General features: G+C 43.8%; 52 protein-coding genes. 23 read left to right on the top strand and 29 right to left on the bottom strand.

Annotated elements, in window-relative coordinates; all coding sequences use genetic code 11:
* Nucleotides 1-84 precede the first annotated feature (84 nt).
* From F957_RS19925 to pncA, 3 genes are all read right to left on the bottom strand, one after another.
* On the bottom strand, nucleotides 85-723 hold the full coding sequence (locus F957_RS19925; protein ID WP_016542239.1) for a YitT family protein: 639 nt from the start codon (nucleotides 721-723) through the stop codon (nucleotides 85-87).
* Between the two features lie 219 nt (nucleotides 724-942).
* Nucleotides 943-1,407, bottom strand: coding sequence for an Lrp/AsnC family transcriptional regulator (locus F957_RS19930; RefSeq protein WP_004656983.1), 465 nt, complete (start codon nucleotides 1,405-1,407; stop codon nucleotides 943-945).
* Nucleotides 1,408-1,498: 91 nt separating this feature from the next.
* Nucleotides 1,499-2,131: a bifunctional nicotinamidase/pyrazinamidase gene (gene pncA, locus F957_RS19935; protein WP_016542238.1), complete on the bottom strand. Its 633-nt coding sequence runs from the start codon at nucleotides 2,129-2,131 to the stop codon at nucleotides 1,499-1,501.
* A 290-nt stretch (nucleotides 2,132-2,421) separates the two neighbouring features.
* Between pncA and dapA the strand changes: the two genes are divergently transcribed.
* From dapA to F957_RS19955, 4 genes are all read left to right on the top strand, one after another.
* A complete protein-coding gene (dapA, locus tag F957_RS19940; RefSeq protein ID WP_004656980.1) occupies nucleotides 2,422-3,315 on the top strand; it encodes a 4-hydroxy-tetrahydrodipicolinate synthase in 894 nt (297 codons plus the stop codon).
* Nucleotides 3,316-3,330: 15 nt separating this feature from the next.
* On the top strand, nucleotides 3,331-3,933 hold the full coding sequence (locus F957_RS19945; protein WP_016542237.1) for a hypothetical protein: 603 nt from the start codon (nucleotides 3,331-3,333) through the stop codon (nucleotides 3,931-3,933).
* A gap of 35 nt (nucleotides 3,934-3,968) precedes the next feature.
* Complete coding sequence (gene purC, locus F957_RS19950) at nucleotides 3,969-4,688, top strand: phosphoribosylaminoimidazolesuccinocarboxamide synthase (RefSeq protein ID WP_004656976.1); 720 nt, start codon at nucleotides 3,969-3,971, stop codon at nucleotides 4,686-4,688.
* A gap of 242 nt (nucleotides 4,689-4,930) precedes the next feature.
* Entirely contained in the window at nucleotides 4,931-7,339 is a 2,409-nt protein-coding gene (locus F957_RS19955) for a TonB-dependent receptor plug domain-containing protein (protein WP_016542236.1), read from the top strand.
* 649 nt (nucleotides 7,340-7,988) lie between these two features.
* Here F957_RS19955 and F957_RS19965 read toward each other — a convergent pair.
* The 7 genes from F957_RS19965 to F957_RS19995 all read right to left on the bottom strand — a co-directional run bounded on the left by F957_RS19965 (nucleotide 7,989) and on the right by F957_RS19995 (nucleotide 16,402).
* Nucleotides 7,989-9,728: an amidohydrolase gene (locus F957_RS19965; RefSeq protein ID WP_016542235.1), complete on the bottom strand. Its 1,740-nt coding sequence runs from the start codon at nucleotides 9,726-9,728 to the stop codon at nucleotides 7,989-7,991.
* Between the two features lie 145 nt (nucleotides 9,729-9,873).
* Entirely contained in the window at nucleotides 9,874-10,992 is a 1,119-nt protein-coding gene (locus F957_RS19970; RefSeq protein WP_016542233.1) for an acyltransferase family protein, read from the bottom strand.
* A 127-nt stretch (nucleotides 10,993-11,119) separates the two neighbouring features.
* Nucleotides 11,120-12,004, bottom strand: a complete 885-nt coding sequence (gene yddG / locus F957_RS19975; RefSeq protein ID WP_016542232.1) for an aromatic amino acid DMT transporter YddG — start codon at nucleotides 12,002-12,004, stop codon at nucleotides 11,120-11,122.
* Between the two features lie 105 nt (nucleotides 12,005-12,109).
* Nucleotides 12,110-13,384 carry a replication-associated recombination protein A gene (locus F957_RS19980; RefSeq protein WP_032860999.1) on the bottom strand — a complete coding sequence of 425 codons (1,275 nt, stop codon included), beginning with the start codon at nucleotides 13,382-13,384 and terminating at the stop codon, nucleotides 12,110-12,112.
* Between the two features lie 82 nt (nucleotides 13,385-13,466).
* Entirely contained in the window at nucleotides 13,467-14,654 is a 1,188-nt protein-coding gene (ampC, locus tag F957_RS19985; RefSeq protein ID WP_016542230.1) for a class C beta-lactamase, read from the bottom strand.
* Nucleotides 14,655-14,679: 25 nt separating this feature from the next.
* Nucleotides 14,680-15,843 (bottom strand): PQQ-dependent sugar dehydrogenase, encoded by a 1,164-nt coding sequence (locus tag F957_RS19990; RefSeq protein ID WP_016542229.1) that lies wholly within the window; start codon nucleotides 15,841-15,843, stop codon nucleotides 14,680-14,682.
* 106 nt (nucleotides 15,844-15,949) lie between these two features.
* Nucleotides 15,950-16,402 (bottom strand): YcgN family cysteine cluster protein, encoded by a 453-nt coding sequence (locus F957_RS19995; protein WP_016542228.1) that lies wholly within the window; start codon nucleotides 16,400-16,402, stop codon nucleotides 15,950-15,952.
* Between the two features lie 188 nt (nucleotides 16,403-16,590).
* On the opposite strand from F957_RS19995, the gene F957_RS21015 reads away from it, so the two are divergent.
* The 7 genes from F957_RS21015 (at nucleotide 16,591) to ahr (ending at nucleotide 21,466) form a co-directional block, all read left to right on the top strand.
* On the top strand, nucleotides 16,591-16,749 hold the full coding sequence (locus tag F957_RS21015; protein ID WP_004656956.1) for a DUF1328 domain-containing protein: 159 nt from the start codon (nucleotides 16,591-16,593) through the stop codon (nucleotides 16,747-16,749).
* 167 nt (nucleotides 16,750-16,916) lie between these two features.
* Nucleotides 16,917-17,654: a dienelactone hydrolase family protein gene (locus F957_RS20005; RefSeq protein ID WP_016542227.1), complete on the top strand. Its 738-nt coding sequence runs from the start codon at nucleotides 16,917-16,919 to the stop codon at nucleotides 17,652-17,654.
* 292 nt (nucleotides 17,655-17,946) lie between these two features.
* Nucleotides 17,947-18,984, top strand: coding sequence for an A/G-specific adenine glycosylase (gene mutY / locus F957_RS20010; RefSeq protein ID WP_016542225.1), 1,038 nt, complete (start codon nucleotides 17,947-17,949; stop codon nucleotides 18,982-18,984).
* A gap of 76 nt (nucleotides 18,985-19,060) precedes the next feature.
* On the top strand, nucleotides 19,061-19,558 hold the full coding sequence (locus tag F957_RS20015; protein ID WP_279324151.1) for a M23 family metallopeptidase: 498 nt from the start codon (nucleotides 19,061-19,063) through the stop codon (nucleotides 19,556-19,558).
* A gap of 9 nt (nucleotides 19,559-19,567) precedes the next feature.
* Nucleotides 19,568-19,813, top strand: coding sequence for a hypothetical protein (locus F957_RS20020; RefSeq protein ID WP_016542223.1), 246 nt, complete (start codon nucleotides 19,568-19,570; stop codon nucleotides 19,811-19,813).
* A 36-nt stretch (nucleotides 19,814-19,849) separates the two neighbouring features.
* Entirely contained in the window at nucleotides 19,850-20,404 is a 555-nt protein-coding gene (locus tag F957_RS20025; protein ID WP_016542222.1) for a DNA-3-methyladenine glycosylase I, read from the top strand.
* A 36-nt stretch (nucleotides 20,405-20,440) separates the two neighbouring features.
* Nucleotides 20,441-21,466: an NADPH-dependent aldehyde reductase Ahr gene (ahr, locus tag F957_RS20030; RefSeq protein WP_016542221.1), complete on the top strand. Its 1,026-nt coding sequence runs from the start codon at nucleotides 20,441-20,443 to the stop codon at nucleotides 21,464-21,466.
* Between the two features lie 51 nt (nucleotides 21,467-21,517).
* Here ahr and F957_RS20035 read toward each other — a convergent pair whose 3' ends face one another.
* A complete protein-coding gene (locus F957_RS20035; protein ID WP_016542220.1) occupies nucleotides 21,518-22,336 on the bottom strand; it encodes an isocitrate lyase/PEP mutase family protein in 819 nt (272 codons plus the stop codon).
* A 41-nt stretch (nucleotides 22,337-22,377) separates the two neighbouring features.
* Nucleotides 22,378-23,805, bottom strand: coding sequence for an aminotransferase-like domain-containing protein (locus tag F957_RS20040; RefSeq protein ID WP_016542219.1), 1,428 nt, complete (start codon nucleotides 23,803-23,805; stop codon nucleotides 22,378-22,380).
* A 90-nt stretch (nucleotides 23,806-23,895) separates the two neighbouring features.
* Here F957_RS20040 and F957_RS20045 point away from each other — a divergent pair, with 90 nt between their 5' ends.
* Nucleotides 23,896-24,306: a hypothetical protein gene (locus F957_RS20045; protein WP_016660074.1), complete on the top strand. Its 411-nt coding sequence runs from the start codon at nucleotides 23,896-23,898 to the stop codon at nucleotides 24,304-24,306.
* Here F957_RS20045 and F957_RS20050 read toward each other — a convergent pair.
* Nucleotides 24,254-25,156, bottom strand: coding sequence for a LysR family transcriptional regulator (locus tag F957_RS20050; protein ID WP_016542218.1), 903 nt, complete (start codon nucleotides 25,154-25,156; stop codon nucleotides 24,254-24,256). The two genes, F957_RS20045 and F957_RS20050, sit on opposite strands and share 53 nt — an antisense overlap.
* Nucleotides 25,157-25,294: 138 nt before the next feature.
* Between F957_RS20050 and dkgB the strand changes: the two genes are divergently transcribed.
* Together dkgB and F957_RS20060 are read left to right on the top strand one after the other, a co-directional pair.
* Nucleotides 25,295-26,101 (top strand): 2,5-didehydrogluconate reductase DkgB, encoded by an 807-nt coding sequence (gene dkgB, locus F957_RS20055; protein WP_016542217.1) that lies wholly within the window; start codon nucleotides 25,295-25,297, stop codon nucleotides 26,099-26,101.
* Nucleotide 26,102: 1 nt separating this feature from the next.
* Nucleotides 26,103-27,290 (top strand): MFS transporter, encoded by a 1,188-nt coding sequence (locus tag F957_RS20060; protein WP_016542216.1) that lies wholly within the window; start codon nucleotides 26,103-26,105, stop codon nucleotides 27,288-27,290.
* A 38-nt stretch (nucleotides 27,291-27,328) separates the two neighbouring features.
* Here F957_RS20060 and F957_RS20065 read toward each other — a convergent pair whose 3' ends face one another.
* The gene (locus F957_RS20065; RefSeq protein ID WP_016542215.1) at nucleotides 27,329-27,979 is read right to left on the bottom strand and encodes an START domain-containing protein; all 651 of its coding nucleotides are present in this window, start codon (nucleotides 27,977-27,979) and stop codon (nucleotides 27,329-27,331) included.
* A 96-nt stretch (nucleotides 27,980-28,075) separates the two neighbouring features.
* Nucleotides 28,076-28,897, bottom strand: coding sequence for a 4-hydroxy-tetrahydrodipicolinate reductase (gene dapB / locus F957_RS20070; protein ID WP_016542214.1), 822 nt, complete (start codon nucleotides 28,895-28,897; stop codon nucleotides 28,076-28,078).
* Between the two features lie 108 nt (nucleotides 28,898-29,005).
* Here dapB and F957_RS20075 point away from each other — a divergent pair, with 108 nt between their 5' ends.
* The gene (locus F957_RS20075) at nucleotides 29,006-29,434 is read left to right on the top strand and encodes a hypothetical protein (RefSeq protein ID WP_016542213.1); all 429 of its coding nucleotides are present in this window, start codon (nucleotides 29,006-29,008) and stop codon (nucleotides 29,432-29,434) included.
* Nucleotides 29,435-29,492: 58 nt separating this feature from the next.
* Here the strand turns inward: F957_RS20075 and dnaJ are convergent, their stop codons facing one another.
* The 4 genes from dnaJ to F957_RS20095 form a co-directional block, all read right to left on the bottom strand.
* On the bottom strand, nucleotides 29,493-30,608 hold the full coding sequence (gene dnaJ, locus F957_RS20080) for a molecular chaperone DnaJ (protein WP_004656932.1): 1,116 nt from the start codon (nucleotides 30,606-30,608) through the stop codon (nucleotides 29,493-29,495).
* A 144-nt stretch (nucleotides 30,609-30,752) separates the two neighbouring features.
* A complete protein-coding gene (locus F957_RS20085; RefSeq protein ID WP_004656931.1) occupies nucleotides 30,753-31,130 on the bottom strand; it encodes a hypothetical protein in 378 nt (125 codons plus the stop codon).
* A gap of 133 nt (nucleotides 31,131-31,263) precedes the next feature.
* Complete coding sequence (locus F957_RS20090) at nucleotides 31,264-34,392, bottom strand: efflux RND transporter permease subunit (protein WP_016542212.1); 3,129 nt, start codon at nucleotides 34,390-34,392, stop codon at nucleotides 31,264-31,266.
* Between the two features lie 2 nt (nucleotides 34,393-34,394).
* A complete protein-coding gene (locus F957_RS20095) occupies nucleotides 34,395-35,495 on the bottom strand; it encodes an efflux RND transporter periplasmic adaptor subunit (RefSeq protein WP_016542211.1) in 1,101 nt (366 codons plus the stop codon).
* A 151-nt stretch (nucleotides 35,496-35,646) separates the two neighbouring features.
* On the opposite strand from F957_RS20095, the gene F957_RS20100 reads away from it, so the two are divergent.
* From F957_RS20100 to F957_RS20110, 3 genes are all read left to right on the top strand, one after another.
* On the top strand, nucleotides 35,647-36,270 hold the full coding sequence (locus tag F957_RS20100; protein ID WP_016542210.1) for a TetR/AcrR family transcriptional regulator: 624 nt from the start codon (nucleotides 35,647-35,649) through the stop codon (nucleotides 36,268-36,270).
* Between the two features lie 84 nt (nucleotides 36,271-36,354).
* Entirely contained in the window at nucleotides 36,355-39,036 is a 2,682-nt protein-coding gene (ppc, locus tag F957_RS20105; protein WP_016542209.1) for a phosphoenolpyruvate carboxylase, read from the top strand.
* Between the two features lie 310 nt (nucleotides 39,037-39,346).
* Nucleotides 39,347-40,642: a solute carrier family 23 protein gene (locus tag F957_RS20110; protein WP_004656921.1), complete on the top strand. Its 1,296-nt coding sequence runs from the start codon at nucleotides 39,347-39,349 to the stop codon at nucleotides 40,640-40,642.
* Between the two features lie 54 nt (nucleotides 40,643-40,696).
* Here the strand turns inward: F957_RS20110 and F957_RS20115 are convergent, their stop codons facing one another.
* On the bottom strand, nucleotides 40,697-41,452 hold the full coding sequence (locus F957_RS20115) for an SDR family oxidoreductase (RefSeq protein ID WP_016542208.1): 756 nt from the start codon (nucleotides 41,450-41,452) through the stop codon (nucleotides 40,697-40,699).
* A 123-nt stretch (nucleotides 41,453-41,575) separates the two neighbouring features.
* On the opposite strand from F957_RS20115, the gene F957_RS20120 reads away from it, so the two are divergent.
* Nucleotides 41,576-42,481 (top strand): LysR family transcriptional regulator, encoded by a 906-nt coding sequence (locus F957_RS20120; protein ID WP_016542207.1) that lies wholly within the window; start codon nucleotides 41,576-41,578, stop codon nucleotides 42,479-42,481.
* A gap of 99 nt (nucleotides 42,482-42,580) precedes the next feature.
* Nucleotides 42,581-43,471, top strand: a complete 891-nt coding sequence (locus F957_RS20125) for a LysR family transcriptional regulator (RefSeq protein ID WP_016542206.1) — start codon at nucleotides 42,581-42,583, stop codon at nucleotides 43,469-43,471.
* A 12-nt stretch (nucleotides 43,472-43,483) separates the two neighbouring features.
* Here F957_RS20125 and F957_RS20130 read toward each other — a convergent pair whose 3' ends face one another.
* From F957_RS20130 to ilvD, 3 genes are all read right to left on the bottom strand, one after another.
* Complete coding sequence (locus tag F957_RS20130; protein WP_016542205.1) at nucleotides 43,484-44,215, bottom strand: sulfite exporter TauE/SafE family protein; 732 nt, start codon at nucleotides 44,213-44,215, stop codon at nucleotides 43,484-43,486.
* Between the two features lie 81 nt (nucleotides 44,216-44,296).
* Nucleotides 44,297-45,586: a hypothetical protein gene (locus F957_RS20135; protein ID WP_016542204.1), complete on the bottom strand. Its 1,290-nt coding sequence runs from the start codon at nucleotides 45,584-45,586 to the stop codon at nucleotides 44,297-44,299.
* 142 nt (nucleotides 45,587-45,728) lie between these two features.
* Nucleotides 45,729-47,558 carry a dihydroxy-acid dehydratase gene (gene ilvD, locus F957_RS20140; protein ID WP_032860994.1) on the bottom strand — a complete coding sequence of 610 codons (1,830 nt, stop codon included), beginning with the start codon at nucleotides 47,556-47,558 and terminating at the stop codon, nucleotides 45,729-45,731.
* Nucleotides 47,559-47,768: 210 nt separating this feature from the next.
* On the opposite strand from ilvD, the gene fmt reads away from it, so the two are divergent.
* Both fmt and rsmB read left to right on the top strand, forming a co-directional pair.
* On the top strand, nucleotides 47,769-48,731 hold the full coding sequence (fmt, locus tag F957_RS20145; protein ID WP_016542202.1) for a methionyl-tRNA formyltransferase: 963 nt from the start codon (nucleotides 47,769-47,771) through the stop codon (nucleotides 48,729-48,731).
* Nucleotides 48,728-50,035, top strand: coding sequence for a 16S rRNA (cytosine(967)-C(5))-methyltransferase RsmB (gene rsmB / locus F957_RS20150; protein WP_016542201.1), 1,308 nt, complete (start codon nucleotides 48,728-48,730; stop codon nucleotides 50,033-50,035). Before fmt ends, rsmB begins: the two co-directional genes overlap by 4 nt.
* Before the next feature lie 48 nt (nucleotides 50,036-50,083).
* Here rsmB and F957_RS21010 read toward each other — a convergent pair whose 3' ends face one another.
* The 3 genes from F957_RS21010 to F957_RS20160 all read right to left on the bottom strand — a co-directional run bounded on the left by F957_RS21010 (nucleotide 50,084) and on the right by F957_RS20160 (nucleotide 53,537).
* A complete protein-coding gene (locus F957_RS21010) occupies nucleotides 50,084-50,227 on the bottom strand; it encodes a methionine/alanine import family NSS transporter small subunit (RefSeq protein ID WP_016542200.1) in 144 nt (47 codons plus the stop codon).
* A 10-nt stretch (nucleotides 50,228-50,237) separates the two neighbouring features.
* Nucleotides 50,238-51,716 (bottom strand): sodium-dependent transporter, encoded by a 1,479-nt coding sequence (locus tag F957_RS20155; protein WP_016542199.1) that lies wholly within the window; start codon nucleotides 51,714-51,716, stop codon nucleotides 50,238-50,240.
* A 378-nt stretch (nucleotides 51,717-52,094) separates the two neighbouring features.
* Nucleotides 52,095-53,537 carry an aldehyde dehydrogenase family protein gene (locus F957_RS20160; protein WP_016542198.1) on the bottom strand — a complete coding sequence of 481 codons (1,443 nt, stop codon included), beginning with the start codon at nucleotides 53,535-53,537 and terminating at the stop codon, nucleotides 52,095-52,097.
* 132 nt (nucleotides 53,538-53,669) lie between these two features.
* Between F957_RS20160 and F957_RS20165 the strand changes: the two genes are divergently transcribed.
* Nucleotides 53,670-54,422, top strand: a complete 753-nt coding sequence (locus F957_RS20165) for a TIGR04219 family outer membrane beta-barrel protein (protein WP_016542197.1) — start codon at nucleotides 53,670-53,672, stop codon at nucleotides 54,420-54,422.
* A gap of 51 nt (nucleotides 54,423-54,473) precedes the next feature.
* Here the strand turns inward: F957_RS20165 and F957_RS20170 are convergent, their stop codons facing one another.
* From F957_RS20170 to F957_RS20180, 3 genes are all read right to left on the bottom strand, one after another.
* Complete coding sequence (locus F957_RS20170) at nucleotides 54,474-56,249, bottom strand: SLC13 family permease (protein ID WP_016542196.1); 1,776 nt, start codon at nucleotides 56,247-56,249, stop codon at nucleotides 54,474-54,476.
* A 361-nt stretch (nucleotides 56,250-56,610) separates the two neighbouring features.
* Complete coding sequence (locus F957_RS20175; RefSeq protein ID WP_016542194.1) at nucleotides 56,611-56,919, bottom strand: ankyrin repeat domain-containing protein; 309 nt, start codon at nucleotides 56,917-56,919, stop codon at nucleotides 56,611-56,613.
* An 18-nt stretch (nucleotides 56,920-56,937) separates the two neighbouring features.
* Complete coding sequence (locus F957_RS20180) at nucleotides 56,938-57,630, bottom strand: tetratricopeptide repeat protein (protein ID WP_016660073.1); 693 nt, start codon at nucleotides 57,628-57,630, stop codon at nucleotides 56,938-56,940.
* Nucleotides 57,631-57,671: the final 41 nt, after the last annotated feature.

Raw genomic sequence — 57,671 nt, 5'->3', positions numbered from 1 at the left:
ATTTAATGGATTAGATCACATCTAGCGTCTCATGATCGATTGTGTTCTACGACAGTCAAACCCATCTCAGAGCGTACACTTGCATTAAGCCACATAACGCGTGCTTTTATGATTCAATAACACAATCGAATTAAGAATAATCACGCCCAAAATTGAAATCAGAATTAACTTCCAATCGACAAAGAACAATGATGCTAACAAGATTGCGAGATCAATACCTAACTGTACTTTGCCTGCAGGGATCTGAAAGCGCTCCTGCAAATACAACGCCAGTAGATTGATGCCACCTAAGCTCGAACGATGTCTAAACAGGATCAAAAAGCTCACCCCCATCAATACATTAGCAAAAACTGTAGCGTAAATAGGATTCACATCGGAGAGATGAAAAAATTGTGGAATGATTTCAGTAAATCCGGCCAACAATGCAACAGCGATAAAGGTTTTCACCACCAGCGCAATACCCATCTTTTTATAGGCAAAATAGTAGAACGGGATATTGATCAGGAAAAATAATACGCCGAACTTCAGATCAGTAATGTAATGAATCAGCAAAGATAAGCCTGCTGTCCCTCCGGTCATAATGCCTGCCTGCTGCAATAAAGTCATTGCGAAAGACAGGATGAATGTTCCGATCAACATCGCTAATGCATCTTCAATTTTAGAGTGCTGCTCAATCACAGGCATGACTGGACTTACCAGAGATACATTTTGCTCGGTATTCATAACGGTACAACTCAAATAGGAGAACAGCTAAAGGGAGAGAGATCTTTCAAAGAAAGACATGGCATATTTGATCATTTTTATTAGAATTTCGCAATTTATTCTTATATTTTTACCATAAATGCAATTTATATTCAAAATAATCCATTTCGAATAGTCTACGCACTTCGATCAGCTTTACTTTGGCTTTGCCTTAGATGATGTGACAACGAATTCCTTTTTTTATTTAATCGCAATCCCGTTTTCTTTTAATTTTTCCAACACAATTGAAGTATTGAGATTACTGACACCAAAGTTCTTAGAGGACAAAATTCCAATCAGTTTGACCATCTCATCGAGATTTTTAACTGCTACTTTAAGGGCAAAATCATAACTGCCCGTTAATTTATGAATATCTTTCACAGCAGGTTCGTGCATCAAGAATTCAACAAAACGATCATGGGTTGCATCACTATAGTTTTGCAATTTCACTTCAATAATGCCCATGATCGGCGCAGGATCAGCACTCAATGCGATTTGGGCATAATAACCCGTGATAATTTTCTTCTGTTCAAGCTGAACCCGACGACGTGAACATTGCGAGGTCGATAAACCAACCAATTCAGCCAATTCCTGATTGGCCAAGCGTCCATTCATTTGTAAATGATGGATAATTTTTTGATCAAAATCATCAAGTTCAATGGTCATAAAACGCTCAGCTTAGGTTTAAGGCATAATTTAACTGATGCTGTTGCATCAGCTTGAGAAGTTTAACGCCTTTAGATCAATCAGCTCAAGCTTATGCCAAAATTGCCGCAGACTGAATCCGCTGAACCCCCTGTTCTAACATACTTTGCCATGCGCTGTGCAATGAACCATTCAAATCAATCGCTTTGCACGCATCTTCAATCACAAAGGTTTTAAAACCCATCTGCGCGGCATCCAAGGCTGTCCATGCCACACAAAAATCAGTGGCAATCCCCACAATATAAACCGTATCAATTTGATGCTCTTGAAGATAGCCCTTTAACCCAGTCGGTGTTTTACGGTCCGCCTCCATAAAAGCAGAATAACTATCAATATTAACGTGAAAGCCTTTGCGGATAATCAATTGTGCCGTTGGAATATCTAAATCAGGGTGAAATTCGGCATCCTGCGTCCCCTGTACACAATGCTTTGGCCACAATACCTGCGTGCCATAAGGTAACTCAATGGTTTCAAAAGGCGCTTTATGTGCATGATTATCAGCGAAAGAAATATGTTGATCAGGATGCCAGTCTTGGGTCAGCACCACCGTTTCAAACTGATGTGCCAATTGATTAATCACTGGGATAATCTGATCGGCATCCGTGACTGCCAAGTTTCCACCTGGGGTAAAGCCATTTTGTACATCGACGACAATTAATGCGCTATGTTTCGAATCTATCTGCATCTCAATATTCAATCTAGATCGCTTCTTGCTACACCATACGCTGCCGATCGTCGTCTGACTAGCCATCGCCCAACTTTTCATAAGATGAAAATCATTCAGGACAAAGATGAATGAAAGTTTTCAGCTGTTTGACTAAAGCATATTGTTCTTATGCCGCCGATCAGTCATAATTTGCATAATTGTCATTCAATCGAATTCATTATTGAACGACGAATCAAAATACTGCAACCATCCAACATTTCGTTTCAACTAATTCAATCTCGGATGGGAAAATAGGATAGTTTTTTAAAATGACTCAGCTAGCACAGAATATTCAAGGCTCAATTGTCGCACTCGTCACCCCTATGTTTGAAGATGGTCGCGTAGATTGGAAGAGCCTTGAGAAGCTCGTTGAGTGGCACATCCAACAAGGTACACATAGTATTGTTGCTGTTGGCACAACGGGCGAAGCGTCTACATTAAGCATGGAAGAGCACACACAGGTCATCAAAGAAGTGATTCGTGTAGCCAATAAACGCATTCCGATTATTGCGGGTACAGGTGCAAATTCGACTCACGAAGCAATTGAACTGACCAAAGCAGCCAAAGAACTCGGTGCAGATGCTGCATTGCTCGTTACGCCATATTATAATAAACCCACACAAGAAGGCTTATATCAACACTATAAAGCAATTGCTGAAGCCGTTGATATTCCACAAATTCTTTATAATGTCCCAGGTCGCACTGGCGTTGACATGCAAAATGAAACCGTGATTCGTCTTGCTGATGTTAAAAACATTGTTGGGATTAAAGATGCAACAGGCGATGTACCTCGTGGTCAAGCCCTCATCGAAGGTTTAAAAGGTAAAATTGCAGTTTATTCAGGTGATGATGAAACCGCTTGGGAACTGATTTTACTTGGCGCGAAAGGTAATATTTCGGTTACCGCCAATGTTGCACCAAAACAAATGAGCGAAGTTTGTGAAGCAGCCTTAGCTGGCGATCAAGCCAAAGCACAAAGTTTGAATCAACAAATTGCAAATCTACACAATATTTTGTTTTGCGAATCAAACCCAATTCCTGTGAAATGGGCATTGCATGAGATGGGATACATTAGTACAGGTCTACGCCTGCCTTTAACCGCTCTCGCAGAACAATATCGTGAACCGCTCCGCACAGATTTAAAAACTGCGGGCATTATTTAATACGAGCAATTTATGATGCAATTACGTCTTGGTGTTGTCCTTGTCATTTCAGCTTTAAGTTTGGCTGGTTGTGGTCGTTTTGCCCTCAATAATCATTCTTTAGATTATAAAAAAGCGCAAGCGCTTGAACCACTCAAATTCCCTGAGAATGCAACGGTAAGACCATTCACGCCATTGTATCCAGCACCAACGGTTGATCCGCTTGCGATTCAACATGCGCCAACATTTGAAAACAAAACTGGCAACCGTTATGCATTACCTCGTCCAGAGTCAATGCAAACTGCAAGCACTACCACTGAAGCGACAGCAACCAGCTTGGGTCGTCCACAATTGGTGATGGATGGGAATAAAAACCCATTACTGAAAGTGGAAGGTCCAACAGCCACTGCTTGGCAATATGCCTTTGCAACTGTGAGCAGCCTCAACTACAAAGTCATCTCTCAAGCAGATCATGGCTATGAAGCAACAATTAAGGTCGGTGAGCAAAACTACCTGTTGAAGCTTTCTGCGGTTGGCTCAAGCAATACTATTGCCCTCTTCAAACTCGACACGACTTTTGCAGAACCAGCGGTTGCAACTGAAGTGTTAGCCCAGATTTACCAAAATTGGCCAGCCTAGTCGTTTACTAGGCATTTTTTTCAAAAGGTTCCCCCATGTTAAAACAAACCTTGCTCTATACTGGTAAAGCTAAATCTGTATACGAGACAGATAACGCTGATCACCTGATTTTAGTCTTTCGTGATGATGCTTCGGCATTCAATGGCGAAAAAATCGAGCAACTCGATCGTAAGGGCAAGGTCAACAACCGTTTTAACGCCTTCATCATGGACAAATTAGCTGCTGCGGGTATCGAAACGCATTTTGAAAAATTGCTTTCTCCAACTGAAGTGCTGGTTAAAAAACTTCAGATGATTCCAGTTGAATGCGTGATTCGTAACTATGCAGCGGGTTCATTATGCCGTCGTTTAGGTGTTGAAGAAGGTAAGGAATTAACTCCGCCAACATTTGAATTGTTCTTCAAAGATGATGCGCTTGGCGATCCTATGGTGAACGAATCTCAAGCAATTGCTTTAGGTTGGGCGACTGCTGAACAACTTGAAAAAATGAAAGAACTCACTTACCAAGTGAATGATGTGCTCAAAGCATTATTCGATGCAGGTAATATGATTCTGGTTGATTTCAAACTTGAATTCGGTGTGTTCCATGACCGTATCGTATTGGGTGATGAATTCTCTCCAGACGGTTGCCGTTTATGGGATAAAGACACCAAGAAAAAACTAGATAAAGACCGTTTCCGCCAAGGTTTAGGTGGTGTGGTTGAAGCATATGAAGAAGTGGCTGCACGTTTAGGCATTAACTTAGACGATATCTAAGCCTAGCTAAGCTGTTAGTTCTAAACAAAAAACCAGTCCAATCGGGCTGGTTTTTTATTCTTTATTCAAAAATAATTAGCTTCGCTTTAAATATCAATATCATATAAATCATTTACTTAAAAAGCATTCCATCAGCTTTGCAACTTTAATTCTAACCTTATGTTTTTATATTGTTTTTGAAAATATTTTGATGCTCCTACCATGTTCACAAATGTTTACAAAACTTGAGTTAGAAGATCAAAATGAATGCTCCCCTTGTAAAAACTTTCCCTTTAAGTCTGAGTAGTAGTCTGATTTTGCTTGCCCTGTATAGCAATGTACATGCCGCTGAGAACACGCCCATAGAGCCCGAACAAGTCAAAACGCTCGCGACCATTGTGGTCACAGGAACGCGGACCAACAATCGTTCACAAACAGAGTCCTTACAGCCAATTGATGTGATTAGTGCCAAAGAACTGACTGAACGCACGGGCTCCAATGAACTCGGGACAGCGCTGTCTCGAATTATTCCTTCAATTAACTTTCCACGCCCAACGGTGGTGGATGGAACCGAGCTGGTCCGTCCTGCCCAATTAAAAGGCCTTGCACCAGATCAGGTGCTGGTTTTAGTCAATGGCAAACGTCGTCACACAGGGGCTTTTATTAATCTCGGCGGTACCATTGGTCGTGGTTCTGCACCGACTGATTTAAATGCGATTCCCATCTCTGCCATTAGTCGTGTCGAAGTACTCCGCGAAGGTGCATCGGCTCGCTATGGCTCTGATGCGATTGCAGGTGTGATTAATATTATTTTGAAATCCAATCCAAAACATGGCGAAGCTGGGATTAAATACGGGATTTATAACAAAGGAGATGGTGAACAAAAACAATCCTTTGTTTCAGGTGGAACCCAACTGAATCATTATGGCTATGCGATTTTTTCAGGGGAATGGCAGGATAGCCAAGCTACCAATCGCGCAGGTGCTGACCTGCGTGATCCAAAATCAACCACCTATGGACAGCGTACATTCCGTTTTGGAGATCCAGACTCAGACGAAGTTAAAGCAGCAGTGAATCTGGGTTATGACCTCAGTGATCATGCCGAGCTGTATTCTTTTGCGACCTATAGCCATCGTAATGCCGAGACTGCTGGATTCTATCGTTTAAGTAATGCATCAAATAATATTCCTGCCCTCTATCCAAATGGCTACCTACCCATCATACAAGGACAACTGGATGATTTTGGCGCAGTGGCAGGGATTAAAGGCGATTGGTCAGCATGGCATTATGATGCATCCGTCAATTATGGTTTGAATCGTTATGATGTCGATACCAAAACGATTAATGTCGATCTTTATAAAGATACCGCCATGACACCATTCGGCTTCCAAAATGGCACACTGAAAAATGCTCAAACGGTGGTGAATTTTGATGTTTCTCGAGCGTTTAATCTCGCAGCACTCGCTAGCCCATTGAATGTTGCCTTTGGTACACAGTATTTGAATCAAAAATATCAAATCCAAGCAGGTGATCCAGCGTCCTATTATAAAAGTGGCTCTTCAGGGCTTGCAGGTTTTCGATCGGCCGATGCAGGTGAATGGTCAAGAGACAGTTATGCCGCCTATCTTGATTTAGAAGCCAATTTAACTGAAAAATTGTCTGCATCTACAGCCTATCGCCATGAATATTATAATGATTTTGGTCACACCGATAATGCTTCATTGTCTTTGCGTTATGCCGTCCATCCGGTGCTTGCGCTACGTGGCAGTGCCTCTACAGGTTTCCGTGCACCGAGCTTAGCGCAACAATATTTTGCTCAAACCTCATCACAACTGGTCAATGGTCAATTGGTTGAGGCTGGCACCTTTCCAACTAGCTCACAAGTGGCTCAATTACTTGGTGCTGAACAGCTAAAACCAGAAAAATCAAAAAACTATAGCGTGGGTATAGTACTGACACCTACAGACCAGTTGTATGTGACCTTGGATGCCTATCAAATCGACATTGATAATCGAATTAGTCTGTCTTCCAATATCAATGCGAGCAGTACTGCCGTTCGTCAATATCTAAATTCAAAAGGAATCACCGACACCAACTTCAGCACCATTCGTTATTTCAACAATGCCAGCGATACCCGCACACGCGGTGTTGACTTAGTGGCAACCTATAAATGGAATGCTTTGCCTTATGGCGAACTGAATACCTCACTGGCCTATAACTACAATAAAAATAAAGTGACGCATGTGGATGGAAATCCCGCCATCTTAGATGCATTGGGAATCAACCTGACCCGCCTAGACCGTCGAGAACAATACGGTTTATTGGCTGGCAGTACCCCTGAACATAAATTCAGTTTAGCGAATGACTATAAGCTTGGAAATTTCAGTGTGAATACCAATCTCACCCGCTATGGCAGTTTTAAAACCTTTAGTAATTCAGGCGAAGCCAAAGACCAAAAATTCTCAGCCAAATGGTTATTGGATTTAGCCCTGTCTTACCAATATCAAAACTGGAACTTTACTGTTGGTGGCGACAATATTACCGATGTTTATCCTGATAAAGATGTCTATGACATCAACCAACCGACAGGGGGCAGCTTACCCTATAGCCAGTTCTCACCTTTCGGCTTTAATGGCGCGTTTTATTACGGCAAAATCAATTATCGTTGGTAATAATCAAAAACCGAGCCAGATGGCTCGGTTTTTTTAAGTTATGATATTGGCACAATCAGCTCTAAAACCCATAAATAGGTATTCCAATATTAATGAAGCCGCTAAGCCAATCCTGAATATTTTGTAGAAGCATGGGAATTCGATCTATCTTTAGGCTTAAGTTTATAAAATGATGATGAGATATCTTTCAATTTTGTTCTTCTTGATGTCAGGCATAGCTGGATATACCATCGATAAACTTGGACAGGATCTTTGCCTGTCTGACTATATCGCGGTTGGTACGATCACCTACTTTAAAGAGCTACAGGGTGTTTCTGCAAATGATCCGTCCATGCTCAGCATCTGTGGAATATTCTCTATCATCTTTTCAGTCATTCTCATTTTAATAAAAAACAAATATTTATATTTAACAGTAATCTTTATCTTATTCATCCTAGAATTTATATTCATGAATATGATGGAAACAGCCTCCTATACAGAAATCATCTACGACTCAATTACGAAATGTTCAAATCTTTCTGTACTTGGGTGGGTGGCCGGCCAACTAATCGGTTTAATCGGAAGTATTTGCTATATCTTTAAAAACAACGAATAAGCTTTATTCGCTTTACAGAAAAAGAAAAACGAGCCATCGGGCTCGTTTTGCTTTTTAGTCACTTGCATTCTGATAAATCAGTTTGCCCTCTTTGTAAGTTGCCAACACTTTAATGTTTTTAATCTCACGACTGGGGACAGTCAACGGGTTCTGATTCAGAATGACCAAGTCAGCCAATTTACCTTGGCTCAAAGTGCCCTTGGTCTGGTCCTCAAAATACTGATACGCTGCCCAGTCCGTCATCGACTTTAATGCCAGATAAGGGCTTACTCGCTCTTCTGCCCCTAACACATAATTGCTCCGCGTTACTCGGTTCACGGTCGCATCCAGCATCATCATACTGCTCGGGGGTACCACAGGTGCATCATGATGCTCGGTAAAGATCAGATGCTTTTTCAAAGCCGTTGCGGTTGGTGAAATATGGGCAGCTCGGATTTCGCCTAGCGTTTGTTGACGATGCCAATCGCCCCAATAAAAGGTATGCAACGAGAAGAAGGAAGGAATAATATCTAAGGCTTTGAGCTGATCTAGCTGATCGTCACGGATGGTTTGCGAATGGATCAATACGCTGCGACGGTCGCCTTTACCTTGCTTCGCAGTCGCATCTTTTACCGCCCCAATAAATTGATCAATGGCGGCATCACCATTGGCATGTGCAAGTACCTGCCAACCTTGCTTAAATGCTAAGTTAATATAGTCCTTGACCTGTTGATCGTTACTCATCGCAGGATAGCCCTTGTAGGTCTTATCTTTACCTTCAGGTGGGATTAAATATGGTTGAGTCAGCCAAGCAGTTTTCCCTTGAGGTGAACCATCTAAGCTGATTTTGACCCCACCAATCCGAAAATGCTGATCATACTGATGGCTGCTACCTTGCTTGAGCATATAGTCTTGACTGGTGGTGATATCAGGGTAAGACACCACATCAATCGGCAGACGATTCTGCTGAGCCAAAGCATGCCACATTTCAGTGGTGCCCTGATCAGCCCGTCCTTCCTGAACCGTAGTGAAACCATTCTTCACATAGGCAGCAATGCCTTTTTCTGCAATCTGAAACATCACCGCAGGGGGAACATCTTTAAAAATTGAGCCAATCGCGCTAAATAAAGCGGATTCTTCCAACACACCATTTGGGATATTTGAATTGGTTTCACGGCGAATCACCCCACCCGCTGGATTCGGAGTATGTTGATTGATCTTCAGCAATTCCAGTGCTTTATGATTGACCGAGGCTAAATGCCCCGATTGATGCAAAATCATCACCGGTTGGTCTAGAGATACCCGATCTAAATCGGTTGCCGTCGGATGACGCTGCTCATTCAATTGCGCATCATCATAGCCATTACCCAAAATCCAGCCGCCCATGGTTTTAATTACAGCTGGATTCTGAGCTTTCCATTGGTTCAATACATTTACCAACGAGTTGATATCTGAGACCTGACCATCAGGCATGGGGTAGAGATTAGCCACCATTTGATGAAAACCAACCATATTCACATGACTATGCGCATCAATAAAGCTGGGCAATAAGGTTTTATTGTTTAGATCAATCGACTGAACTTTTTTATCCGCCAAGCGTTCAGCCTGCTGTTTTGAGCCCACAAAACGAATTTTTCCATCCTTCACCAATAGAGCTTCTGCATATTCAGGACTATTGCCCGACATGGTTAGAATCGGGCCACCATAAAACAGTTGTTCTGTTGCAGTAACAGGCACAGCCATCGTTGTACAACCCGCAATAGTCAATGAAATAGAAGTGAATAAGGTACAGTGTTTGAGATAAGTACGGTTCATGCATTAAAACCCATATTTTTATTATGTCTTTTTTGATTAAAACTGATTCTGCCTGCAATAGAAAGCATTCACTGATTATTTTTGTAATGTTTGATCAATTTTTTATAGTGCAGCAGCATTACCGAGATGCTGCACCACTCAGTGGTTAAAACATTTTTGCCAATTTATTCGAGATCTTAATCGCGGCATCATCGACATAACGGCTATAGGGTTGTGCCAAAATAATGCTCAGCAACACGATCAGTAAACTTGCTACTAATCCCGCATTGAGATAGGAAAAACCGCCTTGTACATGTAAAAGATTAAACAATGGAATGCCCAAAGCGTACAACACTGCCAAGTGGATCAGATAAATTGAAAATGAGATTTTGCCTAAAAACACGAACACACGTTGGTCAAACAACTGTGCCAGCCACCTGCTCTTGAGCACCGCATAAACAATGCAAAAACCACCGACAAAGTTGAGGTAGTCGTAAGTTTGTTCACCTAAAAACTGGGTAAACAACTGATAGCTGGCACTACTGTTGTGTGCACCACACAAATATAAGCCCAATATAAACAGCACAACCGAAACGACAGTACTCAGCTCTACAGCATACAGAAACAGTCCCATGCCCAAAATAAAACTGAGTAGGCCCAACAATACGGTTTGCGAGATCATATAAGCGGTCACAATGCTGATGATAAGAAATAGACCACATAGAATTGGCAGCTTGCCATAAAGATAGCAAGCCAGATAAATCACCAGTGACCCAAGCAACTCAATTTGCATGGTCCACAGTACCCAGTTATAACTGGAATCGCCGAATAAGAATGCACCCATACTGCCTTCATACAAAGCGGTACGCAGTTGCGGATGTGGATTGGCAAGCGCTGCTCCCCACTCGGAAACATGCGAGACGTCCACAGGCACAAAACACACCAGATAAGCGATAATACAAGAGACAAAGGCAGGAATAGCCAAGCGCGGGTAACGTTTAATCAAGGAATTTTTCAATTGTGTTGCGGTATTGTGCTTTTTAAAACTGGATAATGTCAGTACAAAGCCACTTAAAACAAAGAATACAAAAACTGCACCTGTACCTGAATAAAAAAAGGCCAACGGTGAGTGATGTAACTGCGCAAAAAAATCATATTGCGGTACCGCACTGATATCAAAATTATGCAGCTGCGGGAAAAAAGTCAGTGAGATATGTGACAACACAACGGCGAGACAAGCCAAGCCTCGGATACTTTCCGCAGCATTAATTTTGTTTGTGGTCATGGTGGAGCTTGATCATCCTTGATAAGCGGGATGATGCGACCTTTTATCTAGAGTGTCTAGAGGTCACTTACAAAAATACAGTGACTGTCCAGCGCATCAGCAAGACCAAACAAAACCAGACAATGTTTTAGTGTTTTTTCTGCGTTGCTACCCAGCATAGAATTGAACCTAAACACACCATAAATGCACCATACCAAAAAGAAAGGCCTAATGGCGTACTGAGGAGAATTGCCGAAAAAAAGGCAGATAGAACTGGAATAAAATAGGATGCACCGGCCAATAGTGTCACATTGCCATGCAAAATTCCTACATTCCAAGCGGCATAACCAAAGCCCATTGCTGCTGCCGCAAAAAACAATGAAATTGAAGAAGACCAATCAAAATCAAATGTACCACCGCCCATCAATGCATATTTAATCCAAAGCACCACCGAGACCAGAATAAAGAATAGGGTGATGCCATTGGTTCCCTGCGCAATTCTCGCTGTGAGCGTACAGTAGGCAGCCCAGAGTAATGTTCCAATAAAGGCAAGCCCATAACTGAATGGATTGTGCTGTATGTTTTGCAGCATACCAGCCAAATCAAAACCCTGCTCGCCACCGAGCACCCAACAGATCCCCAATATTGAAAGGATAAAGCCAGGAATAATCAAGAAATTGGCTTTTTGCTGATTAAAAACAATGGCAGCCACCATGGTAAAGGTCGGCCATAAATAATTGACCATTCCCACTTCAATCGCTTGTCGATTATTACTGCTATAGCCAATCGAAAGCGATAAACAAATTTCATAGGCAACAAATAGAATACTGCCCCAGATCAAATAGGTTTTAGGAAAGCTTTTTAGACTGGTCCAACCGACCGAGAAAAACAGAAAAATTGAGGCCAGTGTATAAATCAGTGCTGCACCACCCACTGCGCCAAAATGACTACTGACATCCTTAATCAAGGCAACGATCAAACTCCACAGTAAGATCGCAACCAATCCAATCAATGTTGCTTGTTTTGCGTTCATTTTTATACAAATAGAATATTGAGGCCAAAGCAGAATCTATCGATGCGATTCGGGTTCTTGCTTTGGACAATTTTAAAATGATCGGTGAATCAACCGAATTTTTGATTACTGCTGCTGTTGTTCCTGTTGCCAACGACGCTGCTGCAAGCGTTCGCCTTCGACTTCACGTTTATTTAAGGCTCGCTCGTACAGCTTGGTACCACGCAACTCGGGTGGCAAATAGTCCTGTAACACAAAATGTTCTGGATAGTTGTGCGGATACAGATAATCCACCCCATAACCTTGCTGCTTCATCAACTTGGTTGGCGCATTGCGTAAGTGCAAAGGTACTGGCAGGTTTGCGGTTTTTTCTGCCAACTCCAAGGCTTTGTTAATCGCGAGATAGGTGCTATTACTTTTCGGGCTAGTAGCCAAATACACGGCACATTGTCCTAGAATAATGCGCGCTTCAGGCATCCCCACGGCTTGGACTGAACGGAAACACTCTCCCGCCAGCAACAAGGCATTTGGATTGGAATTGCCAATATCTTCCGATGCAGCAATCAGCATACGGCGCGCAATAAAGACTGGATCTTCGCCACCTTTCAGCATGCGTGCCATCCAGTACAGGGTTGCATCTGGATCACTGCCGCGAATCGATTTAATAAAAGCCGAAACCAAATCATAATGCTGCTCACCTGATTTGTCATAGCGTGCAATATTTTGCTGTGCGACTTTAACGACGATGGCATTAGTTACGATATTTTCAACATCAGGTTCAAAAGTACTGGCAATCAGATCAATCAGATTAAGCGCCTTGCGTGCATCACCTGCCGCAAATTGAATCAGCGCATCATATTCTTCAATCTGGATAAAACGTTCTTTTAAGAACTTATCCGTTTGAATGGCTTTATTCAATAGGGTTTGAATCGCCTCAGCACTCAGGTTATTCAGGGTATACACCTGACAACGCGATAACAAGGCACTATTCACTTCAAAAGAAGGATTCTCTGTAGTTGCCCCAATCAAGGTGATTTTGCCTTTCTCAACCGCATTGAGTAAGGCATCTTGCTGCGATTTATTGAAACGATGAATCTCGTCAATAAATACCACAGGGGTCAACAAGTCCCCGCTTTCCGCAATCACCTCACGCAGTTCTTTCACGCCTGTATTGAGTGCAGACAGACTGATAAAAGGACGATCTACCGCCTGAGCCAATAACAATGCAATCGTGGTTTTCCCTACCCCAGGAGGCCCCCAAAAGATGATCGAAGGCAGGTGTCCTTGATCAATCATCTGACGTAAAGGGGCATTGTCACCCAGCAAATGATCTTGTCCGATAATTTCGGACAAGTCACGAGGACGTAAACGTTCAGGTAAAGGAATATGTGTATCTGACATCATCACTGGCTTTATGATCTTTTACCCTAGTCTATTGTGTCTGGCTCAAATCTACAATTTGAATCTGCACTCACGCGACATTCTATTGCGCGCTGTTGTTCTGAACCAACTGTTGCATCACCCGATAGCTGGCTTTGATCCGCTCTTCATTGGGGAAATTGGTATTGGCCAACATCACAATTCCAATTTTTTGCTGCGGAATAAAGGCCACATAGGCACCAAAACCATTGGTCGCTCCTGTTTTATTAAAGAAGGTCTCAGGTGGCGCAAGCTTCGGTTGTTTAATAGGTGTGATTGCATGACTCTCTAAAGCCATTTTGCTGGAGTTACCCTGTAACAGTGTCTCGAGCGATACGGGATAGGCATACTGCTCCCAACCCAAACCTTGGGTCATTGACCCCACTTTAAAATAACCCACATGGGTATTTTCAATCGCTTTGCGAAGCGGTTGTTTGAACTGCTGAGGATTGATTTGTGCATCGAGGAATTTCAACATATCCGCACTGCTACTTTTCAGCCCATACGCTTCTGCATCAAACATACCTGGTGAAACACGCATGGCTTGATCGGCTTTGTATCCCCATGCATATTGCGACATGTGCTGCTCAGGTACTCGAATAAAACTTTGTGTCATTCCCAATTGCGGCAGCAAAGTTTTTTCAATCAGTTCGCTATACGGTTTTTTCATCGCTAAGGCGGTGACATAGCCCATCAAACCAATACTCGGGTTGGAATATTGACGCGCAGCACCAACTTTGGTTTTTGCTTGCCAAGTCTGAAAATACTTGATCATATCCTGCTGCTGAACCACTTCATCGGGGAACTGCAACGGAAAACCGCCTGCGTTATAGGCCCCCAGATTCAATATCGTGGCACGATTGACCGCAGTATGTTTCAGTTCCGGAAAATATTTTGCAGGATGATCCGACAAAGACAGTTGTCCTTGTGCCTGTGCATAGCCCGTTAAAGTCGCATTAAAAGTCTTACTCACCGAACCAAGTTCAAACAAAGTATTGTTGCTGACCGCTTGTTGATTTTGCTTAGAAGCCAATCCATAATTCACGAAATAATGTTGACCATTCAGGGTCACAGCAACGGCCATACCAGGGATTTTATATTGTGCTAATAAAGGTTTAAATTGTTGATCAACAATGCTTTTAACCTGTTGCTCGGTCAAATTTCCAGCCCAAAGCGCTGAACTGCAGGACAACAGTCCTGCCAGTAAAGATAGTTTTTTTAAAGTCATAGAAAAGGCTTTCGGCTGATTCATTGTGTATATCACTTGGAGTTAGAATTTAATTGGCATGCAGTTTAAGTAGCTTGGCTTTCGGTCCATCTTCGATCACCCAGATTGAACCATCTTCCGCTTGGTGTAGCCCACGAATTCGTTGTTTCATCTCAAGTCGTTGAACTTCTTGCACAGGTCGAGATTGAATGTCCACCACCACAATGGCTTTAGAGGATAAACCACCAATCAAAGCCTTGTGTTGCCATAAAGGAAACTGCTGAGCGGAATAAATGATCATGCTAGACGGTGAGATCACAGGGGTCCAATCGATTTCAGGAGCTTTAAATTCTGGACGGGTATCATGATCAGGAATCGGCAACCCTGAATAATGGTCGCCATTCGAAACCGTTGGATAGCCATAGTTTTCCCCTTTCACAATACGGTTTAATTCATCACCACCTTTAGGGCCCATTTCAACCACCCACAATTGCCCTTGCTGGTCGAAAACCATGCCCAATGGATTACGATGACCCAGTGACCAAATTTCAGCCGTTACACCGCCTTTTTGGTGAAACGGATTGTCTTCCGCAGCAGTTCCATCTGCATTTAAACGCAAAACCTTGCCTAAATTACTGTTTAAATCTTGGGCAGGATCAAACTTTTGGCGTTCACCCGAACTGACCCAAAGTTTGCCATCGGGACCAAACTGCAGACGATGACCATAATGGCCTTGCCCTGACACTTTCGGCACTTGTTGCCAGATGGTTTTTAAATCCGTGAGCTTGGGTTGCTTGGGATCAGATAAATCCAGTGTTGCATGTGCAATCTCGGCACCATAACCACCCTGACCTTTGCTGGCATAACTTAAATATAATGCATGATTTTGCTGAAAATCAGGATGCAAAATGACATCACCTAAGCCTCCTTGCCCACCATAACTGACGGTTGGAACGCCACTCACATTGATACTGGATTTGGTTTGGGGATCAAATAATTTTAATTGCCCTTTACGCTCAGTAATCAGCAAACGCTGATCGGGCAAACTCGCAATCGCCCATGGCTCATCAAATTCAGCGACGCTCTCAATCTGATACTTTTGTGCAATGCGCTGGCTTGACGCCTGTTGTGCTGTATTCTGTTCTGGCGTTTTAGAATTGCTGTTATTGGCACCGCAAGCCAGTAAAAATAAAAAGCTACTACACAATACAGGCGTCATTAACCGTTTATTCATTGTATTTCTCCCTCTCTTATTCTCATCTTAGGGAACATCGCCAATAAAAATACTGCAAAAGTGTTGTTTTTATGATCATCATGTCTTATTGATTTGCTAGACGCAATTAACGTATCCAACGCACAACATAATCTTCAATCTGTTCTTCATTGATCTCACTTTCAGAGATACAACGTCCTGCAGCCGACTTTTTTGCCTTGATCACACTTTGCCGTGAACCTGTATTCAGGTAATGCCATGAGGGTAAATTTTTACCTTCATTCAAACGACGGTAGGCGCAACTCGGTGGCAACCACGAAATGGTGCTGAGTCGTTCAGGCGTCAGTTGGATACAATCAGGCACTTGCTGCTGACGGTTGGGATAATCTGAACAACGCGCGGTTTTACAGTCCAGTAATTTGCATGCCACTTTGGTATACGCAACCTCTGCTGTTTCCTCATCTTCCAACTTGATCAAACAACATAAACCACAGCCGTCACACAATGCCTCCCACTCCGCATTGCTGAGCTGATCAAGCGGATAGTGTTTCCAAAAGTTGGGGCGCAGTTCGACGGACATACAGAGCTTTCAATATTTAAAAATGAGCGTCCTATTATAGCATTCATCTTTGCTTTGCTGACTTCAATCTCTTTTAATTGGTTTAACACTTCTTTAAGTATTAAACATTTAAACCACATAAACACCACATTTTGTGCAAAAAACACACGTTATAGTGGATACATAACGAAAAATTAGGAGGACACGACATGTTCCGTTGGGCCATTATTTTTGCAGTCATCGCACTCATTGCCAGTTTATTAGGTTTTGGTGGCGTAGCAGGTTTATCCAAAGATTTCGCGGTCATCTTATTGGTTGTTGCCGTCATCTTAGCAATCGTCGGCTTCTTATCCAGAGGCAAAGTCTAGTTATTTCGACCTACGCAAAAAATAAAAAAAGAAGAATCTTAGTATTCTTCTTTTTTTATTTTGATCATCACTAAAACAAGCGTATTTATTATGTTTTTACGATGCCATCCATTTTCCTTTTTATGTTTTAATCAATGCATTCTAAAAATACAGATCAGGATTAAACCATGAGCTTCCCGATTAACACCCGTGAAATTGAATATACCGCGCCAGATGGTCAACGTTTAATTGGTTATTTCGCTGCACCTGCAATTGATATGCCTGTTGCTGGGGTGATTGTTGCACCTGAGTGGTGGGGCCGTAATGAATATACAGAACAACGCGCGCGCGAGTTGGCAGCGCATGGTTTTGCTGCGCTCGCGATTGATATGTATGGCGATAAAAAAGTGACCACAGCCGTGCCTCAAGCATCGGAATGGATGAACCAAACCTTTGAACAGCCAGATACCATTGTTGAGCGTGCCCAAGCGGGTCTCGCAACGTTAGCGGCTCAGTCAGAAGTGAATGCCGACAAGCTGGCAGCGATTGGTTTTTGTTATGGTGGCAAAGTGGTGCTAGATTTGGCTCGTGCTGGCGCAAATATCGAAGCAGTTGCTACGTTCCATGCTGTATTGAGTCCGAAAGCTCCTGCTGAGAAAGGCAAAGTTAAAGCCGAGATTTTGGTCCTGCATGGTGAACTGGACAGCATGGTGACCTTGGACAATGTGGCCAGCTTCCGTCAAGAAATGCATGATGCTGCTGTGGATCATGAGGTGATTATTTTTGAAGATGCCAAGCATGGTTTTAGTAATCCGCTCGCAGATGAGCGCGCTAAGGCCAACAATGTTGACTTAGGCTATAACGCCGAAGCAGAACGTCAAAGTCTTGACGCGATGTATGAGCTGTTAGATAAACATTTAAAGTGATTTGAAAAGCGATCTCTAAACACCCAATCCATATGGAATTGAGAGAAGATCTCGGTTGTTTAAATCCCAGATGATTGCTACACGTGCAAGGCGACATGGATGTCGCCTGTTTGGCTGCCTTGCTCTGCTTTCAATTGGGCAGTGCAAACTTAACGGAGTCTTGCCAAGTTCTCATCGAATTTCCCACTATGTCTTTGACGACCTACATCTCGTTGATGTTCCAATAGAATTTTAACGCCTAAAAAAACCTATTTCCGCTATACTATGCCTCTGCTTTTTACTGTTCTGATTCATGTCTGATTTCTCATTTTCTGATGCACTACTTACATGGTTCGACCAACACGGTCGTCACGACCTGCCATGGCAAGTGGCCGATGATCCCTACAAAGTTTGGGTTTCAGAAATCATGCTGCAACAGACGCAAGTCAAAACCGTACTGCAATATTTTGATCGTTTTATTGAACGTTTTCCAACGGTCGAAACATTAGGTCGAGCCAGTTGGGAAGATGTCGCACCTTATTGGGCAGGACTCGGCTATTACGCCCGCGCACGCAACCTGCATAAAGCGGCAGCTATCGTTAGCCAACAAGGAAAATTTCCTGAAACACTCGAACAATGGATTGACCTACCAGGCATTGGCCGCTCCACCGCAGGTGCGCTCATGTCCCTTGGCTTACGTCAGTACGGTGTGATTATGGATGGCAACGTGAAACGAGTATTGGCTCGTTTTCTTGCGATTGAAGATGACCTATCCAAGCCCCAACATGAACGAGCACTCTGGCAAATTGCTGAAAATCTTTGTCCAGCAGAGCGCAATCATGATTACACCCAAGCAATTATGGACTTGGGCGCAACCGTGTGTACCCCAAAAAAACCACTGTGTTTATACTGCCCGATGCAGCAACACTGCCAAGCCTATCAACAAGGCATGGAACAGGAACTTCCTTTCAAAAAAGCCAAAAAACCTGTTCCCGTCAGAACGGCAGATGTCCTGCTGATTCAGTCAGGTGATGAATGGCTATGGCAGCAACGTGAAGCACATGGCCTTTGGGGTGGACTGTATTGCCTACCCATTATTGAGCATGCAACCGAATTACAACAGATTGAGCAGCACTTTAAACTACAAGCTCAAGTATCATCTTTGCAGATTAGCCATAGCTTTACTCACTTTACTTGGTTGCTACATGAACAGCTGTTCCACGTGGAACACGATCAAAAAGAACAACTCAGTATCGAATTAAATGGCATATGGCTCAGTCCAGAAACCGCGATTGCCAAAGGCATTCCAACAGCCATGAAAAAATTGATCACAGCAAAACAAAAGGCCTAATGCTCGAAATGTTGTAGATCAAACGCAAGGAGTTTGTGTGCGTCATTCGATTTCCTATACGGTTCTAGGTGTGTTGATGATTTTATTATCAGCCTGTGCCACCACCCCAAAGAAACCTACCCCCTTACCCAATGCTCAGGTGAATAAGCTCAAGAGCATGCGTTTAGACAGCCGCCTTCCTGTTCCGGTCAAAGGGGTGAGTCGCAATCAATTACGGGATACTTGGGGCGCGGCACGAAGTCAGGGCCGTAGCCATGAGGGAATCGATATCATGGCAGAGCGTGGTACGAAAGTGTATAGTGCGACTGAAGGCTTAGTTGCTGATTTACGTAATAATAATTTAGGTGGCAAGGTGGTCTGGATCATGGGTCCAGCTGGCACTTGGCACTATTATGCGCATCTGGATGGACATAAACGCGGTCTCAATGTTGGCGACTATGTCCGTAAAGGTGATCTGATCGGTTATGTGGGCAATACGGGTAATGCCCGCTATACCGCTCCGCATTTACACTACGGCATTTATTTAAATGGCAAAGGGCGTGGTGCAGTCAACCCATACCCATATTTACGTTAGGAACACACAATGTCAGAAGCATTGATTGAACGTCTGGTTGAATTTGCAGAGTCTGGAAATCAGCAAAAAATCATCCTGAATGGCACCAGCTATCAGGGTTGGATCATGGAAATTACTGAAGAAGCCTTGCTGATCAGTACCGGTTTTGCCGATAAATCAGGTAAAGACTTTTGGCTTAAATTTGCTGATTTAACCGATGCAGAATTGTATTATTGGGATACTCGCCCAAATGAATGGGTGATATTCAAACTTTAATTCATTCTGTTCTAATAACAACAAGGAGCATCAAATATGACAATTCAACGCTGTGGCTGGTGCTCCGATGATCCGCTCTATATGGCTTACCATGATCAAGAATGGGGCAAGCCACAACACGATGAAACTCACCTATTTGAAATGCTCTGTCTGGAAGGACAGCAAGCAGGTTTATCATGGATCACGGTGCTGAAAAAGCGTGAGCATTATCGCTCACATTTCTTTCAGCATTCCATCGCAGACGTCGCAGCACTCACCGATGATCAACTCGAACTCAAACTCAGTGATGCAGGTTTAATCCGCCATATTGGTAAGCTCAAAGCCATCCGCGACAATGCCATTGCTTGGCTCAAACTCAAAGATGAAGTCGAAGATGTCCCTGCTTGGCTGTGGAATTTCGTCGACCATCAAACCGAAAATAATGATGTCGTGAATTACCGCGAAGCACCTGCACAAACTGAGCTGAGCCAAAAACTATCCAAAACCTTAAAAAAGCGTGGCTTTAAATTTGTGGGCCCAACCACCTGCTATGCTTTTATGCAGGCGGTGGGTATGGTCAATGACCATGAAAATGATTGCCAATTTAAATAACCAATCATCATCGATTTTCCTTGAATGGGAGTTCCAATGAGCAATAATCAAATTCGCGCTTATGCTGCAATGCAAGCAGGTGAGCAAGTGGTGCCTTACCAATTTGATGCGGGAGACTTAAAAGCTCATCAAGTTGAAGTTAAGGTTGAATATTGTGGTCTGTGCCACTCCGATCTTTCCGTCATCAATAATGAATGGCAATCGTCAGTTTATCCTGCAGTGGCTGGGCATGAGATCATTGGTACCATCATTGCACTGGGATCAGAAGCCAAAGGCCTCAAAGTCGGTCAACGCGTTGGCATTGGCTGGACTGCGGAAACCTGCCAAGCCTGTGATCCCTGTATTGGCGGCAATCAAGTCTTATGTACAGGTGAAAGAAGCGCCACCATCATCGGACATGCCGGTGGCTTTGCTGATAAAGTTCGTGCTGGTTGGCAATGGGTCATTCCCCTTCCAGACGATTTAGATCCCGAAAGTGCTGGCCCACTGCTGTGTGGTGGCATTACGGTCTTTGATCCTTTACTCAAACATAAAATTCAAGCGACCCATCATGTCGGCGTGATCGGTATTGGTGGTCTCGGTCATATTGCGATTAAATTGCTGAAAGCATGGGGCTGTGAAATTACCGCTTTCAGCTCGAACCCAGATAAAACCGAAGAACTCAAGGCCATGGGCGCTGATCATGTGGTCAATAGCCGAGATGCCCAAGCCATCAAGGCGCAACGTGGCAAGTTTGATTTATTACTCAGCACCGTCAATGTGACCTTGAACTGGCAAGCCTATCTGAATACCCTTGCACCACAAGGTCGTCTACATTTCCTTGGCGTGACTTTAGAACCGATCCCTGTCTCTGTCGGTGCAATCATGGGAGGTGCCAAATCTGTCACTTCTTCACCTACGGGTTCACCTCTGGCACTGCGTCAGCTTTTACAATTCGCTGCACGTAAAAACATTGCACCACAGATTGAGCTATTTCCAATGTCACAGCTGAATGAGGCGATTGAACGACTGCATTCAGGCCAAGCACGTTATCGCATCGTACTCAAAGCCGATTTCGATTAATTTAGGCCTTTGCACACCTCATCCGCCAACGGTTGAATCGCTTGGCGGATCTCATCGTAATCTTTTATTCAACTCCGCCCCAGAGAGATTCTCTGCAAAACAATGAAAACGGCCTGTTTCTGCAATCGAGCTGGCCGCTTGAATAAAACCGTTCCATGCCGTCCGTGCCAAAGCACTTCCAACACTGATTCGTCGAACACCTAAAGATGCCAGCGCTGGCACACTCAGTTCACTGTCCCAAGCGATCAGCACATTCACAGGTTTGGGTGCCACTGCTTGAACCACTGCAACAATCTGATCTGATGTTTTGATACCAGGCGCATAAAGACAATCAGCACCCGCAGCAGAATAGGCTTTCAGTCGAGTTATGGTATCCTCTAAATCTGGAACACCAATAAAGAAGTTTTCAGCACGTCCGATCAACATCACGTCTTCGCCACTTTCATCAATTGCTTTACGTGCCGCAGCGATCCTCATAGCAGCCTCTTTAATCTCTCGTAATGGCTTGTCCGCATTTCCAGTAGAATCTTCTATGGATATCCCTGCAACCCCTGTTGCAATCGCCATGGTTACGCTTTCAAACACGCCCTCAATGGTCTCTGCAAAACCACTTTCTAAATCGGCATTCACAGGGAGATCGGTTGATTGAACCATAGCTCGAAGATGCGCGAGTACCTCTGCACGTGACAACTGCCCATCTGTCTTGCCGCAAGACCATGCATAACCAGCACTAGTTGTTGCCAAAGCTTGATAACCAAGTTGTTGCAACATTTTGGCACTACCAGCATCCCACGGATTGGGCAACACAAAACAGCCTGCCTGATGCAGATCACGAAATATTTTTCTTTTTTCAGCAATCGTAGGTTGCATTTTTTCTCCCCTCTTTTTTAATTCTGATTGTCGATCAGTGCTTAACACTCTGATGAGCCCATACTAACCCGCGTCCACTGCGCCAATTGCTGAATCGCTTGGCGGATTTCTGCTGTTAACGCATGACCTGCATTTAATCGGATAAAATGTTGATAACGGCGATCTTCACCAAACACTTCACCAGGCACAATGTTGATCCCCTGCGCTTGCGCCAAATAATAGAGTTCCAAACCTGTGATACTGTCGGGAAGTTGCATCCATAAGGCATACCCTCCCTGAGATTGGCTCAGTGCAATCGGAATACCGTGGAAGCACTCTAAAATATACGCTCGATACTGCTCCACTTGCTGCATCAACTTGGGTCTGAGTCGATCTAAATGCTCCCGATAACCACGGCTATAAATAAAGTCTGCTAAACCCAACTGTAACGGCGTATTCACTCCCACGTTATTGGCCAACAACTGCGGACGTAAATGTTGTAATTGCCGCCCTAAACAAAACCATCCCACTCGATAAGCAGTGGATAATGATTTAGAAACCGAACCACACCAGATCACATAACCTTCCTGATCCCAATAACGAATTGGCAAAGGGCGTTCTTTTTGGAAACTGCATTCACCATAAATATCATCTTCCAAAATAAAGCATTGATATTTTTGTGCCAGTTGAGCAATCTGCTGTTTCTGTTCATTGCTCAGACAATAACCCAAAGGATTTTGAAAATTAGCAGTGAGTAAACACAGTTTGGCACTGCCCTGTTGCATGAAAAACTCTAAACGTTCCAGATCAACACCACGATGATCGGCAGGAATTTCGATAATATTACGCTTCAGGCTCGCCAGCATTTGCAACTGACCATTAAAGGTCGGGGTTGGGATCAAAATACTATCGCCTTCTTGGCTGATCTGTTGAATCAACAGAGATAAAGCAGGCATACAGCCATTACTAATAAAAATATCCTCAGTCGCAACATAGATGCCATCTTCACGCCAATGGTCTGACAACGCTTGGCGCAAATGCTGATGACCCTGCTTATTACAATATAAAAAATCTTCGGGCTGACAATGCTTGAGCGCGCGTTGTAGAGAGCGACGCAGCCCATCCACAGGAATCAAATGGGGTGACAATTGAATCGCCCCCAATGGCGTTAAATGATGTTGAATTGAGGCGGTCTGAATCTGGTTTTGCAGATCTAAATTTGAAACTTGCCTCGCCTTAGATTCAAAATGGGGACTGTCAGGTACAGCACTTTGATATTGTCTTGAATTGACAAAATAGCCCGATTTGGCTTTTACATAAATCAACCCTTTGGCTTCCAGTAGCTCGTAACACTGTTGCGCTGTACTCAGGCTGATACTTTGCTGGCGTGCAAATTCCCTTAAAGAACTTAACTTCTGTTGTGGCTGTAACTCATGCTGGTAGATTTTATGCGCCAGCTGTTCTGCTAAACGTTGATATTGGAAGCTCATCTCTGTACTGCTTTTTTATAAATTTCTGTATCTGTATTGGTTTATACAACACCGTTAAGCTATAAAAATCAACAGCCAAAGGATAAGACCATGAAAAATAATATCTTATTTATATTAAGCGTCATTTTATTGACAGGCTGCGATCTGACTGACCAAGCCACCTATCAGCAACAACAAGTGTGCAAATCACTCTCACAGGGCTATCTACAAATTCAAAACCAGCCGACCTATGAGTTATGGAAAATGGAAAAAAGTGAAGCCCCCGAGCAGACCCGCATCATCAAAATGACCTATAAGAAACCCAATGAAAATGGTTTGATACTCTCAAGCAACTTTCTGCCAACAGTCGAACTTGAATGCAAGCTACAGCAGCAACATATTGTGGTGTCTGTGATACAGAAAACAGGCCCATCAATTCCAGTGCTGAATGTACAGCTTCAAAATGAAGCTATAGGCAAACCGAGAAGCCCTGACTTAGTTGCTCAGTCAAAAACTCAATAAATAAACGGACCCGTTTCGGCAAGTGCTCTTGTTGATAATAAACAGCATGGATGCTTTGATAAGAATGTTCGATTTGATCTTCAAACAGCGCCTCAAGACGCCCTTCTCGAATGTCCTGCCAGATTTCAAATTCAGACAGTCGAGCAATCCCCTGCCCACGTAAACAGAGCTGTCGCACGGTTTCACCACTTGATGCCCTCACTTTAGGTTGTGCTTGAAAATACTCACCCTCAATTCTAATCGGCCAAGTATTGATATAGGTTGGACGGGTAAAACCAATCACATCATGTTCAGGCAATGCTTGAGGCTGTAAAGGCGTGCCCTTGCGTTTTAGATATTCTGGACTGGCAACAATATAGATACGACTTTTACACACCAATTTGGCGTGTAAGCTGGAATCATGTAATTCACCAAAACGAAACGCCACATCGGTTTTATGTTCCAGTAGATCAATCACCAAATCATTGCTATTCAACTCGATTTCAATATTGGGATAACACTGCCGAAACTTGTGTACCAATGGCGTAATCACATGCAGAATAAACGGTGTGGCTGAGTCAATCCGAATCACCCCCGAAGTATCCTGATCTGATTTTTGTAAGGCTTCTTCGGCGGCATTCAAATCACTGAGGATTTTACGGGCATGTTGCAGAAACTGCTGACCTTCTTGGGTAAGTTTTAATTTTCGCGTGGTCCGTTCCAGCAAAGTGACTTCGAGCTTGGATTCTAAACGGCTGAGTGAACGACTGAGCCCAGATGCGGTCTGCCCTAATCGTTCAGCTGCGGCAATAAATGAACCGGTATCGACAATGGTCATAAAAGCAAGCAGTTCTTCTACCGTAGACTTCATTGCCACCCTCTCAATTATTGATATTTAGTCAACTGTATTTTGCAAATTCCTCTATTTTTTAGCAACAATAATCATCGCAAAATAACAGCCATCCACAAAACAGCTCTTTAGAGCATGAAAAAAGATTAGGTGAAAAATATGCGTATCCCTCAATTCGGTTTAGGTACTTTCCGACTTAAAGATCAAGCGGTGATTGATTCAGTTAAAACCGCTCTGGAAGTAGGTTATCGTGCCATTGATACCGCACAGATTTATGAAAACGAAGCAGCAGTAGGTCAAGCCATTGCTGAAAGTGGTGTAGCCCGCCAAGATCTGTTCCTCACCACAAAAATCTGGGTCGACAATTTTACTGAAGACAAATTCATTCCCAGCTTAAAGGACAGTCTGCAAAAACTACGTACTGATGCTGTCGATCTCACCTTGATCCACTGGCCAGCTCCAGCACTGGGTGTATCCATTCCAAGCGTCATGCAATTGCTTTTAGAAGCGAAACAACAAGGTTTGACCCAGCAAATTGGTATCTCGAATTTCAATATTGCTTTGACCCAACAAGCAATTGACAGCATTGGTGTCGAACACATTGCCACCAACCAGATTGAACTTAGTCCTTATTTGCAGAACCGCACCTTGGTCAATTTTTTAGGTGAACAAAATATTGACGTGACTTCATACATGACCTTGGCTTATGGCAAAGTACTGCAAGATCCAACCTTAGTTGAGATCGCTGCACAGCATCAGGCAACCAGCGCACAAGTCGCTTTGGCTTGGGCCTTGCAAAATGGCTTTGCTGTGATTCCCTCATCAACCAAACGTGAAAACCTGATCAGCAACTTAAAAGCGCAAGACTTAACTTTAAGTGCAGAGGAAATGCAGTTGATCGCCCAACTTGAACGCAATGGTCGAGAAGTGAGTCCTGAACCCTTTGCGCCTGAATGGGACAAATAACATGAGCAGCCGCATCAACCTTCCTTTGCTGGCCTTGGCCATTGGTGCATTTGCCATTGGCACAACAGAGTTCTCTCCAATGGGGCTGTTGCCCAATATTGCCAATGATCTTGGGGTATCGATCCCAAGTGCGGGCATGTTGATTACGGGTTATGCACTGGGCGTGATGCTCGGTGCGCCGATCATGACTTTATGGTTTGGTGGTTTTGCCCGTCGTAATGCCCTGATTTTACTGATGGCAATCTTCACCCTTGGTAATCTGATCGCAGCCTTTGCACCCAACTATATGAGTTTAATGGGTGCTCGATTAATTACCAGCTTAAACCACGGTGCCTTCTTCGGGATTGGTTCTGTGGTGGCTGCCAGTGTTGTTCCAGCAAATAAACAGGCCAGTGCGGTGGCCACCATGTTTATGGGTCTCACCATCGCCAATATTGGTGGCGTACCACTGGCAACATGGGTAGGACAAAACATTGGCTGGCGCATGTCTTTCCTTGCGATTTCTGCACTCGGTGTCATCACCATGCTGGCGCTCTGGAAAGCACTGCCTGTCGGATCTGTCGGTCAAAAACCGAATGTCAAAATGGAACTGAAAGTTCTGACTCGCCTACCTGTGCTGTTGGCACTCTTAACCACAGTATTTGGTGCTTCCGCAATGTTTACCTTATACACCTACATCGCGCCAAGTCTGGTTGAATTTAGCCATGCTTCACCAACTTTTATCACCCTGATGTTGGTCTTGATCGGGATCGGCTTCTCCATCGGCAACCATTTCGGAGGAAAGTTTGCAGACCTGTCCATTGATAAGACCTTAATTGGTTTCTTGCTGTTACTGATTACATTGATGCTGATTTTCCCAATCCTTGCTCAATCACAACTGGGGGCAGCAATCGGTTTGGTGATCTGGGGTGCTGCTGCTTTTGCCATTGTTCCGCCTTTACAAATGCGCGTGATGTCGGTTGCTCATGAGGCGTCTGGTCTCGCCTCTTCAGTCAATATTGGTGCCTTTAATCTCGGTAATGCCATTGGTGCAGCTGCAGGCGGTGCAGTGTTAAGTCTCGGCTTAAACTATGCCGCTGTTTCCATAATTGGCGCTGTGTTGGCGGGTATCGGTCTGATTTTGGTTCTGATTCAAATCAAACTGGCAACCAAATCCAGTTCGCAATTACAACAATGCCCGCAAGCCTAATGTTTAATAAAAAAGCCTGATTTAATCAGGCTTTTTTATTATTTCAAGACATCGGGCAATTTCGGTTGTGCGTATAAAGGATTATTCACTTCCTTTTTCATTTTCATCAGCATTTGATAAGGTTGCTGTTGCACAAACATATTCACAAAGCTCAATGGAATCGAACCCGCAGGATCTGCATAACCATTGGTCGTGACTTTCACTTTATTATTGGCGAGTTTCTGGAAAGTCCAATCACCTGCGTACTTGGTTAAACGCACCACATCAGGTTGTTCAGGGTAATTATTCTGAATGGCGTTATTTTTAATACTAATGCTGCCATCCGCATTTTTGCTCATTTTACCTTTAATCACCACATCACGGTCTTTTAAAGGAAAAGGAAAATCCAGCACCATATACAGGGTAAATTCACCTTTTTTATCATCCCGAGATAACATTTGCACCTTACCCACATAAGGTACCCATTGTGGAGTACGCTCTACATCAAGGACCACTGCTACGGCGCGTTCTAAAGGCACATCAAAGGTGGTTTCCGCTTTATATTGGATAATCGGATTATTTTCTGTTTGATAAGTCCAAACCTTAATATTGTTCCGATGCAAACTGAGTTTGGCGGTTTCTGATGCTGCAGTCACCGCAAAGCTGCTGAGACTGAGCAGTGTAGCAAGGACGATATGTTTTTTATTCATGTCATGCTCGATTGTTGTAATGAAGGCGAGAGCTTGTTTCACTCCTCTCGGAAAGAAAGCTCAACAAGCTCTTTTATAGTACAAAAAAGGAACGTTTTAAACGTCAATCTCGTTAAAGCCTAAAACATCTTTCATATCATATTTACGTGCTTCACGGCCAACCACCCACGCCGCGGCACGGACTGCGCCTGAAGCGAAGTTCATACGGTTGGTGGCTTTGTGTGTCACTTCAACACGCTCACCTTCTCCGATAAACATCACGGTATGTTCACCGACGATATCGCCACCACGAATGGTTTCAAAACCAATGGTTTGACGATCACGCGGGCCGGTATAACCTTCACGACCATACACTGCCACTTCTTTTAAGTTACGACCCAACGTATCGGCAATCGCCTCGCCCATCATAAATGCGGTACCAGAAGGTGCATCGACTTTATGACGATGGTGCGCTTCAATAATTTCAATATCCACCGTATCGCCAAACACTTTCGCTGCGAGTTCCAATAATTTAATCGACACATTGACGCCGACCGAATAATTAGCAGCATAAACAACTGGGGTCTGGGTTGCGGTTTCATCTAAAAATGCCTTTTGTTCATCCGACATTCCCGTGGTTCCAATCACCATAGCCACACCAGCTTCACGGCATAGCTTTAAATGCTGTTCAGTCGCTACAGGTGCAGTAAAATCAATCACCACATCACAGTCTTTTAAAACCTCACCCAAACTTCCCACAATCTTGACACCGAGGTTGCCGATCCCTGCAAGTTCTCCTGCATCCGCCCCCACCAAGCTGCTTTCAGGACGTTCAACAGCTGCTGCCAGTTGGTAGCCTGCTTGTTGTACCGCTTGAATCAGAATACGCCCCATGCGTCCGCCTGCACCCAAGATTCCAATGCGTGGAGAAGTTGACATAATTTTTCCCAGTCTTTTATTTAAACAATTGAGCTACTATAGCAAAACTCTGTGTTTCTAAAAAAGTTAAAATAAGGCATTTAAGAAAATTGAAATTTAAGGCATAAGATGTCAGTCAAACCTTATGATGCATTTGAAATAGATAGACTGGTTAAATATTATCGAAATATTCCCAATTTCCCCAAGACGTCTCAGGAACTCTATCTAGATGATGCGGCAATGATGGCAGGTCTATATATAGACCCGATCTCCAACTTAGAAGATCGGTTTCGTGATATTTTCGTTTTTTCAGAATATAAAAAACCAGTCGATATCAAACAAGCCCAAACGATTGGCGGAGTTGATCAATTTGATATACAGGAAATAGCTTATTTTATCAGCGATATTTTAGTCCACGAAAAATACCATACTGGGCTCTTCGGTTCTATGATTATCAATGGTGTGATTGAAAATATGATCTGTCGTTTAGAAACGCTCTTACAAGATGAAAAAGTACTACATTCCCCACAAAAATCTTGGTGGAAATTTTGGCGTTAATCTGTTGCCGTTTCCCATAAAAAAACCTGCCGCAGCAGGTTTTTTTATGGGGGTCTAATTAGTCAAATAGACGATCAAAGAATGATTTTTTCTTAGGTGATGCAGCATGGCCATCACCATCAAACGAAGCTTGTAATTCTTTCAATAATTCACGTTGGCGACTGTTTAAATTCACAGGAGTTTCGACCACGATACGGCACAATAGATCACCAACCATGCTGCTACGTACAGGACGAACACCTTTACCACGTAAGCGGAATAACTTCCCAGTTTGCGTTCCTTCTGGAATTTTTAAGCTGACACGACCATCAAGGGTCGGGATTTCAATTTCTTTACCCAAAGCCGCATCTGCAATGCTAACAGGCACGTCCATATACAGATCTGCACCATCACGTTGGAAGACTTCGTGTTCACGAACCACCACTTCAACGTATAAATCACCCGCCTGACCATCACGAATCGCTTCACCTTTACCAGTTAAGCGTACGCGGTCGCCATTGTCTACACCAGCAGGAATGGTGACTTCCAGAGTTTGCTGACGATCTGCAACACCTGAACCATGACAGCTGCTACATGGATTTTTGATGATTTTGCCTTGACCACGACAAGTACTACAAGTTTGCTGAACTGAGAAGAAGCCTTGTTGCATGCGCACTTGACCCGCACCATGACAGGTACGACAGGTTTCTACATCATTTGGATTTTTAGATCCTTTACCATCACAGGTTTCACATGGTGCTGGTGCTGTGAACGTAATGGTTTTTTTCACGCCTTTGACCGCTTCTTCAAGCGTCAGTTCCATCACATAACGGAGGTCTGAACCACGGCGTTGACGTTGTTGCTGACGGCCACCGCCACCAAACGCTCCACCAAAAATATCGCCAAACTGACTGAAAATATCTTCTGCGCTAAAACCGCCGAAGCCACCACCTGCACCGCCAAAGCCGCCTTCAAAGGCACTATGTCCAGCGCGGTCATACATGCTGCGCTTTTCTTCATCAGAAAGCACTTCATACGCTTCAGCCGCTTCTTTGAACTTTTCTTCAGCTTCAGCGTTGTCCGGGTTACGGTCTGGATGATACTTCATCGCCAACTTACGATAGGCTTTTTTGATCTCATCATCACTTGCGGTTTTCGAAACGCCTAAAACCTCATAATAATCACGTTTAGCCATGGTTGGCGATGCTCCTCACGGAATTTATTTAAATCTAAAAAACAAATAGGCTCTGCTGACTTTGGTAATAAAAAAGTCAACAGAGCCTTAATAGGGGCTGTACGATAAATTTACAAGGGCTATTGCAATAAAAAAGCCATAAATTTAGAAAACGGCTTTATTTTTAAAGTACTTGGCAATTCCTTTCAGCCAAGCATTCAGTAAAAATAACCAAGCAATTGAACTAAACACCACGCCAGCAACCGTCATCGCGGTCACCCAAAGTACGCTGTTCCAGGCAAAAAAGAACAGGGGGATAAACCATAGCGCTGCAAAGAAAGCCATCAATAAAAATAACAGCACATTACGCATAATCCAGAGTGCATGCGCATGTATCCATACTTCGGCATTATCCACAATCGCAACTTTCTTTGCTAATAGGTATGCAAACACCGCAAACACTATTGTAAATAATGCAAGAAACATGAACACGTAAGAAATCGCCACGTAGCGGCGATGCTGCTCAATATTGTCTTGCCCCATGCTCTATATCACCTCGATTCACTGCATCGTACAAATTTGATCATGCAATGAAATTCAATTATTTTTTGGTCTTAAAATATAGGTGCTACTATATTGAAATTTTCAATGTTTCGCACCTTTATTCACAAAATAATTACGATAGTTGTGTTGTTTTTTTAACCTTAAACCATGCTGCATAAAGTGCAGGCAGGAAAAACAAGGTTAATAAAGTGGCGACAATCAAGCCACCCATAATCGCAACCGCCATCGGACCAAAGAAAATACTGCGTGATAAAGGGATCATCGCCAACACCGCAGCCAATGCTGTCAACACAATTGGACGGAAACGGCGCATGGTTGCACCAATCACCGCCTCCCACGGCTCATGTCCTGCCAAAATGTCCTGCTCAATTTGATCAATCAAGATCAGCGAGTTACGCATGATCATGCCTGACAAGGCAATGGTGCCCAACATCGCGACGAAACCAAAGGGTTTATTGAACAGCAACAGGAACGCCACTACACCAATCAAGCCTAAGGGTGCAGTGAGCAAGACAATGGTTGCCCGCGACATACTGCGCAACTGAATCATCAATAAAGTCATCACCACCGCCAAGAACAAGGGCATACCCGCATTAACCGAATTTTGCCCCTTTGCCGACTCTTCAACTGTCCCCCCCACTTCCAGTAGATAACCACTTGGCAAGTCTGCACGGAGTGTCTGCATCTGATCAGCCAACTGTTGCACCACAGTTGCAGGTTGTAAGTGGGTACGAATATCAGCACGAACGGTAATGGTCGGCAAGCGGTTACGATGCCAAATTAAACCTTCTTCAAAACGCGATTCAATCTTGGCAATCTGCGCCAAAGGCACAGTGGTTCCTTTGCTGGTCGGCACCGCCAAGCTTGCCAACGATGCTACTTCAACGCGTTCCGATTTATCACCACGTAAGCGGATTTCGATCAATTCACGTTTTTCGCGATATTGATTCATCACCGACCCCGTCACGGAGGCATTTAAGAAATTGGCTAAATCGACACTGGAAACGCCCATTTGCCGCGCACGGTCTTGGTCAATTTCAATCGCAATGATTTTGCTTGGCTCACCCCAATCCAAATGTACATTGGTGGTATTTGGGTCTTCACTCAGCACTTTGGCCACTTTCTGCGCCCATTGACGTACCGTCCCGAGGTCTTCACCCGAGACACGATACTGCAATGGATAACCCACTGGTGGACCATTTTCCAATAAAGACACCCGAGTACGGACTTGCGGTAATAATTGCTTGATCTGCTTGTCCAAAGAACGGCGGATCTCATCACGATCATCTAGAGACGATGCCAAAACCACAAACTGAGCAAAGCTGGCTTGTGGTAATTGCTGGTCGAGCGGCAAATAAAAACGTGGCGAGCCTGTACCCACGTAAGCCACATAGTTATCAATGCCCTGTTGTTTAGACAGGAACTGCTCCACCTTATGCACTGCTTGTTCCGTCGCCGTCAGTGAAGCCCCTTCTTCCAGTTTTAAATCCACCAGAATTTCAGCCCGATTTGATGGCGGGAAGAACTGTTGTGGCACCAGCTTAAACATGGCCACCGACAGGACAAAGATACCAACAGTCACCGCAATCACGGTTTTACGATAGGTAATACAGATTTCCACCACACGGCGGAAAGATTGATAAAACTTGGATTGATAAGGGTCATGATGCTGACCATGCGCTTCTACCACAGGTGCAGGTTGCTTGCGCAATCTCGCCCAAAGACGGACATACCATGCTGCTTGTTGCTGTTGTTTAGTAAAATCAGGTAATAGTTTTTCACCTAAATACGGTACAAACAACACGGCTGCAATCCATGACACGATCAATGCAATGGTCACCACTTGGAAAATAGAGCGGGTATATTCACCTGTACCCGATTGCGCGGTGGCGATCGGCAAGAATCCTGCTGCGGTAATCAGCGTTCCCGTTAACATCGGAAAAGCAGTGGTTTGCCAGGCAAAACCTGCCGCTTTCAATCGGCTATAGCCCTGTTCCATTTTAATCGCCATCATTTCCACGGCGATAATCGCATCATCGACCAGCAATCCGAGCGCCAGAATTAACGCCCCCAGTGAAATCTTATGCAGGCCCACATCAAACAGATTCATCCCCGCAAAAGTCATCGCCAGTACTAAGGGAATAGACAACGCCACCACCAAGCCGGTGCGGAAACCGAGTGAAAAGAAACTGACCAATAACACAATGATCACCGCTTCGGCCAAGACCTTTAAAAACTCTTGAATACTGCGTTGTACCGCCACAGGCTGATCGGAGACTTTTTGCAGTTTCATGCCCAAAGGCAGGGTTTTCTGTAGACGGTTAAATTCGGTTTCCAAATTTTTACCGAGCGCAATGATGTCGCCACCTTTACGCATCGAAACCGCAATCCCGATCCCATTCTCGCCCATAAAGCGCATGCGGGGTTGTGCCGGTTCACTAAAGCCACGATATACGTCCGCAACATCGCCCAGTTGAATGGTTTTATCACCCACCAACAACGGCATTTTTTTCAGGTCTTCGACACTATGCAAATGCCCACTGACACGAATTTGGATACGGTCCGTACCCGTTTCAAAGAATCCAGCACCCGCCATGTCATTTTGTTTTTGAATCGCTTCCTGAATGGCGGTAACAGGTACACCTAATTGCACTGCCTTGGTATTGGACAGTTCAATCCAGATTTTCTGATCTTGCAGCCCCACCAGATTGACCTTGTTGACATCCTTGACCCGTTGCAATTGCAGTTGCAAACGGTCGGCATATTCCTTCATCACTGCATAGTCAAAGTCCTTGCCTGTCAGCACATAGATATTGCCAAAGGTGTCCCCAAACTCATCATTGAAAAAAGGCCCTTGTACACCACTCGGCAGTTGCGAGCGGATATCATTGACCTTCTTGCGTACGTTATACCAAACGTCAGGAATAGCACTGGATGGCAAACTGTCTTTGGCCACAAAGGTCACCAAAGACTCACCTGGGCGCGAATAGGCCATGATGCGATCATACTGACCTGTGGTCATCAATTCTTTTTCAATTCGATCCGTGACCAGTGTTGAGACTTCTTTGGCTGTTGCGCCCGGCCAATAGGTCTGTACCACCATCACCTTAAAAGTAAACGGCGGATCTTCACTTTGCGAAAGTTTGGAATAAGACATGATGCCGACGATGCCGAGCAACAGCATAAAATAAAGGATAATACCCTTATTCTTGAGTGCCCATTCTGAAAGGTTAAATTTCATCTCTAACCTCCCGCTTTTATGGTGACTTCACGATTATCACGATCAACTGGATGAATTTTTTGCTGGTCACGCAGTAAATGAACGCCACCAACCACGACCCAGTCTGTGGCTTTTAAACCAGACACCACGGGTACGCTATCTCGACCATAAGTGCCTAAAGTCACAGGCACTTTGCGTATGCTTTGATTGGCATTCACCACCCAGACATAGGCTTGCTGCTCATTGGCTGTAACACTGGATAAAGGCACGCTCAACACGTTATTGTCCTGTGCCACAAAGAACACCCGTGCGCTTTGCCCGAGTTGAATACTCGATTGCCCTTCCAGTAAAGAAACCTTCACCGTAAAAGTGCGCGATTGATCGGCAGCAGGTGAAACTTCACGTACTTTAGCCGCAAAACGTGCATCAGGTTGCGACCATAAAGTGACCCATACAGGTTGTCCAACCTTGATGGTACTGACTGCTTGCTCAGGTACACCGAATACCACTTCGCGCTCACCATCAATCGCCAATTGATAAGCGGCTTGCCCTGCGGCAAGCACTTGGCCAATCTCAATTTGGCGCTGGGTAATCACCCCATTTTTATTGGAGATTAACTGGTTATAACCGGTTTGGTTAGATGACACTTCATAGTTCGAGCGTGCTTGTTGCAAACTGGCTTGCGCAGATTCATACTGATTTTTGACTGCATCAAATTGTGAACGACTCACTGCATTGACAGGCAGTAACTGCTGATAACGCTGATATTCTTCCGCCGCAATTTTTGCTGCAGCCTGTGCACTTTGTAACTGCGCCTTAGCTGCATTCATTTGCAATTGCGCATCTTTGACATCCAGTTTCGCCAGCACTTGGCCGACTTTGACCCGATCACCGACATCCACATAACGTTCGGTAATCTGTCCCCCGACACGGAAGGCCAAAGCGGTTTGTTGTCTTGCCTGTACATCCCCTGCATAGCTTTTCTGATCGATATGATTACGACTGGGTTGAGTCACCATGACATAGGGAATTTCCTCAGTCTTTGGCAGCTCTTTCTGACAGGCGCTGAGGAGTACACTACTGACAATGAGTAACCCCAATATGATACGATTGATCTGATTCATCTGTTTGCGCTCTTATTCAAATTGATTTTTAAGGCGTGATCTGAGCATTATCATAGATTGTTTATTTTTTAATTAATATACTCATGGGTACATTAATTAAAAAATAAAGCGATTTTTTTGATTTCTACATTGATTAAAAGAGAACGATAACGTGCACATCAGCAGTGGCCGCCCTAAAGATTTAGAAAAAAGAGCCAAAATTTTACAGGCCGCAAAATCTATTTTTTTAAAAATGGGCTATCACGCCACCAATATGAATCAGATTGCCAAAGAGGCTGGCGTCACCAAACTCACGGTGTACAACCACTTTCAGGACAAAAGCAATCTATTTATGTGCGCCATTGAAGAAAGCTGTGAAGAATCGATTCGAACCAAACAGATTGAACTGACCGCCGATGCTGATTTTAAACAGGCACTGGTGCTCATGTGTCAGCGTGCATTAAGTATTATTTATCTGCCTGAAGCACTGAAATTGGATTGTTTACTGTTTGAACTGGCGGCGGAACAAAGCCCCTTAACCCAACAGTTTTTTGATGCCTCACATAGTCGCATGTGTCATGTCTGGTGTGATTTTTTTGAACAGGCCATCGGCTTTAAATTTATTCAGGCAGATGAACCCATTAAGCAAACCGAGCTGATCATTTCACTCATGTTAGGCATCCGTCATCAACAAGTGTTGCTGGGTTTAGCACCTGTGCCAACGGCAACTGAAATCGATCAGATGATTCAACAGGCCATCGAGATTTTTTTGCTTAAATATCAACCCATAAATTAGAGAATATTCACATTTTTTTACGTTCTGCTCTTGGAATGTCTCCCAATCGCGCTATAGTCGAGTAAGAACAACAGGAGAATTAGAATGATTCAGCAAATCACTGCTCCACTACGTGAAGATGTCCGTTTACTCGGCAATTTACTTGGAGAAACCTTAAAGCAACATGCTGGGCAAGATTTGTTTAATCAGATTGAACAAATTCGCGCATTAGCCAAAGGTGCACGTGACGGCCAGATCGAAGCAGAAAAACAGCTCGAACAATTGTTTCTCGGTTTAAAAGATGAAGAGATTTTGCCGCTGACCCGCGCATTCTCACATTTTCTTAACTTCGCCAATATTGCTGAACAATATCATGTGGTACGTAGCCGCCGTCAGGCCGAGTTCGATGAGCATGCGCCTAGCCCGAACCCATTGCCACATTTATTTGAAAAATTCAAAACCCAACAGATCAATGCACAACAACTATTTCAACAAATCTGTGACCTCAAAATCGAATTAGTGTTGACAGCGCATCCAACCGAGGTCAGCCGCCGTACCCTGATTCAAAAATATGATGATATTACCGACTGTCTCTCCCAGCTGGATCAACAAAAACTCACACCGAGAGAACGCCAACAGACCATTGCGACCCTGAAGCAATTGGTCAGCTCAGCTTGGCAAACCGATGAGATTCGTCAGCATCGTCCAACGCCTGTCGATGAAGCCAAATGGGGCTTTGCCACCATCGAGCAGTCGCTCTGGAATGCAGTACCGAAATTCGTACGTGAACTGAATGAACTCACACAGCAGCATTGTGAGCATGCCTTGCCTTTGAGCATCGCACCAATTCGTTTTGCCTCTTGGATGGGCGGTGACCGTGATGGCAACCCGAATGTGACCCATCAAGTCACCCAAGAAGTGCTGTGGTTATCACGTTGGCAGGCGGCGGATTTATATCTACGTGATATTGAAAATCTGCGTTGGGAATTATCCATTCAAAGCTGTTCTGAAGAACTGACACAAGCTTTAGGTTATGAACACCCTGAACCCTATCGTGAGTATTTGCGTGATACGCGTGAACGTTTAAAAGCCACTCGCTATTGGTTGGGACAACGCTTACAAGGTGCTGAAGCCGATGACAGCAATATCATCAAAAATAAAGATGAACTATTAACACCGCTACTGCTTTGCTATCGCTCACTGATTGACAGTAACTTGGCCGAGATCGCCAATGGACAATTGCTAGATTTCATTTATCGTGTCAACTGCTTCGGCATTGAACTGCTCAAACTGGATATTCGTCAAGAATCGGGTCGCCATCGCCAGGCGATTTCAGCGATTACCGAATATCTGGGTCTAGGCAATTTTGAATCATGGACTGAACAAGCCCGTCAAAACTTCCTAATTCAGGAACTGCAAAGCAAACGCCCGTTATTGCCTAAGTTTTTCAATGAACCCGAAGGTAGTCTAATTCAGCATCCCGACGTACTAGAAGTATTTGCCACCATGCGTACCTTGGCGGAGCAGCCGACCGAGAGCTTGGGTGCCTATATTATTTCCATGGCAGAATATCCAAGTGATGTGCTCGCAGTTTTATTGCTGCAAAAGGAAGCTGGGATTCAACATCCGCTACGCGTCGTGCCTTTATTTGAAACCTTAAAGGATCTGGATGGTGCAGCCAAAACCATGACGACCTTGTTCAATATGCATTGGTATAAACAGCATATTCAGGGCAAACATGAGGTGATGATTGGCTATTCCGACTCTGCCAAAGATGCAGGCTTTATGTCCGCCAACTGGGCGCAATACCGCGCTCAAGAAGAATTGACTGCAATTGCCAAACAACATGGTGTGCAATTGACCTTGTTCCATGGTCGTGGTGGTTCAATCAGCCGCGGTGGTGCACCAACGCAGCAAGCCCTGTTCTCGCAGCCACCAGGTTCAATTTCAGGTGCGATTCGAGTCACTGAACAAGGTGAGATGATTCGCTTCAAATTCGGTCTAGAAGGCATTGCACTGCAAAATCTGGAAATCTATACCGCAGCGACTTTAGAGGCGACCTTATTGCCGCCGCCTGAACCGAAACAACAGTGGCGTGATCTAATGAATCAAATGACGGATTTATCGGTCAAAGTCTATCGTCAGACGGTGCGTGAAAATCCAAACTTTGTCAGCTATCTACGCACGGTTACGCCTGAACTTGAGCTACAAATGCTGCCATTGGGTTCACGACCAGCCAAACGCAAAGTCAGTGGTGGTATTGAGTCACTGCGTGCCATTCCTTGGGTATTTGCATGGACACAAATCCGTTTGATGCTGCCTGCTTGGTTGGGTACAGGCACGGCGATTAATCAGGTGCATGAACAACACCAAAACACCTTGAATGACATGCTGGAACAGTGGCCTTATTTCCAAACCCTGATTGATATGCTGGAAATGGTGTTGTCAAAATCGGATGCCGATATTGCCCTGTATTATGAATCACATCTGACTCAAGATCAGGACTTAAAAGTATTGGGAGTTGAATTACGTCAGCGTCTGCAAAATGCAGTGGATACTCTGTTGCGTCTAAAAGGTGAATCGAAACTGCTCAGTAATAATGAAGTACTGGATCAATCCATGCAGGTACGTAAACCGTATTTATTGCCACTACATTTATTACAAGCAGAGTTGATGAAACGTCGTCGCCTGTATCTGTCTGAACATCAAACCGAACACAGCCCTGTCGATCACGCCTTGATGGTGAGTATTGCAGGGATTGCTGCAGGTCTGCGTAATACTGGTTAAGCCCTAAACTCAGCTTTGCCATCAATAGAAACACTGCCTATTGATGGCAAGACTGGCAAAATATGCCATATCAATTTAAAAATGAGAAAAAAATCAAAAATTATTTTGAAAATAAGAGCGTTAACTTTTCAAAGCATCAGCATGAAAATAAATAATAAAACCGCTAGCTTATTTTGAAACATATTTTACCAAAAGGTAAAAACATGAACTCACGATGCCTATTCTGGCAATATTCTCAATGGCTTATAGGTGAAAGCTCGTTTTAAGACAGGGTATCATACGCGCTGATATCACATAATGAGTCTAATTTATGTCAAGTTGGTTTCCAAAATGGCAACCGTATCAGGGGAAGATTGATCATCGACCTGTTGCGACAAATGAATATTTACCGCCCTTACAAAGTGCGGTGCTCGGGGTTCAACACGCATTTGCAATGTTTGGTGCAACGGTTCTGGCACCCTTATTGATGGGCTTTAGCCCAAACCTTGCCATCTTAATGTCAGGGATTTGTACCATCATTTTCTTCCTGATCACAGGTGGGCGGGTACCAAGCTATTTAGGTTCAAGTTTTGCCTTTATTGGTGTAGTTGCTGCGGCAACAGGACATATCACTGGCTCTGGGGCCAATCCTAACCTTTCGGTTGCCTTAGGCGGCATCGTGGCCTGTGGTATTTTTTATGCCTTGATCGGTTTTGCCGTGATGCTGACGGGCACGCGCTGGATTGAAAAACTGATGCCACCCGTGGTGACTGGCGCGATCGTGATGATCATTGGTCTCAACCTTGCACCTGTCACCATTAAAGGGGTTGCGGGTCAACCCTTTGAGATGTGGATGGCGCTCATCACAGTACTGAGTATGGGCATCATTGCCGTCTTTACCAAAGGCTTATTACAACGCTTATTACTGCTGGTTGGCCTACTGATCGCCTATGCGATTTATGCAATTGCCACCAATGTTTTAGGCTATGGCAAACCGATTGATTTCTCCCAAATCGCTGCGGCACCATGGTTCGGTATTCCAAGCTTTTCACATCCAACTTTTGATTTAAATGCGATTCTAATTATTGCTCCTGTGGCTCTGATCTTAGTGGCAGAGAATCTAGGACACATCAAAGCGGTGGGGGCAATGACTGGCGAAAACCTGACCCCGCAATTGGGCAAAGCCTTTGTTGCCGACGGTTTAGCCACCACCTTATCTGGCAGTGTCGGTGCACCGGGTATGACCACTTATGGTGAAAATATCGGGGTGATGGCTGTGACCCGCGTGTATTCCACCATTGTGTTCGTGATCGCTGGTGTGTTTGCTATTTTCTTGGGCCTTTCACCTAAATTTGGTGCCGTAATCAGTACCATTCCAACTGCAGTCCTCACAGGTGCTTCGATTGTGGTGTTTGGTTTGATTACCATTGCCGGTGCGAAAATCTGGATCGAAAACAAAGTCGATTTCTCAAACAATAAAAACCTGATCATTGCCTCAGTCACCATTATTTTAGGTGCAGGCAATTTTGAATTGTTATTTGGTAGCTTCAATTTAGGTGGTATCGGCACCGCAACGTTTGCTGCAATTTTCCTGAACCTGTTGTTCAGTTTAAAAGATAAAAACTAGAATGTTCAAAGGCAGCGCAAGCTGCCTTTTTTTATTTTGAAAAAAATGCCATGACTAAATAATACCCCCATTGGCTCTAATCACTTGAGCATTGATCCAGTTACTGGCATCACTCACGGCAAAATCAAGCACCGCAGCAATATCTTCTACTGTACCTAGACGCTCTAAAGGGGCAGCTTTGGCGAGCTGTGCAATCAATGCCTCACTCTTACCTTCAAAAAACAGTTCGGTTGCGGTCGGACCTGGTGCAATCGCATTGACGGTAATGTTTCTGCCTCTTAATTCTTTGGCAAGGATAACCGTCAAAGCTTCGATGGCTGCTTTAGACGCGGTATAAACGCCATACCCTTCCAGCTTCATACCAATCACACTACTGGACAAATTGATAATTTTTCCACCCTGCTCAAGTCGTTTTGCCGCCTCACGCATGGTATAGAGTGCACCTTTTAAATTAATTGCTAAAACTTTTTCAATCGTTTCATCCTTGAGCGCTTCAATTTTTTCAAGAGACATGATGCCCGCATTGTTAATCAGAATGTCGATACGCCCATAATTTTGGATCACATGATCAAACAGTTGTACAACCTGATGCGACTGACTGATATCTGCTTTAAATGCGCTTGCTGTCCCGCCTGTCGCTTTAATTTTTTCGACCACCTGATCTGCCTCTAAGGCATTATTTGCATAATTGATCACGATTTGATGACCTTGCCGTGCCAATAAGGCTGCAGTAAAAGCACCAATGCCTCGGGATGCTCCTGTAATCAAAATCACTTTCTTCGGATTGATCGCATTTGCTGGTGTATTCATGTCTAACCTCAACCAAATCAACTTATCACTAGATACGATCTATGATACTGTTCAGTAATAACAAGATAATCCATCAAATTTCGGCTTCTTTATCCGAATAGAGCGAACAAAAGAATTAAGCCTATGGACAAGTTAAATGCAATGTCGGCATTTGTGCATGTGGTTGAGCAGCGCAGTTTTACCAAAGCAGCACAGATCCTGAATCTACCACGCTCGACCCTGACAGATGCCATTAAACAATTGGAAGCGCAACTCAATACCCGCTTACTGTTCCGGACCACACGACAGGTTAATCTGACTGACGAAGGTCAGCTTTATTATCAACGTTGTAAATTTATTCTGGCTTATATCGACGAATCCGACCATGATTTTCTACATGCAAAACCACAAGGTAGTTTAAAAGTCGAAGTCCACGGCATCTTTGCCGCTCATTTTATTATTCCAAAACTACATGAATTTCTCAGTGAATATCCACAGATTCAAGTACAACTGACCGAAAGTGACCGCTATGTCGATATCATCAAGGAAGGTATTGATTGTGTGATTCGGATTGGGCATTTAAATAATAGTGAATTGGTGGTCAGACCCTTGGGGCACATTCAACAAGTCACTCTGGCAAGTCCTGCATATCTGAAAAAATATGGTACACCGAACACACTCAGCGATTTAAAACAGCATATTATGGTGGGCTTCTATTCCAGCGCACGACAAAAAGCGTTGCCTTTAGAATTCATCATCAACCAGCAAGTGGAACCTTATGATTTAAGTACATTGATTCAGGTCAATGGGGCGCATACCTACTCAGCAGCGGCAGAACAAGGCTTTGGTCTTATCCAAGTCCCGCGTTATGGGCATGTCAAGCAAATCGAAAATGGTCGACTCTGCCCTGTATTAAACCAATACGCTGTTCCTTCGTTACCTGTTTCGTTGCTTTATCCCTCAAAAACACGGGTTTCACCCAGACAAAGGGTGTTTATTGAATGGATTGTGCAATTGTTTAAAGATCACCCGTTGGATCAGCATGAATAGATCCCGCTCAGTAGTACTTTGCTGCTGCACTTAAGTCCACTATCTTTATTGAAGCGATGTTTAGTATGATGGCTTTTTATATTTCAATACGTTGCCACCATGCGTTTTGATTTTTTTGATTTACAGCTGGTTCTGCACATCGTCAACACAGGTAGTATGACCAAAGGCGCGGAACGCTCTGCGATTTCCTTGCAAGCGGCCAGCGAACGGATGAAAAAGCTTGAACAATATTTCGATACGCCTTTATTCATTCGACACACCACAGGCGTTGAGCTCACCAGTGCAGGCCATGCCTTAGCTGAACATGCACGACGCTTGCTCCGACAAAAAGATCAGCTTGAACAAGAAATGCAACGCTTTCGGCAGCAACAGCCTGAATCCTTAATCCTGTGGTGTAATTCCTCTGCACAAAGCGAATATTTGCCACCGCTATTACCGCAATATCTGATGCGCCATCCTGACATCAATATTGATCTGCATGAAGCTGAGAGTTCTGAGATTATTGCGGCTCTCGGTAAAGGCATGGCCAAATTAGGCTTAGTTTCCAGCTTTTTTGATATTCGTCCTTTACAAACTCAGGAATTTGCCAGTGATCCCTTGGTGCTGATTTGTCCCGCCTCACATAATCTCGCCCAACACGCACAGTTGAATTTGGTCGAAGCCTTGAACTACGGCTTTATTGGGTTGATGCCGCATCATTCTTTGCAACAATCTATCGAAACCCAAGCCAAACTGCTGGGCTTTAATATTCAGTACCGTTTGCGCTTACCCAATTTTGCTGCGATTGCCGAGGTGGTGGCAAAAGGTGTTGGTATCGCGATTATGCCTGCCCGCGCTGCACAGCGTTTAGTACCAGATTATCATTTCCACACCATACAACTCATGGGTGCATGGGCCAATCGGAAACTTTTGTTGGCAACACAGGATTTCAGTCAACTGCCCGAAACTTATCAGCAATTTGCAGATTTTTTATTGCAACATCGCCCTTAATTCAGCCCCCAATTAATGCGATAGCATATAAGCACCTAATGCGACCAACCCCATAAAAAATAGGCGGCGGAAGCGTTGCTCATTCAATTGATAGCGGATTTTTTTACCCAACCACATGCCAATTAAAGCTGCAACCAACGCCACGACCGATAGACGATAATCGAGGGTGATGCCTGCCATCGGATTATGCTGTAAAAACACGGCGAGACAAATGGTGGACACAGTAAAGGTCAAGCCCAAAGCCTGAACCAGCTCATCCCGTTTTAAATGCAAAGACTGTAAATAAGGCACCACGGGAATAATCACCACACCTGTCGCTACGGTCACCGCCCCACCGATATAACCAACTACGGGTGAGAGCCAACGCTCATATTTGCCCAAATGAGGTAGATTCTTAACGCATAGGCCATAAAGCCCGTACAGTATCAGCATCGTCCCCAAGAGAATTTCACTGCTTTGGCCATGGCTTTGGCTTAACGTGGGTAAAAAACTCCAGATCGATCCAACCACTATACCGACCAGTAAGGACCAGAAACGACGCACAAAGGTCCAGACCCGACCCTCAGCAAACAGCTGCCAGATATTGGTGATCATGGACGGAACGATCAGCAGTGAGGCAGCCTGAAACGGACTCATGGCAATCGTCAGCAGTCCCATCGAAACTGCAGGTAAGCCTAAGCCGATCATGCCTTTAATCATGCCCGCAAAGACAAATACCATCACAATAATTGCTAAAAAAGTCACGCCCGAATCTCCGATATTGCATCGGAGTTATGCTACGAAAAAAAGCGCAGCTTGCCCTATTCTTATTTTTGGGAGTAGGCCTCAGGCAGAGCTTGAGGCGGTTCTATATTTATCTTCCAACACATTGCTGATGATGCTTTCAATCATCCAGACTCGATACAAGCTGTTAAAGACATAACTTTGCCCATCAATACGTAATTCTAACACTGGAAAATCAGGCTGATGCTTTTGCTGACACAGTTCATCGTTCTGCTTCAGTAAAGCTTCGACATCCTGCTCAGTGATGTGCTCGATCTCTAAACGCTTTTGCATACGCTGGAAATGGGCTTTAAATGACAGGTCTTTACCATGTGTCCACACTCCTTCAAAAATTTGGTGGATACAATCGACTTGCTGTTCTTCAGGCACGCTATAAAACAGTCGTGCCATCTCATAGGTCGCTTCTTTGGTCGGACGGCAGAATGGCGTAAATGCCACTTGGGTTCGCTTGGAGACACGAGTAGCCAAGCTCCAGTCAAACCAATCCCGTCCGTGGTAACTGAGCGGATAGACTTTCAGCTGGATATTATAATAATTGGCCAATTCTTCTTTGATATAGGCCAATAATAACCAGCTCATGGGATCTTCAAGTGCGATGTATAAATCTAGCTCGGGATGCATGGCCTGCACTTCATTGAGTGCCTCACCATCATTAATCAAATGCTCACGCCATTCGATATGATTAATCAGGAAAATTGGATTTCCAGTCAGTAATTTTTGCTGTTTCAGACGACGCGTCAGACGCAGTAAATCGTCAACCGCTTGGTATTTACGTTCACCAAATTCAAAATAGCTGGCAGCAACGGGCACATCTTTAAAAATGCGTTCAGGATAATCTTGCGGGCTTTGGTGCTGACTGGCCATTGCGTATAAGGTACGCAATTTTCCATATTGTTGCTGCCACAGCATATGGAACACGTCTTCCAGTAAATGCAAGAAGTTCTGTTCACGTAAAGGGGTATTTCGAAGAATGGTTTCAGCTTGTTGTAATGCTTCTGCGCTGGGAATTTCTGGGGTGTCATCAAAGCCAAAACGATGCTGCTTGGCCAGAATCTTGGCATCATTTAAACAGTAACTGAGCCATTCCTGCTTGGACATTCCATTCGGAGGCTCTGCGTCCTGCCTCGAAATAATCACTTTTAACGGTTTCAGCTCATCACTCAGGATTTCATTGAGCTGATCCAGTTGTTGTACCGCAAGATAGCTATAAACATCGTCTAGACGTAGGTAAATGCTTAAACCCTGTTCCGTGGGTAACACCGCCTGACGAGAAGGTTTCTGATAGAACCAACTCGATCGGATGGGATCAAACCAACGACGTAACAAAGACATGTCGATCGCCTCTAATGGTCATAAAGTGAAATATGAATCGATTACTCAAACTTGGGTTGGAACAAGTGAGTCAATAAGTATGTTCAGTATCTTATAAAATAACAAAAAAGTCCCCCTTAATTGAAAGAGGGACTGAAAGGGATTACAAAACTCGTACTGCGCCTTTGGCTGCGCTGGTCGAATGCATTGCATAAATCTTCAATGACTTAGACACTTTACGTTTACGCTCTTCGGCAGGATGCCAACCTTTGGCTTCCTGCACGGTACGGCGATGCGCCATAGTCGCATCATCCACATTCAAATGAATGGTACGGTTTGGAATATCAATTTCAATGGTATCGCCATCTTCAACCAAACCAATCGCACCACCTTCTGCTGCTTCTGGAGACACGTGACCGATCGACAAACCTGACGAACCACCTGAGAAGCGACCATCAGTAATCAAGGCACAGTCCTTACCTAGGCCTTTCGACTTCAGGTAACTGGTTGGATACAACATTTCCTGCATACCCGGTCCACCACGTGGGCCTTCATAGCGAATCACCACGATGTCACCCGCTACGATTTTATGATCCAGAATCGCTTCAACCGCGGCATCTTGGCTTTCAAAAACGCGTGCTGTACCCGTGAATTTAAGAATTGATTCATCCACACCCGCAGTTTTGACGATACAGCCATCTAGAGCGATGTTGCCGTAAAGAACCGCTAAACCACCATCTTTAGAGAAGGCATGTTCAGCATTACGAATCACGCCTTTCTCACGGTCACCATCCAAAGTTGAATAATAACGGTTTTGCGAGAATGCCACTTGCGTTGGAATGCCCCCTGGCGATGAACGATAAAACTCATAAACATCCGCATCTTCAGTGCGGATAATATCCCACTTGTCCAATGCATCTTTCAGCGTAGGTTCATGCACGGTTGGGCATGAGGTATTCAATAATTTGGCACGATCGAGTTCACCCAAGATTGCCATGATGCCACCCGCACGGTGTACATCTTCCATGTGCACGTCTTGTTTTGCTGGTGCAACTTTTGACAATACTGGTACTTGACGAGACAGGCGGTCGATATCATCCATAGTGAAATCAACTTCTGCTTCATGTGCAGCAGCAAGCAAATGCAATACGGTATTGGTTGAACCACCCATTGCGATATCCAAAGTCATGGCATTTTCAAATGCGGCTTTGGTGGCAATTGAACGTGGCAAGATGCTGTCATCATTCTGTTCATAGTAGCGTTTCGCCAGTTCAACCACTAAACGACCTGCTCTTAAGAACAATTTTTCACGGTTGGCATGGGTTGCCACGATCGAACCATTGCCCGGTAGAGATAAACCTAAGGCTTCAGTTAAGCAGTTCATTGAGTTGGCCGTGAACATACCTGAACATGAACCACACGTCGGACATGCTGAGCGTTCAAATGCAGCCACTTCTTCATCGGTATAGCTTTCGTCGGCTGCAACCACCATGGCATCAACCAGGTCAATCGCCTTTTCATCACCACGGAATTTAACTTTACCCGCTTCCATCGGACCACCAGACACGAACACCACTGGGATATTCAAGCGCATTGCCGCCATCAACATTCCCGGAGTGATCTTGTCACAGTTCGAGATACATACCATTGCATCGGCGCAATGAGCATTGACCATGTATTCCACAGAATCGGCAATCAAATCACGTGATGGCAGTGAATACAGCATCCCGTCATGGCCCATGGCAATGCCGTCATCGACGGCAATGGTATTAAATTCTTTTGCCACACCTCCAGAAGCTTCAATTTCTCTCGCTACAAGTTGACCTAAATCTTTAAGATGCACGTGACCAGGAACAAATTGGGTAAATGAGTTGACTACCGCAATAATTGGCTTGCCAAAATCTTCATCTTTCATACCAGTCGCACGCCATAAACCGCGCGCGCCCGCCATATTTCTTCCATGTGTTGATGTTTTCGAACGATAATCAGGCATTTTGTATTCCCAACAAGTGTGTGCTCGAGAAAAATAAGACTTTCTCTCTGGCGAAATGATACTGAGCTGTTTGCATCATACTACAAGTTATCGTTTAACAGATGACCAACAGGCCTATCTTTTTTTGCACAAAAGCAATTCAGCCCGTGAATTAGGGACTCGTCACGTTTTCGCTTATAATTTGCGATAAGTTTTATTTGGATTGCATGTGTGAAAATCATTTTTGCTGGTACGCCTGAATTTGCGGCAACCGCATTGGCGGCATTATTAAAAACATCCCACCAGATTATTGCGGTTTATACCCAACCTGACCGTAAATCAGGGCGTGGGCAAAAATTAACGCCATCGCCTGTTAAACAATTGGCACTTGAACACGGTTTAGCTGTTTATCAACCTTTGAACTTTAAAGCGTCTACCGAAGAAGGTTTAGCAGCTCGACAAGAACTTGCTGCACTTGGCGCAGATGTGATGGTGGTTGCGGCCTACGGCTTGATTTTACCGCAAGCGGTTTTAGATACACCGAAATACGGTTGTTTAAATATCCATGGATCACTGTTACCCCGCTGGCGTGGCGCTGCGCCAATTCAACGTGCCATCGCGACAGGGGATGCTGAAACAGGCATTACCATCATGCAAATGGCGGCAGGTTTAGATACGGGCGATATGATGTATAAAACCTATTGTCCAATTACTGCGGAAGATACCTCTGCCAGCTTGCATGACAAATTAGCACTTCAAGGCGCAGAAGCGATTTGTACGGTACTTGAATCAGAACAAAGCTTGCAGGATTTTATTGAAAAACGTGAAGTGCAAGATGAGGCGCTGACCGTTTATGCACACAAATTAGTCAAAGCCGAAGCGCGTATTGACTGGAACCAAAGTGCGGTGCAAATCGATCGTAATATTCGCGCTTTTAATCCTTGGCCTGTGGCTTTTATCCAACTGGATGAAAACAATGCCTTACGTGTTTGGGGCTCGATGCTTTCACCGCTCAGCAAAACCGATGCACAAGTCGGTGAAATTCTTGTCATTGATAAACAAGGCGTGCATGTTGCCTGTGGCGACAATAGCGCGGTGTGCTTAACCAGTTTGCAATGGCCAGGTGCTAAAACCCTCAATCCAGTGCAAATTGCCCAAACCCAAAAATTACATATTGGACAAATTCTCCCATGAGCCAATCGAATCAATCATCTGCAAAAAATTTAAATCTGCGTGCGCAGGTAATCAAAACACTTTTGGCGGTTCAAAACGGGCAATCTTTGTCTTCCGTTTTGAATCAACATATCAATATCGTTTCTGAACGTGACCGCGGTTTATATCACGAGCTTACTTTAGGTTGTTTACGCCAGTGGTATTCGTTAAAAGCCATTACCTTACCCTTGCTCACAAAGCCACTAGACAATGAAGCACTCGAAAGTTGTTTATATCTGGGTTTATATCAAATTTTATGTACGCGTATTCCAGTACATGCTGCGATTTCAGAAACGGTAAATGCGGCCAAGCAACTCGGTTTCGAGCCAATGAGTGGTTTAGTCAATGCGATTCTGCGTCGTGTTTCACGTGAAACAGATGAATTTCAAACCGCGTTGAATAATACCCATGGTTTACCGAGCTGGTTATTCAAACGACTCAAAAAAGATTGGCCTGAGCAAGTAGAGTCGCTATGCCAAGCCTTAAAACAAGTCGCACCACTGACGCTGCGTGTCAATGAACGCCAAGTCAGTCGTAACGAATATTTAGAGATTTTGGACGAAGAACAGATTGATGCTCGTCCTTGTATGCTTTCAGATGTGGGTATTGTTTTGGAACAAACGGGCAATATTACCCATTTACCCGGTTTTGAGGAAGGCGGTTTTTCTGTTCAGGATGAGCATGCACAATTGTGCGCCACGCTTTTACCTAACTTAGATGACCAAGTGATTGTCGATGCTTGTGCTGCACCAGGGGGTAAAGCTGCACATATCCTTGAGCGCTTTAACCCGAAAAAACTGATTGCACTTGATCATGATGCAAAACGTTTATTACGTGTTTCTGAAAATTTAGAACGTCTTGCTCTAGATCAGAACCTTGTTGAGATTGTGACGGCAGATGCCACCACCTGGCAGGCACAGCAACTGGTCGATTGTATCGTGCTAGATGCGCCTTGTTCCGCGACAGGCGTGATTCGTCGCCATCCCGATATTCGCCTATTAAGGCAATCAACCGATATCGCGCAAACGGTGGCGTTACAGCAACAGATTTTGCAGCAAATGTGGCAACAGCTTAAAGTCGGCGGCACTTTACTGTATATCACCTGCTCGATTCTCAAAGCTGAAAATGAGCAGCAAATGGCGGCATTCTTTGCAGAACATGCGGATGCTGAAGAAATCAAAATCGAAGCCGATTGGGGAATTGAACAGACTTATGGTCGTCAATTATTACCGTCTGCGCACTCTGGCGATGGTTTCTATTATTGCCGAATTAAAAAATTGGCATAATCAAAATAAAAAAGCAGGCTTCAAAGCCTGCTTTTTTCTTCATTCTATTTAGAGTGTATGCTGATCTTTAACATCTTCCAGAACCTCATCAAGTTCTTCTGGATGTTTCATCAGGTGGAGGATTGATAATGCTAATCCCCCCCAAACAAACAGCATCGCAATAACCATCATAATAATTGCTGAAGTATTCATTTGCATTCTCCTAACGATCTTTCACTTTGCTGAGTATAAGAGCAACGACAGCACAGAAAATCACACTGCCCCATCCAAAGATGCCTTGTAAGCTCATGCTATAACTATCGTAACCATTTTTCACCAGATTAAACACCGTCATACTTAAAGTGGTTAACAAGATTAATGATGTGATCACAGTTAAAGTAAATGCCCAGCCTTTACCCAATTGAATGGTTGAAATGCGGTTGATATGATCACGTAACTCAAGCAAGGCAGAGCGCTTAAACCATGCAATACAAAGTATCGAAACAAGTGCACCACCGACGATACCAATGTTATTGATGAAGTGATCAACGATATCGACCAGTTTAATCGCATTCACGCTTGAGAATAAGATCACGGAAACCAGCGCACTACCACCACCAATAATCGTTACTGCTTTGCTACGGCTCCATTTCAATTTGTCTTGCATCGCTGCAATCGGCACTTCCAGAATACTCACCATTGAAGAAATACCCGCAACGAAGAGTGAGGAAAAGAACAATAAACCGAATAAGTCAGCACCTGCGCCTAAGCTTGAAATGATTTTCGGGAAAGCAATAAATGCTAGACCAATACCGCCACTCACCACATCTTGGACTTCTTTACCTGCCACATGTGCCATAAAGCCCAACGCAGCGAAAATACCAATACCTGCCAAAATCTCGGTTGATGCATTGGCAAAACCAACGATCAAGCCCGAACCAGTTAAGTTGGTTTTTGGTTTTAAGTAAGAGGCATAAGTCACCATGATTCCAAAGCCAACCGACAATGAGAAGAAGGTGTGGCCGTATGCCGCTAACCAAACTTTATAGTTCATCATCGCTGACCAGTTCGGGGTAAAGAATGCATTTAAGCCTTCTACCGCACCTGGTAAACGTAAGGATTGAATCACCAGAACCGTAAACAATACGAATAACAACGGCATGAAGATCTTATTGGATAATTCAACACCCTTCTTCACTCCGCCATACAAAATGATCAAGGTCAGTGCCCAAATCCCAACAATCGGCCAGAACAAATGACTCACGAATTGTAGATCAAAGCCAGTCGCTTTCGAGGTCTGCAAATAGGTATTGAAGAAGAAGCTTTCTGGATCACTGCCCCATGCCTGACCAATCGAGAAGTAGACATAACTCCCCGCCCACGTCAGTACGCTGGCATAGTACAAACCGATGATAATACAGACACAGACTTGCCACCAACCCAGCGTCTCACCCCCTTTAAATAGCGCACGATACGCCTTTGGAGGTGAATTACGCGCGCGGTGTCCGGTTGCATAATCTAAAAATAAAAGGGGTAAACCAGCGGTAATCAACGCCAGTAAATAAGGGATAAGAAACGCCCCGCCGCCATTTTCATACGCAACATAAGGAAAACGCCAAATGTTACCTAAACCTACAGCTGAACCAACAGCTGCAATAATAAAACCAGATCGTGATGTCCAGTTTTCACGAGAATCTGCCATAAAACACCTAAGTTGTCCTGCTGGCTCTTCCATGCTGTGTTAGGTTTTTTATTATCCAACAGACATGAAAAGTGCCATAAAAAATCTTGTTTTGCTTGCATGAAATTTCAACCTTGTGGGTCCCCGTTTACATGGACAAACAAAGCAAAAACCAAACCATCTTCCTTAAAGATTGGGCTTTGTTTTTCTGCTTTTAATAGCCGAACAATACCTGTTTTTATTTCTTTTTACTGTAAATTCTGCAAGAAAAAATCATGTTTTCTAAACAACTGATTATTTTTCAACAGACTGTAATTTTGACCTTGCAGTCAACTTATAAAAATCAAGTACATAAAACAATCAAGCGAAGCTAAAACTCCGCTTGGGCCACAATCTTTTTTATTGTTTAATGGCTAATAATCGTTCCTCTTGCATATCCCGAATTGCAGAATGAATTCCCTCTCGACCAAGGCCAGAATCCTTCACCCCGCCATAAGGCATATTATCGACACGGAACGTTGGAACATCGTTAATAATCACACCTCCAACATCTAAATGATCCCATGCGTACAGCATCTTATTCAAATTCTGCGTATATACGCCCGCCTGTAAACCAAAGCGACTTTGGTTAATGGTAGCAATGCCCTGCTCAAACGTCTTAAACTTTTCTAAAATTGCCACAGGACCAAAGGCTTCATCTTTATAGATTTCCAGTTTGGCATCGACATTTTCCAGTAAAGTGGGTTCAAACAACATGCCCTGTAAGTTCCCTCCTATCAATATTTTCGTTCCTTTCTTTTCAGCTTTATCCAGCCATTTTTTCAAACGAATGGCCTCAGCCTCCTTAATCATGGGCCCAACCAATGTGGTTGCTAAAGCGGGGTCATCCACTTTGATTTTTTTCAGTTTGGCGACCAGTTTCTTTTTCACTTCTGCATAAAGATCAGCATGCACTAAAATCCGCTGCACGCTGATACAGACCTGCCCCGCATGCCCATAAGCGGCGCTAAGCAAACGATCTATGAGCGCTTCATCAATCACAGTATCTGCATCGATCAGAACCGCAGCATTACCACCGAGTTCTAAGGTGACTTTCTTACGGCCTGCACGCGCTTTCATATCCCAACCGACCTGATCCGACCCTGTAAAGCTCAAAAGCTTAAAACGATCATCGGTCACCAAAATATCTGCGGCTTGACGCTCACAAGGTAATACCGACCATGAACCTTTAGGCAGATCAGTTTCAGCTAACACCTTGGCAATCATTAAGGCACTAATCGGCGTTAAACTGGCTGGTTTCAGTACAAAGGGACAACCTGCTGCAATCGCGGGTGCAATCTTATGTGCAACGAGGTTGAGAGGAAAATTAAACGGGCTGATTAAAGAAATCGCACCAATCGGTACATGCTTGACCATGCCCCGAAAATGGGCAGCAGCAGGTGTCACTGCCAAAGGCAACATGCGTCCATCATCCAGTTGAGTCACTGCATCCGCGGCCAACTGGAAGGTATTAATCAGGCGTTCAACTTCGGCACTCGCTGCCCCACGAGGCTTGCCGCCTTCAGCAATCAGAATTTCGATCAGTTCTTCGCGCAGTTCATTAAAACGCTTCACACAATGCAATAAGATCTGTTGTTTTTGAAAAGGTTTTAATGCTGCCATTTCCTGTTCTGCTTTTACCGAAGCAGAAATGGCTTTTTCAAGCACTTTAGCATCAGCCAGAGCAACACGTGCATAGACGGTATTTCGATACTTATCATGTACTTCAAGCCATTGCCCCGTGCTCACCGCTTTTCCCGCGACATACAATGGATAATCCCGCACGTTTGCTGTATCTGTCATTCTTGTTGATCCCGTTATAAAAATTTAAAATTAGACTACTGCATATTTTCCAAGATCACTATATGATTCGCCCATTCGCTGATGAATTCACAACAATTCATTACGGTTTTTGATACTGATTAGGACAATGCAATGAAAATATTAAAAATATCAATGTTTGCTATAGGGACGAGTATTTGTGGTCTGGCACAAGCAGATGTGATTGGCGTAAAAGCAGATGCAAGTTATTGGTTTTATGATGGTAAGGCTCAAGTTCAGCCCAATAATACAACGTCTTTATCCAATCAAACTGGCGTAGATAATCTTCTATTGGATCCTTATGCAGACTCTCGAGAGTATGATTTAGACCGTAAAGGCTCTGCTCAAATATCACTTGCAATTGAACATCCGATTCCATTGATTCCAAATGCAAAAATTCGCTATGTGAATTTAAAATCACAAACAGAGAAAGAACTCGCTGGCCAACCTGTCTATGACCTAAACATCGACCATACTGACTTCATTTTATATTATGAGATTTTGGACACCATCGTAAATGCCGATGTGGGCTTAGGTGCAACCAATCTCAATGGCGATATCAAAACACTGAATGTCAGAAAAACAGATATTGATAAGACTGTTCCTGTGATCTATGGATCAGCAGGGGTCAAGTTGCCATTCACAGGCTTAAGTGCAAAAGCTGAGTTGCTCTATAGCAACATCAATGACACCAAAATCACTGATGCACAAGCCGAATTACAATATAACTTTATTGATAATCTCTTAGTCGATGTTGGCTTAAAAGCAGGCTATCGTATCTTGGATGTCAAATTAGATGATTATGATAAAAATGATGTTAAGTTTAATTTTAAAGGCCCTTATATTGGCTTAGATATGCATTTCTAATGTAATGCGCTCACAAAGAAGCAAGCCCTGAATGATTCAGGGCTTTTTCATTTATAACGTGATCGGAAAAAGTAAAAGCAGCAATAAAATCGTTATTGAACCAATCAAGATATTCATCGGTAAACCCACTTTAATAAAATCACTAAAACGGTAATTACCAGGTCCAAGTACCATCAGATTGGTTTGATAACCTAGTGGGGTCGCAAAACTTGCAGATGCCCCCATCATAATGGCAAAAACAAAAGGGATTGGATTCAAACCAGCTTGCGTCGTGATTTCTAACACAACTGGTAAGGTTAGCAATGCCGCTGCATTATTAGTAATTACTTCGGTCAGTATAGAGACAAAAAAATAGGTCAAAATTAATAATAAAATCGCCTCACCTGCACTGAAATGTACGATCAACTGTGCCAGTATCTCAGCAACCCCCGTTTTCTCTAAGGCGGCCCCTAAAGCAAAAGAAGCGGCAATGGTTAAAATAACCGTCAGATCAAGACTCTTCTCAGCCTGCTTTACTGTTAAACAGCCTGTCAACAACATCATCCCAGCTGCTAATAATGCAGCATTCAACATACTCAGTATGCCAAAGCCTGCTGCAAAAACTGCTGCGAGTAAAATTCCCCATGACAATAATGCCTTCTCATGTTGAGGCGACTCATGGTCGAGTTCATTGACCAAAAGAAAATCTTTATTATATTTTTGACGCGTTACAAAGGCTGGACGTGCTTCTAACAATAAGGTATCGCCAGCCTGTAATTTAATCTGCCCCAAACCACCCTTTAAGCGCTCACCATTACGTGCAACCGCCAATACAACAGCACCGTAGCGATTACGAAACTTAGAGTCACGAATTGCGCTACCAATTGCCTCACAATGTGGAGAAACAACCGCTTCGACTAAACGACGACCCGCATGTGCTTCTTCCAAAGTGGTTTTTTCATCAATACTTGCTGGTGCAACCAAACCATGGATCTTCAAAAGTTCAGTAATCGCTTCAGTATCTCCTGCAAATACTAAGCGATCATTGCCGAATAAAATTTCATCCGAAGACACTGCAGTTAAAATCGTTTGCTGCCGTTCAATTTCAACCAGATAAACGCGTTTTAGATGTCTCAAGCCTGCAGCCGCGACTGATTGCCCAACCAATGGTCCATTTGGACTGACCACGACTTCTAAAGTAAATTCTCGCAGATTTGAAAAAACATTTTGCTCTTGGTAATTGGGCAATAATTTGGGTGCGAACCAATACATGATCAACATGCCAATAATCGCGACAGGTAAACCAATCACCGTAATATCGAAAATACCAAAGCCTGCTTGGCCTGTTAGCACTTGATATTGCCCATTAACCACCAAGTTCGTACTTGTCCCGATCAAGGTAATCGTCCCACCCAAAATCGCGGTATAGCTTAAAGGAATCATTAATTTTGACGGTGCGACCCCAATTTTTTTCGACCAGCTATTTAAGGCTGGAATCATGGTTGCAACAACAGGTGTATTATTTAAAAATGCGCTGAGCGGAGCGATGGGTAAGAAAATTCGCAATAATGCCATGCGTTCAGATTTTGGGGTACCCAATAACTTATTTACAAATAGATCAATTCCTCCTGAATTAGAAATACCCGCCGCAACGACAAACATCGCTGCCACTGTAATCAATCCAGAATTACTAAAACCTGCCAAAGCTTCCTGAGCGGTTAATACACCAAAAACACTTAATATTGTCAAAATTGCCAGCATGACAATATGTGGGGCAATTTTTGAAAAGATGAGTGTAAGTAGCCCCCCAAGTGTTAATCCCAACGACAACCATCCTTCCCAACCCATAGACAGTTTTCCATAAATATACGATTGACTGGAGTCTATATAATTAAAGTTGATATACAAATGTGATTTACTGCTATCTTTAGCTGAAATTATGATAATGCGGTGTATTTATCGCTAAAATTTCAGAATAGATTTGAAAGCAATGTACGCTAAAACCTACAGCAATCGCAGCAATTGGCGAATATCCCAATACAAACTTTTCACCTATCATACAAAACATAGAGAGACAGGAAGTCTCATTGAGAATAAGAACAGACACAGGACGTGGTCGTTAATAGGATATCAACGACATAAACTGAATATGAAGAAGCCCCGTCAGGATGATGGGGCTTCTTTTTATCTATTCTTTTTTATGCAGGATTTAAAGACTTTTAAGATACGCTACCACTTCGCTATGCTCTGCCATTTCTGCAAGCTGTAATGCGCTATATTCACTTTTATAGGTCACATCCGCCCCCTTGCTCACAAGTAGCTTTACCACCGCCAAATGATCGTTCTCAGCAGCGGCCTGTAATGCACTATAGCCTTCGTCATCGGTCTGGTTTGGGTCTATCCCCTCTGCCAGTAGTTGCTCAACTTGTTCCACATCACCGAGGGATGCCCAATACACCAGCTCAGGCAGATGCAGTTCATCATCTTCAGAGAGTGGAGAGAAAGAATTGAGTTTCATCAGAAATACCTAATTTTTTTATTTAAGATAAAGTGTTTTATACTGATCAGCTAGCTCCTTAGCCTTCTTCATTTCTTGGATATTAAAAATTTGAGTAAAATTCTTCAAATTTTTAATTGCCTGATCATTTTCTGTTTCAGCTGAAACACTGATCCATGCGTAAGCTTTATAATAATCTTGTTCAACGCCTAAACCTTGAGCAAATAATAAACCATACTCATTTTGAGAAAAAGAATAGCCAGCTTTTGCTGATTTTTCATACCAAAAAGCAGCTTTAGTATAATCTTGTTTAACAAAGTTCCCTTTGCGAAAAGCATTACCTAAATTAAATTGAGATTGCAAATCTCCTGCATTCGCAGCCTTTTTAGTATATTCAAAACCCTTTTCAGGATTTTTTTGTACTCCAATACCTTCATAATACATAATCGAAAGATTTGCTAAGGAGGGAGCATAACCTTTTTGAGCAGATTGATTAAATAAGTTAAAAGCCTTTTCTACATTCTTTGGGACACCTAAGCCTTGAAAATACAAACTTGCTAAATAGTGTATTGCCTGAACGTTTCCCGTTTTTTCTGATTTTTCAAAACTGTCAAAAGCAACTTTATAATTCTTTTGATAATAAGCTTTTAGACCTGTATCCAAGTCATTGATTGCAAAAGCCATACTTGAAACTAATAAGCTAACAACCAATACCAACAAGCCTTTTTTCATATCTACCCCATGTCCCTAGACAAATATAGAGCGATATTAAC

This window comes from Acinetobacter gyllenbergii CIP 110306 = MTCC 11365 (assembly GCF_000413855.1).
GTDB classification, from domain to species: Bacteria; Pseudomonadota; Gammaproteobacteria; order Pseudomonadales; family Moraxellaceae; genus Acinetobacter; species Acinetobacter gyllenbergii.
Note: the sequence above shows the minus strand (reverse complement) of the source record. Positions and strands in the feature narration are given on the sequence as shown.

Coding starts and splice junctions, on each gene's coding strand:
- F957_RS19925 (WP_016542239.1), bottom strand. CDS start 723: ATGAATACCGAGCAAAATGTATCTCTGGTAAGTCCAGTCATGCCTGTG.
- F957_RS19930 (WP_004656983.1), bottom strand. CDS start 1,407: ATGACCATTGAACTTGATGATTTTGATCAAAAAATTATCCATCATTTA.
- pncA (WP_016542238.1), bottom strand. CDS start 2,131: ATGCAGATAGATTCGAAACATAGCGCATTAATTGTCGTCGATGTACAA.
- dapA (WP_004656980.1), top strand. CDS start 2,422: ATGACTCAGCTAGCACAGAATATTCAAGGCTCAATTGTCGCACTCGTC.
- F957_RS19945 (WP_016542237.1), top strand. CDS start 3,331: ATGCAATTACGTCTTGGTGTTGTCCTTGTCATTTCAGCTTTAAGTTTG.
- purC (WP_004656976.1), top strand. CDS start 3,969: ATGTTAAAACAAACCTTGCTCTATACTGGTAAAGCTAAATCTGTATAC.
- F957_RS19955 (WP_016542236.1), top strand. CDS start 4,931: ATGAATGCTCCCCTTGTAAAAACTTTCCCTTTAAGTCTGAGTAGTAGT.
- F957_RS19965 (WP_016542235.1), bottom strand. CDS start 9,728: ATGAACCGTACTTATCTCAAACACTGTACCTTATTCACTTCTATTTCA.
- F957_RS19970 (WP_016542233.1), bottom strand. CDS start 10,992: ATGACCACAAACAAAATTAATGCTGCGGAAAGTATCCGAGGCTTGGCT.
- yddG (WP_016542232.1), bottom strand. CDS start 12,004: ATGAACGCAAAACAAGCAACATTGATTGGATTGGTTGCGATCTTACTG.
- F957_RS19980 (WP_032860999.1), bottom strand. CDS start 13,384: ATGTCAGATACACATATTCCTTTACCTGAACGTTTACGTCCTCGTGAC.
- ampC (WP_016542230.1), bottom strand. CDS start 14,654: ATGAATCAGCCGAAAGCCTTTTCTATGACTTTAAAAAAACTATCTTTA.
- F957_RS19990 (WP_016542229.1), bottom strand. CDS start 15,843: ATGAATAAACGGTTAATGACGCCTGTATTGTGTAGTAGCTTTTTATTT.
- F957_RS19995 (WP_016542228.1), bottom strand. CDS start 16,402: ATGTCCGTCGAACTGCGCCCCAACTTTTGGAAACACTATCCGCTTGAT.
- F957_RS21015 (WP_004656956.1), top strand. CDS start 16,591: ATGTTCCGTTGGGCCATTATTTTTGCAGTCATCGCACTCATTGCCAGT.
- F957_RS20005 (WP_016542227.1), top strand. CDS start 16,917: ATGAGCTTCCCGATTAACACCCGTGAAATTGAATATACCGCGCCAGAT.
- mutY (WP_016542225.1), top strand. CDS start 17,947: ATGTCTGATTTCTCATTTTCTGATGCACTACTTACATGGTTCGACCAA.
- F957_RS20015 (WP_279324151.1), top strand. CDS start 19,061: ATGATTTTATTATCAGCCTGTGCCACCACCCCAAAGAAACCTACCCCC.
- F957_RS20020 (WP_016542223.1), top strand. CDS start 19,568: ATGTCAGAAGCATTGATTGAACGTCTGGTTGAATTTGCAGAGTCTGGA.
- F957_RS20025 (WP_016542222.1), top strand. CDS start 19,850: ATGACAATTCAACGCTGTGGCTGGTGCTCCGATGATCCGCTCTATATG.
- ahr (WP_016542221.1), top strand. CDS start 20,441: ATGAGCAATAATCAAATTCGCGCTTATGCTGCAATGCAAGCAGGTGAG.
- F957_RS20035 (WP_016542220.1), bottom strand. CDS start 22,336: ATGCAACCTACGATTGCTGAAAAAAGAAAAATATTTCGTGATCTGCAT.
- F957_RS20040 (WP_016542219.1), bottom strand. CDS start 23,805: ATGAGCTTCCAATATCAACGTTTAGCAGAACAGCTGGCGCATAAAATC.
- F957_RS20045 (WP_016660074.1), top strand. CDS start 23,896: ATGAAAAATAATATCTTATTTATATTAAGCGTCATTTTATTGACAGGC.
- F957_RS20050 (WP_016542218.1), bottom strand. CDS start 25,156: ATGAAGTCTACGGTAGAAGAACTGCTTGCTTTTATGACCATTGTCGAT.
- dkgB (WP_016542217.1), top strand. CDS start 25,295: ATGCGTATCCCTCAATTCGGTTTAGGTACTTTCCGACTTAAAGATCAA.
- F957_RS20060 (WP_016542216.1), top strand. CDS start 26,103: ATGAGCAGCCGCATCAACCTTCCTTTGCTGGCCTTGGCCATTGGTGCA.
- F957_RS20065 (WP_016542215.1), bottom strand. CDS start 27,979: ATGAATAAAAAACATATCGTCCTTGCTACACTGCTCAGTCTCAGCAGC.
- dapB (WP_016542214.1), bottom strand. CDS start 28,897: ATGTCAACTTCTCCACGCATTGGAATCTTGGGTGCAGGCGGACGCATG.
- F957_RS20075 (WP_016542213.1), top strand. CDS start 29,006: ATGTCAGTCAAACCTTATGATGCATTTGAAATAGATAGACTGGTTAAA.
- dnaJ (WP_004656932.1), bottom strand. CDS start 30,608: ATGGCTAAACGTGATTATTATGAGGTTTTAGGCGTTTCGAAAACCGCA.
- F957_RS20085 (WP_004656931.1), bottom strand. CDS start 31,130: ATGGGGCAAGACAATATTGAGCAGCATCGCCGCTACGTGGCGATTTCT.
- F957_RS20090 (WP_016542212.1), bottom strand. CDS start 34,392: ATGAAATTTAACCTTTCAGAATGGGCACTCAAGAATAAGGGTATTATC.
- F957_RS20095 (WP_016542211.1), bottom strand. CDS start 35,495: ATGAATCAGATCAATCGTATCATATTGGGGTTACTCATTGTCAGTAGT.
- ppc (WP_016542209.1), top strand. CDS start 36,355: ATGATTCAGCAAATCACTGCTCCACTACGTGAAGATGTCCGTTTACTC.
- F957_RS20110 (WP_004656921.1), top strand. CDS start 39,347: ATGTCAAGTTGGTTTCCAAAATGGCAACCGTATCAGGGGAAGATTGAT.
- F957_RS20115 (WP_016542208.1), bottom strand. CDS start 41,452: ATGAATACACCAGCAAATGCGATCAATCCGAAGAAAGTGATTTTGATT.
- F957_RS20120 (WP_016542207.1), top strand. CDS start 41,576: ATGGACAAGTTAAATGCAATGTCGGCATTTGTGCATGTGGTTGAGCAG.
- F957_RS20125 (WP_016542206.1), top strand. CDS start 42,581: ATGCGTTTTGATTTTTTTGATTTACAGCTGGTTCTGCACATCGTCAAC.
- F957_RS20135 (WP_016542204.1), bottom strand. CDS start 45,586: ATGTCTTTGTTACGTCGTTGGTTTGATCCCATCCGATCGAGTTGGTTC.
- ilvD (WP_032860994.1), bottom strand. CDS start 47,558: ATGCCTGATTATCGTTCGAAAACATCAACACATGGAAGAAATATGGCG.
- rsmB (WP_016542201.1), top strand. CDS start 48,728: ATGAGCCAATCGAATCAATCATCTGCAAAAAATTTAAATCTGCGTGCG.
- F957_RS21010 (WP_016542200.1), bottom strand. CDS start 50,227: ATGAATACTTCAGCAATTATTATGATGGTTATTGCGATGCTGTTTGTT.
- F957_RS20155 (WP_016542199.1), bottom strand. CDS start 51,716: ATGGCAGATTCTCGTGAAAACTGGACATCACGATCTGGTTTTATTATT.
- F957_RS20160 (WP_016542198.1), bottom strand. CDS start 53,537: ATGACAGATACAGCAAACGTGCGGGATTATCCATTGTATGTCGCGGGA.
- F957_RS20165 (WP_016542197.1), top strand. CDS start 53,670: ATGAAAATATTAAAAATATCAATGTTTGCTATAGGGACGAGTATTTGT.
- F957_RS20170 (WP_016542196.1), bottom strand. CDS start 56,249: ATGGGTTGGGAAGGATGGTTGTCGTTGGGATTAACACTTGGGGGGCTA.
- F957_RS20175 (WP_016542194.1), bottom strand. CDS start 56,919: ATGAAACTCAATTCTTTCTCTCCACTCTCTGAAGATGATGAACTGCAT.
- F957_RS20180 (WP_016660073.1), bottom strand. CDS start 57,630: ATGAAAAAAGGCTTGTTGGTATTGGTTGTTAGCTTATTAGTTTCAAGT.